Origin of the sequence: Pedobacter zeae (assembly GCF_014196715.1) — a bacterium.
Lineage (GTDB): Bacteria > Bacteroidota > Bacteroidia > Sphingobacteriales > Sphingobacteriaceae > Pedobacter > Pedobacter zeae.
The window spans coordinates 1495312-1552982 of record NZ_JACIEF010000001.1; the positions used below are offsets into that span (position 1 = coordinate 1495312).

50 protein-coding genes (1 of these 50 running past the window's edge) are annotated in these 57671 nt (G+C 39.9%); 20 read left to right on the forward strand and 30 right to left on the reverse strand.

What is annotated here, in order from left to right; translation table 11 throughout:
- Positions 1-912 precede the first annotated feature (912 nt).
- Positions 913-1872 carry a GLPGLI family protein gene (locus GGQ60_RS06165; RefSeq protein ID WP_183760930.1) on the forward strand — a complete coding sequence of 320 codons (960 nt, stop codon included), beginning with the start codon at positions 913-915 and terminating at the stop codon, positions 1870-1872.
- Positions 1869-4529 (forward strand): TonB-dependent receptor, encoded by a 2661-nt coding sequence (locus GGQ60_RS06170; protein ID WP_183760933.1) that lies wholly within the window; start codon positions 1869-1871, stop codon positions 4527-4529. The genes GGQ60_RS06165 and GGQ60_RS06170 overlap by 4 nt, the downstream gene beginning before the upstream one ends.
- 168 nt (positions 4530-4697) lie before the next feature.
- Here the strand turns inward: GGQ60_RS06170 and GGQ60_RS06175 are convergent, their stop codons facing one another.
- The 4 genes from GGQ60_RS06175 to GGQ60_RS06190 all read right to left on the reverse strand — a co-directional run bounded on the left by GGQ60_RS06175 (position 4698) and on the right by GGQ60_RS06190 (position 8801).
- Positions 4698-6197: a M56 family metallopeptidase gene (locus GGQ60_RS06175; RefSeq protein WP_183760936.1), complete on the reverse strand. Its 1500-nt coding sequence runs from the start codon at positions 6195-6197 to the stop codon at positions 4698-4700.
- Between the two features lie 5 nt (positions 6198-6202).
- A complete protein-coding gene (locus GGQ60_RS06180) occupies positions 6203-6565 on the reverse strand; it encodes a BlaI/MecI/CopY family transcriptional regulator (protein ID WP_183760939.1) in 363 nt (120 codons plus the stop codon).
- A 291-nt stretch (positions 6566-6856) separates the two neighbouring features.
- On the reverse strand, positions 6857-7357 hold the full coding sequence (locus GGQ60_RS06185) for a hypothetical protein (RefSeq protein WP_183760942.1): 501 nt from the start codon (positions 7355-7357) through the stop codon (positions 6857-6859).
- Between the two features lie 67 nt (positions 7358-7424).
- A complete protein-coding gene (locus tag GGQ60_RS06190; RefSeq protein ID WP_183760945.1) occupies positions 7425-8801 on the reverse strand; it encodes a dicarboxylate/amino acid:cation symporter in 1377 nt (458 codons plus the stop codon).
- A gap of 297 nt (positions 8802-9098) precedes the next feature.
- Between GGQ60_RS06190 and GGQ60_RS06195 the strand changes: the two genes are divergently transcribed.
- From GGQ60_RS06195 to GGQ60_RS06205, 3 genes are read left to right on the forward strand one after another with little or no spacing between them, the layout of a single operon-like run.
- On the forward strand, positions 9099-9596 hold the full coding sequence (locus GGQ60_RS06195) for an RNA polymerase sigma factor (RefSeq protein ID WP_086546642.1): 498 nt from the start codon (positions 9099-9101) through the stop codon (positions 9594-9596).
- Positions 9583-10182, forward strand: a complete 600-nt coding sequence (locus GGQ60_RS06200; protein ID WP_183760948.1) for a hypothetical protein — start codon at positions 9583-9585, stop codon at positions 10180-10182. Before GGQ60_RS06195 ends, GGQ60_RS06200 begins: the two co-directional genes overlap by 14 nt.
- 36 nt (positions 10183-10218) lie before the next feature.
- Complete coding sequence (locus GGQ60_RS06205; RefSeq protein WP_183760950.1) at positions 10219-10785, forward strand: DUF922 domain-containing protein; 567 nt, start codon at positions 10219-10221, stop codon at positions 10783-10785.
- On the opposite strand, the gene GGQ60_RS06210 is transcribed toward GGQ60_RS06205, so the two are convergent.
- The 4 genes from GGQ60_RS06210 to GGQ60_RS06225 form a co-directional block, all read right to left on the reverse strand.
- On the reverse strand, positions 10774-11145 hold the full coding sequence (locus GGQ60_RS06210; RefSeq protein ID WP_183760952.1) for a diacylglycerol kinase family protein: 372 nt from the start codon (positions 11143-11145) through the stop codon (positions 10774-10776). The two genes, GGQ60_RS06205 and GGQ60_RS06210, sit on opposite strands and share 12 nt — an antisense overlap.
- 125 nt (positions 11146-11270) lie before the next feature.
- On the reverse strand, positions 11271-11882 hold the full coding sequence (locus GGQ60_RS06215; protein ID WP_183760954.1) for a hypothetical protein: 612 nt from the start codon (positions 11880-11882) through the stop codon (positions 11271-11273).
- Positions 11883-11944: 62 nt separating this feature from the next.
- Entirely contained in the window at positions 11945-13855 is a 1911-nt protein-coding gene (locus tag GGQ60_RS06220) for a beta-N-acetylhexosaminidase (RefSeq protein ID WP_183760956.1), read from the reverse strand.
- 313 nt (positions 13856-14168) lie between these two features.
- Entirely contained in the window at positions 14169-14861 is a 693-nt protein-coding gene (locus GGQ60_RS06225) for a lysoplasmalogenase (RefSeq protein WP_183760958.1), read from the reverse strand.
- Positions 14862-15161: 300 nt separating this feature from the next.
- Between GGQ60_RS06225 and GGQ60_RS06230 the strand changes: the two genes are divergently transcribed.
- Positions 15162-15512, forward strand: coding sequence for a type I phosphoribosyltransferase (locus GGQ60_RS06230; protein WP_183760960.1), 351 nt, complete (start codon positions 15162-15164; stop codon positions 15510-15512).
- 552 nt (positions 15513-16064) lie between these two features.
- Here GGQ60_RS06230 and GGQ60_RS06235 read toward each other — a convergent pair.
- Together GGQ60_RS06235 and GGQ60_RS06240 are read right to left on the reverse strand one after the other, a co-directional pair.
- On the reverse strand, positions 16065-16595 hold the full coding sequence (locus GGQ60_RS06235; protein ID WP_221235887.1) for a metalloprotease family protein: 531 nt from the start codon (positions 16593-16595) through the stop codon (positions 16065-16067).
- Positions 16596-16610: 15 nt separating this feature from the next.
- Complete coding sequence (locus tag GGQ60_RS06240; protein ID WP_183760963.1) at positions 16611-17654, reverse strand: tetratricopeptide repeat protein; 1044 nt, start codon at positions 17652-17654, stop codon at positions 16611-16613.
- 130 nt (positions 17655-17784) lie between these two features.
- Here GGQ60_RS06240 and GGQ60_RS06245 point away from each other — a divergent pair, with 130 nt between their 5' ends.
- The 3 genes from GGQ60_RS06245 (at position 17785) to mgrA (ending at position 20399) form a co-directional block, all read left to right on the forward strand.
- Positions 17785-18441 carry a phosphatase PAP2 family protein gene (locus tag GGQ60_RS06245; RefSeq protein WP_183760966.1) on the forward strand — a complete coding sequence of 219 codons (657 nt, stop codon included), beginning with the start codon at positions 17785-17787 and terminating at the stop codon, positions 18439-18441.
- Positions 18442-18508: 67 nt separating this feature from the next.
- On the forward strand, positions 18509-19174 hold the full coding sequence (locus tag GGQ60_RS06250) for an HAD family hydrolase (RefSeq protein WP_183760969.1): 666 nt from the start codon (positions 18509-18511) through the stop codon (positions 19172-19174).
- A gap of 235 nt (positions 19175-19409) precedes the next feature.
- Entirely contained in the window at positions 19410-20399 is a 990-nt protein-coding gene (gene mgrA, locus GGQ60_RS06255) for an L-glyceraldehyde 3-phosphate reductase (protein ID WP_183760973.1), read from the forward strand.
- A gap of 204 nt (positions 20400-20603) precedes the next feature.
- On the opposite strand, the gene GGQ60_RS06260 is transcribed toward mgrA, so the two are convergent.
- The 5 genes from GGQ60_RS06260 to GGQ60_RS06280 form a co-directional block, all read right to left on the reverse strand.
- On the reverse strand, positions 20604-20801 hold the full coding sequence (locus GGQ60_RS06260; RefSeq protein WP_183760976.1) for a hypothetical protein: 198 nt from the start codon (positions 20799-20801) through the stop codon (positions 20604-20606).
- Positions 20802-21296: 495 nt separating this feature from the next.
- A complete protein-coding gene (locus GGQ60_RS06265) occupies positions 21297-21593 on the reverse strand; it encodes a Dabb family protein (RefSeq protein ID WP_183760979.1) in 297 nt (98 codons plus the stop codon).
- A gap of 48 nt (positions 21594-21641) precedes the next feature.
- Positions 21642-24332: a DNA ligase D gene (ligD, locus tag GGQ60_RS06270; protein ID WP_183760982.1), complete on the reverse strand. Its 2691-nt coding sequence runs from the start codon at positions 24330-24332 to the stop codon at positions 21642-21644.
- Between the two features lie 10 nt (positions 24333-24342).
- Positions 24343-24516, reverse strand: a complete 174-nt coding sequence (locus tag GGQ60_RS06275) for a DUF3606 domain-containing protein (RefSeq protein WP_221235888.1) — start codon at positions 24514-24516, stop codon at positions 24343-24345.
- Between the two features lie 105 nt (positions 24517-24621).
- On the reverse strand, positions 24622-25833 hold the full coding sequence (locus GGQ60_RS06280) for a glycosyltransferase family 87 protein (RefSeq protein WP_183760985.1): 1212 nt from the start codon (positions 25831-25833) through the stop codon (positions 24622-24624).
- A gap of 291 nt (positions 25834-26124) precedes the next feature.
- On the opposite strand from GGQ60_RS06280, the gene GGQ60_RS06285 reads away from it, so the two are divergent.
- Together GGQ60_RS06285 and GGQ60_RS06290 are read left to right on the forward strand one after the other, a co-directional pair.
- Complete coding sequence (locus tag GGQ60_RS06285; protein ID WP_183760988.1) at positions 26125-26349, forward strand: DUF3606 domain-containing protein; 225 nt, start codon at positions 26125-26127, stop codon at positions 26347-26349.
- A 5-nt stretch (positions 26350-26354) separates the two neighbouring features.
- Entirely contained in the window at positions 26355-26552 is a 198-nt protein-coding gene (locus GGQ60_RS06290) for a hypothetical protein (protein ID WP_183760990.1), read from the forward strand.
- 9 nt (positions 26553-26561) lie between these two features.
- Here GGQ60_RS06290 and GGQ60_RS06295 read toward each other — a convergent pair whose 3' ends face one another.
- The 9 genes from GGQ60_RS06295 to GGQ60_RS06335 form a co-directional block, all read right to left on the reverse strand.
- Positions 26562-27707, reverse strand: a complete 1146-nt coding sequence (locus tag GGQ60_RS06295; RefSeq protein ID WP_183760993.1) for a serine hydrolase domain-containing protein — start codon at positions 27705-27707, stop codon at positions 26562-26564.
- 65 nt (positions 27708-27772) lie between these two features.
- Positions 27773-28234 (reverse strand): VOC family protein, encoded by a 462-nt coding sequence (locus GGQ60_RS06300; protein ID WP_229685100.1) that lies wholly within the window; start codon positions 28232-28234, stop codon positions 27773-27775.
- A gap of 315 nt (positions 28235-28549) precedes the next feature.
- Complete coding sequence (locus tag GGQ60_RS06305) at positions 28550-29380, reverse strand: aldo/keto reductase (protein ID WP_183760995.1); 831 nt, start codon at positions 29378-29380, stop codon at positions 28550-28552.
- 274 nt (positions 29381-29654) lie between these two features.
- Positions 29655-31088: a TolC family protein gene (locus GGQ60_RS06310; protein ID WP_183760998.1), complete on the reverse strand. Its 1434-nt coding sequence runs from the start codon at positions 31086-31088 to the stop codon at positions 29655-29657.
- Positions 31081-34251 (reverse strand): efflux RND transporter permease subunit, encoded by a 3171-nt coding sequence (locus tag GGQ60_RS06315; RefSeq protein ID WP_183761002.1) that lies wholly within the window; start codon positions 34249-34251, stop codon positions 31081-31083. The genes GGQ60_RS06310 and GGQ60_RS06315 overlap by 8 nt, the downstream gene beginning before the upstream one ends.
- A gap of 23 nt (positions 34252-34274) precedes the next feature.
- Positions 34275-35357: an efflux RND transporter periplasmic adaptor subunit gene (locus GGQ60_RS06320; protein ID WP_183761004.1), complete on the reverse strand. Its 1083-nt coding sequence runs from the start codon at positions 35355-35357 to the stop codon at positions 34275-34277.
- Between the two features lie 229 nt (positions 35358-35586).
- Positions 35587-36093, reverse strand: coding sequence for a hypothetical protein (locus GGQ60_RS06325; protein ID WP_183761006.1), 507 nt, complete (start codon positions 36091-36093; stop codon positions 35587-35589).
- A complete protein-coding gene (locus GGQ60_RS06330; RefSeq protein ID WP_183761008.1) occupies positions 36090-37307 on the reverse strand; it encodes a hypothetical protein in 1218 nt (405 codons plus the stop codon). Before GGQ60_RS06330 ends, GGQ60_RS06325 begins: the two co-directional genes overlap by 4 nt.
- A gap of 31 nt (positions 37308-37338) precedes the next feature.
- Positions 37339-38757: an amidohydrolase family protein gene (locus GGQ60_RS06335; RefSeq protein WP_183761010.1), complete on the reverse strand. Its 1419-nt coding sequence runs from the start codon at positions 38755-38757 to the stop codon at positions 37339-37341.
- 316 nt (positions 38758-39073) lie between these two features.
- Between GGQ60_RS06335 and GGQ60_RS06340 the strand changes: the two genes are divergently transcribed.
- The 6 genes from GGQ60_RS06340 to GGQ60_RS06370 all read left to right on the forward strand — a co-directional run bounded on the left by GGQ60_RS06340 (position 39074) and on the right by GGQ60_RS06370 (position 47432).
- The gene (locus GGQ60_RS06340) at positions 39074-40027 is read left to right on the forward strand and encodes a polymorphic toxin type 23 domain-containing protein (protein WP_183761012.1); all 954 of its coding nucleotides are present in this window, start codon (positions 39074-39076) and stop codon (positions 40025-40027) included.
- Positions 40011-40733 carry a hypothetical protein gene (locus tag GGQ60_RS06345; RefSeq protein WP_183761014.1) on the forward strand — a complete coding sequence of 241 codons (723 nt, stop codon included), beginning with the start codon at positions 40011-40013 and terminating at the stop codon, positions 40731-40733. The genes GGQ60_RS06340 and GGQ60_RS06345 overlap by 17 nt, the downstream gene beginning before the upstream one ends.
- A 1083-nt stretch (positions 40734-41816) precedes the next feature.
- Entirely contained in the window at positions 41817-44741 is a 2925-nt protein-coding gene (locus tag GGQ60_RS06355) for a DUF11 domain-containing protein (RefSeq protein WP_183761017.1), read from the forward strand.
- A gap of 21 nt (positions 44742-44762) precedes the next feature.
- Positions 44763-45455 carry a hypothetical protein gene (locus GGQ60_RS06360; RefSeq protein ID WP_183761020.1) on the forward strand — a complete coding sequence of 231 codons (693 nt, stop codon included), beginning with the start codon at positions 44763-44765 and terminating at the stop codon, positions 45453-45455.
- A gap of 33 nt (positions 45456-45488) precedes the next feature.
- Positions 45489-46433, forward strand: a complete 945-nt coding sequence (locus GGQ60_RS06365; RefSeq protein WP_183761023.1) for a T9SS type B sorting domain-containing protein — start codon at positions 45489-45491, stop codon at positions 46431-46433.
- 18 nt (positions 46434-46451) lie between these two features.
- Positions 46452-47432: a PorP/SprF family type IX secretion system membrane protein gene (locus tag GGQ60_RS06370; protein ID WP_229685101.1), complete on the forward strand. Its 981-nt coding sequence runs from the start codon at positions 46452-46454 to the stop codon at positions 47430-47432.
- 34 nt (positions 47433-47466) lie between these two features.
- Here GGQ60_RS06370 and GGQ60_RS06375 read toward each other — a convergent pair whose 3' ends face one another.
- Positions 47467-49347: a gamma-glutamyltransferase family protein gene (locus tag GGQ60_RS06375; protein WP_183761026.1), complete on the reverse strand. Its 1881-nt coding sequence runs from the start codon at positions 49345-49347 to the stop codon at positions 47467-47469.
- A gap of 162 nt (positions 49348-49509) precedes the next feature.
- A complete protein-coding gene (locus tag GGQ60_RS06380) occupies positions 49510-49833 on the reverse strand; it encodes a TfoX/Sxy family protein (RefSeq protein ID WP_183761029.1) in 324 nt (107 codons plus the stop codon).
- Positions 49834-50099: 266 nt separating this feature from the next.
- On the opposite strand from GGQ60_RS06380, the gene GGQ60_RS06385 reads away from it, so the two are divergent.
- Positions 50100-50378 (forward strand): hypothetical protein, encoded by a 279-nt coding sequence (locus tag GGQ60_RS06385; RefSeq protein WP_183761033.1) that lies wholly within the window; start codon positions 50100-50102, stop codon positions 50376-50378.
- A 33-nt stretch (positions 50379-50411) separates the two neighbouring features.
- Here the strand turns inward: GGQ60_RS06385 and GGQ60_RS06390 are convergent, their stop codons facing one another.
- The 4 genes from GGQ60_RS06390 to GGQ60_RS06405 all read right to left on the reverse strand — a co-directional run bounded on the left by GGQ60_RS06390 (position 50412) and on the right by GGQ60_RS06405 (position 55172).
- The gene (locus tag GGQ60_RS06390) at positions 50412-50732 is read right to left on the reverse strand and encodes a hypothetical protein (protein WP_183761036.1); all 321 of its coding nucleotides are present in this window, start codon (positions 50730-50732) and stop codon (positions 50412-50414) included.
- Positions 50733-50940: 208 nt separating this feature from the next.
- Entirely contained in the window at positions 50941-52359 is a 1419-nt protein-coding gene (locus GGQ60_RS06395) for a glycoside hydrolase family 28 protein (RefSeq protein ID WP_183761039.1), read from the reverse strand.
- Positions 52360-52410: 51 nt separating this feature from the next.
- Positions 52411-54039 (reverse strand): sodium/sugar symporter, encoded by a 1629-nt coding sequence (locus GGQ60_RS06400; protein ID WP_183761042.1) that lies wholly within the window; start codon positions 54037-54039, stop codon positions 52411-52413.
- A gap of 125 nt (positions 54040-54164) precedes the next feature.
- Entirely contained in the window at positions 54165-55172 is a 1008-nt protein-coding gene (locus GGQ60_RS06405; protein WP_183761045.1) for a LacI family DNA-binding transcriptional regulator, read from the reverse strand.
- A gap of 478 nt (positions 55173-55650) precedes the next feature.
- Here GGQ60_RS06405 and GGQ60_RS06410 point away from each other — a divergent pair, with 478 nt between their 5' ends.
- The gene (locus GGQ60_RS06410) at positions 55651-56538 is read left to right on the forward strand and encodes an inositol oxygenase family protein (RefSeq protein WP_183761048.1); all 888 of its coding nucleotides are present in this window, start codon (positions 55651-55653) and stop codon (positions 56536-56538) included.
- 60 nt (positions 56539-56598) lie between these two features.
- A protein-coding gene (locus tag GGQ60_RS06415) for a SusC/RagA family TonB-linked outer membrane protein (RefSeq protein ID WP_183761051.1) crosses the window boundary here: on the forward strand, positions 56599-57671 show its beginning. Its footprint extends 1972 nt past the window's final position; 1073 of the gene's 3045 nt are visible here — the first part of the coding sequence; it begins with the start codon at positions 56599-56601; its stop codon lies beyond the right edge, outside the window.

A 57671-nucleotide genomic window follows, 5' to 3' on the forward strand; every position in this document is an offset into this window, starting at 1 on the left:
CAATTAACACACAAATACATATCGAAAATATTTTTCATTAAAATGGTACACAATCAGCATTTGGAGGATTTTAGGATTTCAAAGATCGATTTTAAATTTATACTTTTCGAAAACCACCGTCTGATAATTCCTCAACAGCCTGCCACGAAAACACTAATATAATTGGAGTTTTAACCACAGATGTGCCAGATAACACAGATTTTATATCTGTGCGCATCCTTATGCCTACGCACCGAGAGCTCAACTTAACGACATTGAGTGACGCTCCAACCAGGGCCAGGTGGCCAGCAGTATTTCATTTCTGAGGTTGCGGGGAGTATAAACCCTTGTTCTTAAACCCGATTGGAATGTAAAGCCCACAGCGCAGCGAGGACTTGAAATGAAAAGCGGGACTACACACCGCCAGAAACCACTGCCCGCTCCTTTCCTAACAAGAATTAAGTATCATAAGCGCATGACATTAGGTTTCGGTCGGTGAGGCACAACCACCAGAAAAAATCTTGAACAGCATGCCTCGAAAACACGAACATTATTTGGAGCGCAATGCCTGTACAAAACACTCCGTTTCTTCCCGTTTTCTGCTTTTACGCTTTCCCGAAAGTTCGGGATTCCTCGTTGCTGCAGGGTAACGCTTCAACAGGGGCTAGGTGGCCACAGCAGTATTTCATTTAAGAGGTTGCAGAGAGTACAAACCCTTGTTCCTAAACCTGATTGCAATGTAAAGCCCGGAGCGCAGTGAGGACTTGAAATGAAAAGCAGGATTGCACACCGCCAAGAACTACCACCCGCTCCTTTCCTAATAATAACAGTGTTAGTTCTCCTATCTCCTTTTCGTTAAAAAATGTTAAATCAATTTCTTATCTACGAGATATTCGTAGATTTACGAAAAATAAATAGACACTAAAACAAATTATGATGAAACGAATATTACCTTTCTGCTTAGCCACAGCGCTAACCCTAACCGCTAAAGCTCAAAACCCGGATAAAGCCCTGGCAAGGGTACGTTACACTTTTACCCATATACAGGATACGACGCAACGCGATAAGCCAAAGACTGAAAACATGCTCCTGGTTACCGGCAAAAATGCATCTGTTTATACCAGCTACGATAAAATGAACCAAGCGCTAAACATGCAAAAGCAGATACAGGAACAGATCAAAAACCAAAGCGGCAATGGCAACGTGAAAATAGAAGTGAAAAGCGAAATGAAAACCCAGCCTACCCAGGAAGATTATTTCTTTTTTGCCAACGAGCACAAAATGATTACCAAAGAACGCCTGTTTAACAATTACCTGGTTGAAGAACCTGCCGCTACTATAGACTGGAAAATACTAAAAGATACGATGAGTTTTTCGGGGGTAGCTTGCCAGAAGGCAACAACACGTTTTAAAGGCCGCAACTGGATCGCCTGGTTTGCTACCGAGATTCCTTTTCAAAGCGGTCCGTGGAAATTAAACGGTCTCCCCGGCTTAATTATAGAAGCTTATGACGACAAAAAAGAAGTGAAATTTGAATTTGCCGGGCTCGAAAATGTGAAGGAAGCAGATGCTACTACCAATGCCGACGGTGATGTTAAAATCGCAGCCCCAAATGGCGGCGTGGGTTCAGTAAAAATTATGGGCATAGATGTAAACACAAGCTACCTGGGTCCTGAAATTAAATTACCTACTGATGCAATAAAAACCACCCGGAAAGAACTGGATAAACTTAAAGCTGCCCGCGATAAAGACCCACAAGGCTTTATGCAGGCACAAATGGCAGCAAATGGCATGCAAGGCTCGTTCAGAATGAATCAGGCACCACGTCCTAAAGGCACAACTACAGTTAAGGCCGAAGTAAATAACCCGATTGAAATTGAAAACAAAAAATGAAAAAGCTCACTTTAACCTGCTGGCTGCTGCTGGCAGCTTTTTCTGTTTTTGCCCAGAAGCCACTTAAGGGTCTCGTAAAAGATGTTAGCGGTAAAGGAGTCGAATCGGTTAATGTAACTTTAAAGGATGCCGAAGGCAACATCATTAATTTTACCCGTACAAACAAAACCGGCGCTTTTAGTATGGAGCTCAAAAATGACCAGATTGCAGGTTACAAAATTGAAGCTTCGAGTATTGGCTATAAAAAACTGGTTACCACGGTAACTGATGCAGCTAAAAGCTACGACCTGACCTTACACCCCAGCGAAACCACATTGGAAACAGTTACCGTTAAAAACCGGCCATCGTTAACGGCCCGCGGCGATACCTTAAATTACAGGCCATCTGATTTTGCAGATAAACAAGACAGGAGCATTGGCGATGTGCTTAAGAAAATGCCGGGTATCGAAGTAGCCGAAGATGGAAAAATCAGTTATAATGGAAAATCCATTTCTAACCTGTATGTGGATGGCGACAACCTTTTGGATGACAAGTACAATATTGGCACCAAAAGCATCCCGCAGAGCGCTGTTGATAAGGTGCAGGTTATCCAGAATGATCAGCCGATTAAAATGATGCGCAAAAACAACATGAGCGATGATGTAGCCCTGAACCTGGTACTTAAAGACGAAGCTAAACTTAAAGTAATGGGCGATGCCACCGTTGGTGCAGGTATGCCAGCACGTTTTGATGAAAACTTAACGGCCATGCTGTTCAATAAAAAGCTCAAATTCATCAACAACCTTAAGGGCAATAACATAGGTAATGACCCGGGTATTGACCTCACCTCGCATAACTTATCTGATTACTTAAAAAAACTGGATAATGACAGGCCGAATGCCCTGCTTTCTACAGGCGCCGCGGGCGTGCCCTCTTTACCACAAAGCAGGTATCTTTTCAACAAAGCAGGGTTACTTAACCTGAATAACCTGTACAAGTTTAATCAGGATTTACAGTTAAGGGCAAATCTTTCTTACCTCTACGATCATCGCAATCAACAGTACAATAAATTTTCGCAGACCTATCTTTCAGGACAGACCATCAGTTATTCGGAATCGCAGAACAACACCATTAATCCTCAGAAATTAAGAGCGCAATTTAACCTTAACGGGAATGCCGACAAATATTACCTGAACAATAATTTCGTACTCGATTATACCCCTTTTAAAACATCTTCGGGTTTTGTGATTAACAACATCCCGGCAAACCAGGTATTGCGACAGGAAACGCTCGATATCTCGAATGAGTTTAATTATCGTAAAAAGTTAAAGTCAGAAGATGTCATTAACCTCTACTCCTATTTAAACCACACTACACAACCCGAAAACTTAAATATAACGCCGGGGCTTAATGCCGATATCCTAAACAATGGAAACAGTTACCTTGGTTTAAGCCAGTATATCCGAATACCAACCTGGTACACCAATAACTATGCTTCCTTTGCTTTTGTAAACAACCGTTTCGTTCAAACTTATAAGGCAGGTTTTAATGTGCAGCAACAAAAGCTCAATTCGGAACTTTATCGCACGCAGAACAACGGGCTAACCGAAGCCGTTTCAGGCCATACCGTAAATGACCTCGACTGGCTAAAAACCAAGCTATATACCGATGCCACATACGAATTTACCAACGATAAATTAAAAGCCGGATTAAGTTTGCCTTTGAGTTATAACCTGATTAAATACAGCGATGACATCAACCAGTTGGATAAAAGGCTCGATAAATTATTCTTAAACCCTTCTCTGAATATAAAATACCAAACCAGTGTAGAAAATTATGTGACCGCAAATTATAGCTTCAGAAACGATTTAGGCGGAATAGATGACGTTTACCGTGGCACGGTGTTAAAAAACTACCGATCGCTTTTTGCCAATGATGCTCCCATTTCTGAGTCGAAAGCCCATAACATTGCTGCAGGGTTTAACTATAGAAAAGCGATGCAGATGTTGTTTGTAAACTTGATGGCGAGCTACAATGATGTAGAACTGAATACCATTTCTTCTTACAGTTTAAGTAACAATATCCAGCAAAGGGTGGTATTGCCCCTCAGCAACCACATCCGTACGTTATCTTTTAACACAAACGCCAGTAAGTATCTTTTTGCCCTGAAAAGTACCATTAGTGGGGGTATTACTTATTCGCAGAGCCGATACGATCAGTTACAGAACAATGAATTGTTTGCGTTTACTGCCCAAACCATCTCATACAAACTGGGAATAGAAGCAAAACTCACCAACTTTATCAATTGGTCTTACCTGGCAAATTTTTCGGTAACCGACAACAAAGCTAAAGTGGCCAATGCAATCAAAACAAATTTTCAGCAGCTCAGGCAACAGTCTACCCTGGCCATTGCCACAGTTAAAAATGTATACTTAAACTTATCTGCCGAACATTTATTTACGCATCAATCTACCCAGCCCAATTTAAAATATCTTTTTGCTGATATGAATATTAAATACAAATACCTGAAAATGAAAACAGATTTCGAATTTGGCATAACCAATTTAGCAAATATCAAAAGCTTTGATGCTGTTTACCTTTCCGCAAACTCACTTACTACAGGAACGTATTACATTCCCGGAAGAGTGGCTATGTTAAAAGCAACTTTTAGTTTTTAAATACCGAAGTCGTGATCCCGGTTGGAGCGCAGTGGAATGTCTGCCCTTTGCAGGAGGAAAGAGGTCTATAACAGATTTAGCTTCGCCGAGCAATACGTGGTTCCTGACTACACTGCGCTGCTCAAAATGAGGGCAACTTATGAGATATTAATCCTTTAAATGCCCGATTTAAGGCTTTGTTGTAATCTGAATAGTCTGATCATTCCGATCAAATTTTATGTCAAAAATTTTATTAGGATTAAGTTTATCAAGCTCTTCTTTCGTAATCTTCTTTCCGTTAAGAAAATAAGAAGTGTTTTCGGCAACTTTTGTCCTATCACCAACAGGTTGCTGATTTCCTTCTTTCGCATCAGAAATTGTGGCGGTCGATTTCACAATATACATATAGCTAATCCCCTTTTTCTTAGGCATCGGCAATTCCGGTAAGTCGTTGCCACTTTTTGCCAGAACATTTACATCAATATTTTGATCTTCTGCTTTTGTGGTATCCGTAAAGCTAAAATGCTGTACGAAGGTTTTACCTTTAAAATTACCGTCCGTTTTAAATCCCATAATCTTTACTTTCCTGCCCTGTCCACTTAACATTTCCTCCATTGATTTCCTGGAAGAATCCACCCCGCTCGCAATGCTTTTGAAAATAAAAGTCATTTTTGTACCGGTATCCGGTGCTTTTAGTGTATCGATCGATGTTCTCTTTTTTACCCTGGGTTTAAGAACAGTTTTTGGTTTTATCGCTGCTTTGTCGGATACTTTTTGAGGCAAAACATCATTTACCATTGTGGCTAAAGGCGCCAAATGTATTTTTATCTCTTTTTTATCGATGGTAAATGCCAGGGTAACGCAAAGCAATACCGGAAGGACAAATAAATACCGTGTTAAATTCACTTTGGATGAGCGCTTGGCATTCATCATTTTAATGCGTTTCTTAAGATCAGACAAATTGAAATTATTGACAATAGCTACTGATGGCTGTAAGGTACCCACATCCAACAGACTGTATTGATAAGCCTTTTTATCAATCCCCTTTTTTAAAATTTTGGCATCGGTAATAAATTCAATATTTTCTCTTACCGCTTTTTTCATCAACCAGACCCCAGGGTTAAACCAATAAAAAACGATGCAAAATTCTGCCAGGATAATATCGATTGTATGCCACTCTTCTACATGTACTTTTTCGTGTTCAAGGATATTATTCAAATCCTGCTTTTTATGCAGGGTAGGATTAATATAAATGGTTTGCCAAAAACTAAAGGGGCTTACCTGGTCGTTCAATATCCTCACCTCATAGTCGGCCAGACGATCGGGCGAAGAATTTTTATGCACCCTGTAAAGGGAAATAAATTGCACCAATAACCTTAAAGCCATTACCAGCACACCGATATAAAAAAGTATGGTTAATATTTGCCAGAATACCGAAACAGCATTTTGTTGCACCAATTGGCTCACCTGCTGATTGAACCGGGGTACAAATGCCGGAACCGCTTTCCGGTCTGCAAAAAAATCAGTAAGGTTAATAAACGGGTAAGCTGACGAAAACAGTATCCCAAACAGCAGAAACATCCTGTTGATAGAATAAAATGTTAGCCTGCGCAACACCAGGTAGTAGGTTGCTGAAAATAAGATCAGTACAAGATTAATCTTTAAAAGAATGATAAAGATAGCTGGCATGGCATTTACTTTTCAGGGTTCTCGATCAGGTTGATTATCTCTTTTAATTCTTCGGCACTTATCTTTTTATCTTTGGCAAAAAATGCCACCAGTTCTTTGTAAGAACTTTTGAAATAATTATTTACGAAGCCATTCATAAAACGTTTTTTATAATCGGCTTCCTTAATCTTTGCACTGTAGCGATTGGCATTGGCAAACCTTTCACTTACTAAATATCCTTTGCGTTCGAGGTTTTTTATGGTAGAAGCAAGTGTGGTATAGGGTGGCTTAGGCTCAGGCAGTGCATCCATAAAATCTTTGATAAAGCCCTTACCCAGCTGCCAAACGGCCAGCATAGCCTCTTCTTCCTGTAATGTTAATTTTTCCATTATTACGAATATATCGTAAATATACGAAAACATCCTAATAAAAAAATCGATTAACCGGTTAATTGTTTCAACCGGTTAATCGATGCTAATCTCCCAATTAAACCTCCTTTGATCCGGCTGCTATTGGCGGCCTTTACCAATGACGATTTTTCGGGAAGATCCAGAACGTAAGGCGCTCTTATTAATATATTATAGTGATCTTTATCTCTCACGGGGCGACATATCAAGGGGAAATTGATTGATCGTTTAAATGGGTTAATTGACTCCAGACACCCAGCTCCAAACCCTCAACTATTTTCCGCTTCTTCTTTCCGCCTGATTCAAAGTATCTTCAATCACCTTTCTCATTTGTACAGCAGCATCCAGCAGCTTAGGGTTACCATCAAAATCGCCGTAAATAACTACATGTTTGGATTTTTCTTTGTATTTAAACAGCAGATCGTAACGGGGAACAGCCATTGATTTCGGACTTTTTTTCCCAATAGTATCCGGAAAATTCCAGAGTCCGATTTCATTTGCTTTAGCATGCATATAAAGAATATCATCGCTCTTTAAAAAAATCTTTTTGCGGATCGTCGAATCCGACTTGGTTACGTACTGGTACTCGCCCGTAGCCGAATTGTAGCTGTTTTCTAAAGTATCTTTTATACCCCATTTGTATTCCATTGATACAAAATCAGCCTTTCTGAACGGCGCATTCTGAATAATCGGTTTGTAATAGATGTAGCAATAAATAATCATCGGAACGATGATGGTAATGGCTAAGAATATCTTTTTTCCTCTACTTGACACTTTTATATTGAATTATTGAATAAATATTGAACTATTAGATGAACGCATCGAATGATAGACTACCGACTTAAGCCTCCTTAAGCTCCCCTTCCCATTTACTTACAACAGCGGTAGCAATACTGTTTCCAACCACATTGGTTGCAGAACGGCCCATATCCAATAAAGGATCTATACCGATCAGCAAGGCTAAACCTGCCTCAGGGATATTAAAACTGGCTATTGTTCCGGCAATTACGACCAAAGATGCCCTCGGCACACCGGCAATCCCTTTACTGGTAAGCATAAGGATTAAAAGCATGGAAATCTGTTGTTCAAAGCCCAAATGGATACCATAAGCCTGGGCGATAAACAGGGAAGCAAAAGTCATATACATCATCGAACCATCCAGGTTAAATGAATAACCCAAAGGCAAAACGAAACTTACAATTTTATCTTTACAGCCAAAACGCTCCAATAACATCATGGTTTTTGGATAAGCGGCTTCACTGCTTGCGGTACTGAAAGCCAGGATAGCTGGTTCTTTCATATCGTTTACCAGGCGGAAAATGCGTTTTTTCAGTATTAAAAACCCTAAAAAGATCAACAGACACCATAAAATACCCAACCCGAAGTAAAACTCCCCAATAAATATCGCATAAGTATTCAAAACGTTAAGGCCTTGCTTGGCTATAATGGCTGTCATGGCCCCAAAAACGGCTAATGGGGCAAAATTCATTACATAACCAGTCATTTTTAAGATGACATGGGCAATCGCATCAAAAGCTTTTATTACTACCTGTCCTAAATCGCCAATTGCAGCCGTTGCCACACCAAAAAACAACGAAAATACCACGATCTGTAAAATTTCATTATTTGCCATTGATTCGGCAATACTTTTCGGAAAAACATGTGCAATAAAATCTTTAACACTCATGGCGGCTTTCTGTATGCCTGTATTCACCAAATGATCAGGTAAGGATAATTTCATGTGTCTTCCCGGCTCGAAAAGATTTACCAGGATCATTCCCAGTACCAGCGACATTAATGACATGGCCAGGAACCAACCCAATGTTTTACCCCCTATACGTCCTACGGCTTTGATATCGCCAACTTTGGCTACCCCTACCACCAGGGTGGTAAATACCAGCGGGGCAACAATCATTTTAATCAGGCGTAGAAAAATATCACTCAGGAGCGTAAAATATTCCAGTTTCTTCTCCCTGATGTCTTCATTCTCCTTTTTGATTTTGGAATTGGCCTTTTTTTCAGCCTTTAACTGTGTGTAAGCAATGCTTGTGGTATCGGTTGATTTGGCAATACTTACCTCTATACTTTTAATCTTTGCATCGGCGTTGAGTATGTTTTGGTTATAAAAACCGATGGAATTTACATTTAAAATATAGCCAAGTGCTATACCCGCAATCAGCGCAATGAAAATAAAAAGCGTGAGTTTGTTTTTCTTCATGAATATAAAAAGTTTGTAGTACTCTTAATTTGGTAAAACTACAACATTTACTTCGTGTAACAAATTTTGATAACGAGCGACCTTAAAAAAGTTATTTCATTGTAGCTGAGTGAAACCATTCGGCGAAGCAAAAATAAATTCAACTCTCCATGCAATAGCTGCACACAAGTGCGAAAACTGGTTGGAAGTTGTGGTTAAAAATTTTTGACTCAACGGCATCAAAAAATATATTATTTTTGGCTCCGGATGTAACAAAAAGTGTACATCCTCATCTAAAACGCAACTATCATTCCCTAAATGGAACAAAAAGACAAGTTATTTAAAGAGATCTTCGATTCAAATTCCAAAAAGATATTCCATTTATGTTATGGTTATACTGGCGATACCGACGCTGCAAATGATCTTTTACAGGAAACATTTTTAAAGGTTTGGCAAAACCTGGACAAATTCAGGAACAAATCTTTAATTTCTACATGGATTTACAGGATTGCAGTAAATACCTGTTTAACCTATTTGCGGTCGGAAAAAAGGCAGGCAAAAGACGAATTAACAGATAATATTATTGAGAATAAAGTAGAGGAATTTTCGGAAAAGAATGAACAGGTGGCCCTGCTTTATAAATGCATATCAAAGCTTGAAGAAAACGACCGTTTGATTATTACCATGGTACTTGATGAGTTACCATACCACGAAATTGCAGACATATCAGGAATAAGTGAAGGCAATTTGAGGGTAAAAATTCACCGAATTAAACAAAAATTAACAGAATTATATAGCCAGTATGCAAGCGTTTGATCAAATACAGGAGTTGTGGCAAAAGCACGAGGTAGAAGTTAAGGTTTCTGCCGATGAAATGCTGCAGCAAGCGAAGAAAGAAGTAAATGGATTAAAGCTAAAATCGGCTTTAAACATTTTGGGTATGTTGGCCTCTTTTATAGCCATCGCCGCCTTATGGATATTTTTTCACTTCGAATCGTGGACTACCCATGTGGGCATCAGCATTACCATTATTGCTATTGGTGTATACACCTTAATTCTGTACCGCGATTACAGGTTGATTTCGAAAACTGATTTTACCGCACATCCGCACGAGTACCTCAACAATTTAAAAACCTATCAGTTAAACCGTTATAAACTATACAACTCCCTGTATTGGTTCTATGTAATTGCGCTTTCTTTAGGTATTATTTTCTATTTTGTAGAAATTCTCGCGCACTTTAATACAGTGCAGAAAGTTTTGGCTGTAGGCTTAACGGCATTATGGATGTTGTTCTGCTCCACTATTTTAAGAAAAGCGGTAATAAGCAGGGAAAAAGAACGTATTTCTTTATTGATCGAGAAATTTGAGCGCATTAGCGCACAGATTTCTACACCGGAATAATTTTAGGCACGGTTTTTTCGTTGTAAAAACCGACACATGAAGAAACTGATTATACCTTTACTATTTTTGCTGGCTTTGCCCTGCACTTTTGCTTTTAAACAAGACCTCAGTCAACCGGTCCAACTGGATTGGGAAACCCACTTTAAAGGTAAAGCAGATATGCGATCGCCATTTTTAGCTTTAACTGCCATGACATGGAAATACAGTTATGAAAGTACCGTTTACCGCAACCGGGTAGTGATCAGGCTTAAAAACGATGTGAGTATCGATAAAAACAGATCGTGGGTAAAATGGGATAAAATTAAAGATCCTCAAATTCGGGCAAGCCTTTTACACCACGAACAGGGACATGCCAATATTCAGTATATCTTGCTTTTAGAAGCCGAAAGGGTATTGAAAAACCGGAATTATTCGGTTAACAATTACAAGGCGCAAATTTCGGATCTGGCCAACCAGATCAGCAGCTTTTTTGATACCATGCAGCGCAATTATGACGATGAAACCGAACATGGCAGCAACCATAAAATGCAGGCCAGGTGGGATGAAATTATCCAGGATAGAATAAACGAATCGAGAGCAGCACTGGCCGAACTACAGAAATAATTTGGGGATAAATACAATGGCACCAACCGCTGCCGCTAAAATTGCAGCAACCAATACTGCAGCTGCAGCAAGGTCTTTTACTACCTTAATTTTTGGATGATAATCCGGTGAAACCACATCGGCCAGTTTCTCAATAGAAGAATTGATAATTTCGGCTACAAAAACCATTGAAATAACGGATAAAACTGCAATCCATTCTATACGCGATATTTTAAGATAGAAGGATAAAGCGATGGCTGCTAAAGCGGCAAACAAATGAACTCTCCCATTATGATCGTTAATGAAAAAGAGTTTTAAGCCATTAAATGCGTATTTAAAGCTCCTGATACGATCGATAATTGAAAATTGCTGGTTGTTCATCGTTTTTAAAATTCGTCATCCTGAATTTATCCCAGGCATGACGCTGCTTCGTATGCTGCAGGCCTTACTCTTTTTATCCTAAACCATCAATTTTAACTCCCAAACCTTTTAGCCTATGCCTTAATTCACCTTTTCTCTTCAGGCTTCACTTCGCTTGTCGTAAAACTATTTCCGCTCAATCTATATTGATAGGTTTTGGTAATTGTTTTTGTGCTGTCTGCTGCATCCTTTACCGGAAAAGAGCGGAAAAGATCACCACTTTTAATGAAAAATTTATCCTTGCCGGTATAACCTTTTTTCTGGCTTGAGCTTAATGATGGAAAACTGATTTTATTGAAATTGCCCCCAGCATATTCGAACACATTCAGATCTAAAACATCTTTTTTGCTTAACAATTGAATATACAGTTCGGGGTTTCCATCATTATCAAGATCCATATTCCAGGCATCGGTGATAACGCCTTTGCGGTCTACGGCAATCGATTTATAACTCTTGCGGACTGAATCTGACATTAAGATCTGGTATCCGCCAATGGAGTCTACTCCTTTTCCCCAGCTTACAACTTCGAAATTTAAACCCGGTTTTACTTCTATATCTTTATAAAAACGGAAAGGATTCTTTTCTACTTTGACCGTTTCAGTTTTAACTTCTTTAGGCTTTTCTTCGGTGCATGCAAAACAAAACAGCACCCCTGTAATTAACAAAAGGCGCTGTAATGTATATTTCTGTAGTTTCATTCTATTTGGGTTCATTTTGGTTGTCCCAAATTAAGAATTTTAGCCTATCTAAGCAACAGATTTTATTTCTTCGCGTCAGCTTTAACTTCAGGTGCCCCGTTGTTTAAAACCGTTTCTGCAGTTACACTTCTTCTGCCACTTGGCGCAATAACAATGGTTTTTAATACCCTTTTTTCTCCCTGTGGAACAGTAATCTTAAAGGGTGCAGTATATAAAAATGCGCTTTCTGAAGGGCGTGCCAAATCAATGGTATAATAAATTTTTGCTCCGGTTACCGGTGCTTTTAAATCAATGGTAAAGTCGCCACCCGTTAAAGGTTTATCACTTTGCCCGATAGGTGTAGGCACCCAGAAATTAATTCCCATTTTATCTAAACGTGCTAAATGTACCGGTAAGCGCTGCTCTGAGAAGTTCTTTAAATCTTTACGCTCCACCGGCGACCACGCAATTTCGGCCAAAGCCAATAAACGCGGGAAGGCATGATTTTCAGCTTTGGCAGTGGTTTTAATATATTCAGTCCACAAGTTGGCCTGCACACCTTTGATATATTTCCTTTCCTCGGCAGTTAATACTTTCGGAACAGGATCGTAAGCATATATTTTTTGGTAAGGGGCAAATCCACCGATGGTTACCGGTTCATCAGGAGAGTTTGATTGTTTATGGTCGATGTACAAACCCATCGAACCTGGGGTCATAATGACATCGTGTTTTTGTTGTGCAGCAGCAATTCCACCATCTTCACCCCTCCAGCTCATTACTGTAGCATTTGGTGCCAAACCACCTTCTAAAATCTCATCCCAACCGATAATTGAACGTCCTTTACTGTTCATATACTTTTCGATGGTCTGAATAAAATAACTCTGTAATTCGTGTTCATCTTTCAGGCCTTTCTCTTTCATTAAATTCTGGCAGAAAGCTGATTCTTTCCAATAGGTTTTGGGTGCTTCATCACCCCCGATGTGGATATATTTAGAAGGGAAGATCGCCATCACCTCATCCAATACATTTTCTAAAAAAGTGAAAGTATTGGCCGATGGCACGAAGATATCATCAAAAACACCCCAGGTTTGTTGCACCTGCTTCCCTTTTCTGCTGCCAGCCCACGGGGTTTTATCGCTGATAAAAGTATCGCGGTCAGGGAAACAGCTTAACTCGGGGTATGAAGCAATTGCAGCAGAAGCATGTCCCGGTAATTCAATTTCCGGAATTACGGTAATGTATTTCTCTGCCGCATATCTTACAACTTCTTTGGCTTCATCCTGGGTATAAAAACCTTTTACCGGGGTAAGATAATTGCCGTTGCCCGGATAATTACCGATAATGGTACCATTGCGGACAGAACCGATCTGGGTAAGTTTAGGATATTTTTTTATTTCCAATCTCCAGCCCTGATCTTCGGTTAAATGCCAGTGGAAAGTATTGATTTTATAATAAGCCAGCTGATCGATGTATTTTTTGATAAAAGAAACCGGAAAGAAATGGCGGCCAACATCCAACATTGTTCCCCGGTAGCTAAAACGCGGGTAATCATTAATGTTAACTGCCGGGATGGTAATCTTATCAGCTACTTTATCAGGCATCATCTGCATGGCCGATTGTACAGCATAAAAAAGCCCGGCCCCTTTTCCTGTTAAAACAATTTGCTTAGGCGTAACTTTAATGGTATAACCCTCAGCCGGTAGCTGATCTGCACCAACAGATGTTAAAACGATGGCTTTTTGGTTAGGCTGGGGTGTTTTGGTTTCTCTTAAAGCAAAACCAGCCTTGGTAACAATAAACGCGTTCAATAAATCGGTCATTTTTGAACCGTCTATACTCTGATTTACCAAAACTGTTGTTTTATCCAGAATGAAAGTTCCATTTGCCTTGGTAACTGATACGGGTGCAGGAATAATCCCTAAATTGGGATCGCTCTGTGCAAATGCACTCGCGCTGATCAATACTGCGGTAAAAATCGAAAATACCTTTTTCATGTGTGTGTTTAGGTTTTTGTACTATTTAGTTAATTATTTTAACCAAGATAGAGATTATGGTTTTATTCCAAATCCCACATTTCTGTTACAATCCAGATCAACCGTTTGACTGCATCATGTAACGCAGATAAATCTTTGTATCCAAAAATTGTCTTTCTGACATCTCATCCGGGTATGTACCAAAAAATAGGATTATACCGTTTAAATATCCCTAAAAACAGTGTCGAAAATTCACATTTGCAAAGGATAAGCTTATACGTGTTATTAGGTTACTGACGGATAAAACAGCTGTTCGCCTGATAAGTACAAAAAATTATACCTCCGTTCTCGTTACCACCAGCTTTCGTTCAATTGTGCCATAAACAATTAAATACTGTGCAATCATATAAGTAGCCATTATCAATACGCCACTCTGCGGTATGGGCTGTGCAAATTTATCAACGGCTAAAATACTGTCAGACAACAAGAAACATAAGGCACCATACAAGATAATTTTAAAGCTAAAAATATTCACCTTCCCATATCGGTTAACAGCCATAATCGCCATAACCGTTATAATAATGGCATACATTAAAACCGGGAACTGCAGGGGCCCAAGATGCGGCTGTAAATAAAAGAACAAACCCGAGCAAAAAATAGCAAATGCGCCAACTGCCCATAAAAAATAGGGTGTTTTATGGTTTGGATTGGATTTGTGATCGAGCATAAAAGCCCTGATATAGAAAATATGGCAAACTAAAAAAGCGATTAAACTGAAGATAAAGAAACTTGTTCTACCGTTCTGCAGCAGCAACAATAGATCTCCAAGCCACGCAAAAATCAAACCTGTAAAAATTCTTTTATGGAAACGTCCCTTTATATTCGTACTTAGGTAGAGCCATATCAAAAGTATCACTACAATTAACGGCTTAGAGAAATAATTAAGCGCTGTATTTTTGGCATATTCTGCATATAGCTGAACTACAAAAACGAGTAAAAATATAAATGAAAATAGCTTAGTTTTCATAACAATTGGGTTTTGCCTGTCGCAAATTAAAGAACCAAATTACGGATATTAACCGGATAGCCAGAAAAATTCCCCATAAACTTGTGCCATCTCCAGATAACATCTAGCAAGCACGTTCCTATCACATTCAAGTATTTGATTAGCGATATCTATCCCTTCAATTTAAGTCCCTTCTTTTTCGTGTAAAATTTATGCGTGTTTTATATTTTCTGTTGATTTTTATCAAATTCGGCTTAACTTTGACTTACAAGAAAATGGGTCTGGCATTACTGCCTTTTCTGTTTCATTCATCCCATAAATATGAAAAAATCAGCTTTCGTTTTGTTTGCATTGGCCAGCTCATTTTATGCAAAAAGCCAAACATTGGTATTGGCTAAAGATGCAGCTAAATACGTGGGTAAAAATGTAACCATCTGCGATTCGGTTTACAGCACAAAAGGATTGGAAAAGTTAACCTTGATTAACTTAGGAGGTGCTTATCCGAAAGAACTGATTACGGTGGTCATTAACAAACAGGATGAAAGCAAATTCCCATCTGAACCTTACAGCATGTTTCTGGGAAATAAAATCTGTGTTACGGGGATCGTAACCGAATTTAAAGGCAAGCAGCAAATTGTAGTTACCGACCCAAAGCAGATTGTCGTAAAATAATCATTTATCATAACTCATTATTAAATTGTTTTTTGTAGCTTTTACATAAAGTAATACTTAATGTGATAAATTTTCGCTCACCTATCTGTTCCTCAAAATATCATTACGTTAAATTTTGCATTTAGCAAGGATTATGTCTTTCTCATGCCCATAGCTATGCGGAAATCGTCCTCAACAAAATGCTAATTGGTATTGGTTTATGATAAGACCCGGGCCTGAGTTTTTCGGATGAAGTTTAAAACATGTATGCTTTGGCCCACGCAAAGCTAATTACACAGCAGAAACAACCTAAGCTCCTCCTTCGTTAAAGGAGGATAGCTTCGGCTCGAGCGTTAACACTAAGCTATTATTTATGGAATAAATTCGATGAGTAGTGCCTCTTCGGCTGGCAGGAAATTATCCAGCCAGCCTCGTAAGCATAGATATCCTTATTATCTGCTTCGAAGATTCAAAATCCTTTTAATATTTCATAACAGATTATACATACAAGCCTATTTCCTTGATGAACCGTTTTATTTCCTTGATGAATATTTTCCATTGCTGTAGTTTTTATCATACCAAAAACTTAATGATCAGGTAAGGTAAGCCCATAGCAACTGCACTACCGTAAATAATATCAAGCCAAAAGAAAGAGCCCAATGCGCCGGCGTAAATAAAACCAACTATAGGAGTTACCACAATTTTAGACAACCATGAAGTTGTTTTTGATTTTACCACTGCATTCCATAAACTGTTTGCATCACCAGTGCTTGGAAATGCATGCGCTCCGATTGAAATGGCCAGATACATGAGCAAATAATCTAAAACATTGGCCGAATCGAATTTAAACTGTAAAGCTGCAGAAAAACCGATAACAAAACACAGCAACGAGTTAACAATAAAAGGCCCTACAGAAATAAATACTGTTTGATAAACCTTTTGCGCAGGCTCGTGTATAACGTAGCCTACTGGGTTTTCGGGCCTGAAATAACAAACTTCGAATACCGGAACCTTAAATAACCGGCAAAAAAGCTGGTGTGCAAGTTCATGTACAATTACACCCGGAAAAGTTGCAATACTGATAAATATACCTGGAATAAACATGATTTTAATTTTTAATTACCTGTAAATTTCTGAGCCTAAGATAATGGGCGATAAACGTTTCGATATCGTACTATCGCCCGACTGGGTTTCGTGGGCCTTGATCTTGGCTAAACTCGCCAGGCTTTCTTTTTTCCTGCCGGCAAAATAGTCGACCATTGCCATAGCTTCAATAGCACTGTCATCATCAGGATCAAGCGCAATGGCTTTTGAAGCAAAAACAGCAGCCTCCTTATCATGTTTTCGTTTAAGTTCAATCCTGGCCTTTTGCGATATCGCATAAATATTTTCGGTATTAAATGCCAATAATCGGTCACATAATGCTAAAGCTTCATCATACCTGGCCGTATTTCTTTTAACAGCGGTTTTCAGGCTTAAAGCCTGGTAAAAATTAGGATCAACCTCCAATACCCTGTTTACAATGCTATCAACACGGGCATAATCTTTTGTCGCAAATAAAAAGTTGGCAACATGCGTTTTTAATGCAATTTCATCGGTACTATCGAGTATGGCCAATAATTTACCTTTATCATTTGCAACAGCTACAATACGTTTATACATCAGCGTATCCTTAGGAAAAGACTGCACAATGTATTCAGAAGCTGCATTTACCGTATTCAATAAGTCTTTATCCTCTGTTTTTACATCTGCAACTTTGCTAAAAGCGATTTGGTAGGTTTCATAATCAAAATTATAGGCACTTGCAACCATCATATAGGCATTGGCATTGAAATGTTCCGGAAACTGGTTCAATACCAAACTTAATTCGCGTTGAGCCGTTACAAAATGTTTTTGATCGATTGCATTTTCCGCCTTGCCCAAGTGAACTGCAGCATAAATATATTTCTGCGTACGCAGCAAACTGATGATTACAACAACCAGGATGCCGAGCCCGAAAAACCTGATCCATTTAGGTATGGGATATTTAATTAAGCTTTTCCGACAATCAGAACATAAATTAGTATTATAACCAGGTTCGTATGAGTTTACCTGACAGTTTACGCACAAGTTTTCGTTAAAATGGTTTTCTGTTGCACCTTGGGTGGGATGATTTTCCTGCATATGAGATTCGTTAAGCCAATAAAGATAATATTTTTTAACAATTTCGGCTATGAGGACCTACATATAATAAAAAGCCCTTTTTTTTGTTTCGATTGGCATAAAATCTATAATTTTGAATTTTACCCTGTCTATGAATACTTTTTTGAACCGAAATACCTTAATTTTTATCCTTGCCTTACTGATTGCATGCTTCGCCGCTTTAAGTTTTTTTATTGCGCAACATCCTATTCTCCCTTTTGATATTAAATTTTCACTATTTATCCAGCAATGCCATGCAGATTGGTTGGATAAACTGATGCTGGCGATCAGTTTTTTTGGCGAACTCCCCTTTTCCTTACTTTCAGTAGTGCTGGTGGCCGCTGTTTTTTACTGGCAGAAATATAAACGCGAGGCCCTGTTTATTTCAACCGTTTTATTATCGGGATTGATTATTTTGGGGATAAAAAATGTAATTAACCGCCCAAGACCAACAGCATTTTATGTCCGTTTGGTTGAAGTTAACCGTTTTCAGAGTTATCCCAGTGGGCACGTATTATCCTATACCTTATTTTTTGGCTTTCTGATTGTGCTGATGTATACCTCGAAAACCATCCCTGAACGTACTAAAAACATCGTCACCCCTTTATCACTATTTTTGATCCTGACCATTGCTCCCTCAAGGATTTATTTAGGTGCACACTGGTTTACCGATACTGTTGGAGGCTTTTTACTTGGGCTGATCTGTCTTTTTCCATTATGCTATTTCTATTTCAGGAAAAAGCAAGTAAACCCTTCACCAGGGCTTTAGGCGCTAATTTTTCCGGATTGATGACCCGGTCTTAACTCAATCTAAAAAAATCTGATAATTTTGTTTCATGATAACTATTAAACCAAAAGCTTTTCTTTTTGACCTGAACGGCACCATGATTAACGATATGGCTTTCCATAACCAGGCATGGCATAACATTCTTACAGCGGATTTAGGCGCAAATATCAGTTTCGATGAGGTTAAAAAACAGATGTACGGTAAAAATCAGGATCTTTTAGAACGTGTTTTTGGCATAGGTTATTTCTCCCAGGAACAGATTGATCAGATTTCTATCGAAAAAGAGCGGAGGTATCAGGCTGCTTATAAAAAACATCTGGCATTAATAGCCGGTTTAGGCCAATTTTTGGAAAAGGCAAAACAAACAGGCATTCAAATGGCAATCGGCTCTGCCGCCATCCCCTTTAATATCAATTTTGTACTCGATAACTTAAATATCCGCTCTTATTTCAAAGCCATAGTAAGCGCCGAAGATGTGGTGAACAGTAAACCTGATCCTGAAACCTTTACCAAAGGAGCAGAAATTTTAGGGGTTGCAGCCAGCGAATGTATCGTTTTTGAAGATGCACCGAAAGGTGTTGAAGCTGCACAAAATGCCGGAATGAAATGTGTTGCCTTAACAACCATGCACACTAAAGAGGAGTTTTCGGCATATCGCAACATTATAGCCTTTATAGAAGATTATACCGATCCCTCTTTACAGGATCTCTTCTAACACTGGCATGATCCGGAAATCCGGTCATTTTTTTGATCATTTCAGCTCCTGTAGTTGATGATGTTTTGCGGTAAAACGATTTGATTTTTGCCATGAAACCAGCATCAGGATATAAAAAATATGCTAAGCATTGGGAGTGGCAGCCAATAAAATCGGTATAGTAGTGTATTTATTTTAATGCAAAATCTTATAATCTCATAAAACTGACTATTATTGTGGCAATCAAACCCCTAATATGAATCAAAACATTTCAACAGACCGTTACGATAAAATGTTATACCGCCGTTGTGGGAACAGTGGCTTAAAATTGCCCGCCATATCATTGGGTTTATGGCATAATTTCGGACACGTAAACGTTTTTGAAAACAGCAAAAACTTAATTTATACAGCTTTTAACAATGGGATTACCCATTTCGATTTAGCAAATAATTACGGTCCGCCCCCTGGTTCAGCCGAAGAAGTTTTTGGAAAGATCCTTCAGGATGATTTTAAGGGCTACCGCGATGAGATGATAATATCAAGCAAAGCGGGATACACGATGTGGGATGGCCCTTATGGTGACTGGGGTTCGAAAAAATACCTGGTTTCCAGTTTAGACCAGAGCTTAAAGCGCATGAAACTGGATTATGTTGATATTTTTTACCATCACCGCCCTGATCCCGAAACCCCTTTGGAAGAAACCATGGGTGCCTTAAGTTTACTGGTGCAGCAAGGAAAGGCTTTATATGTAGGCATATCAAACTACCAGGCAGAAGACGCTGCAAAAGCCATCAAAATCTTAAGAGATAACGGTACACCATGTTTAATCCACCAGCCTAAATATTCGATGTTCGAACGTTGGGTAGAAGGTGGTTTGCTTGATGTTCTGGAAAAAAATGGTGTAGGCTGTATTCCGTTTTCACCCCTGGCACAGGGCTTACTTACCGACAAGTATTTACATGGTATCCCTTCCGATTCGAGGGTAGCTACCAGTGGTATTTTCCTCAAAGAAAGTAATATCACCCCAGAGAAATTAGCGGTAATTGCCAAATTAAATGAGCTGGCCAGATCGCGTGGACAAAAACTGGCTCACATGGCTTTATCGTGGATATTGAAAGATAATAGAATTACCACGGTACTTATAGGTGCCAGTAAACCAGATCAAATAACAGATTCGATTAAAGCTTTAGATAATATTGAATTCAGTGCTGCTGAAATAAAACTGATCGACGATATATTAAATTAAATAGCAATCGTTATTTCGTCAGGTTAAACAGAAAGCTCCGGGTTGGCAGGCCAGGAGCTTTCTGCTTTTTAAAGGTATGCTATGTTTATCTCTTTCCATTGCCGGTATCTGAGTCCAAAAAAGCAAACTAACGGGCAACACAAACTATTGGTTAATAATGATATACTCATATCACATAACCAATTTATTCAGGCAAGAAAGGAACTAAAGAATAATTAAGATGGTTCCCGATTTAAATAATTTAAAGTAATAATGAAATTCGCCGTGGCGATTGATTTTTTCGATTTCACACACTTTACCGGATTTACCAAATTCGTCGGATAATAAATCGCCGATTTTAATGCTGTCTAACTGATTTACGTTAAGGGATGCTCTTTTTATTAATGTAGCTGTCTTTTCCATAAGATTGCAGTTTAAAAGTATTACGTAATTGAAAACACTTTGGTTCTGAAGGATCGTAAATTACTCATAATTTACAACCAAACATACAAAATTGTATATTTAATTATCAATAACAATCTTATAAATATGTAATATAAATTGTATTTTATTTACATTACAAAAAAAACGCATTGTAATTAATTATTATACAATACATTAAGATCTGATAAAAACAATGATTAAAAATAAGGTAGTCTGTTTTATAATGAATTTATTGCACAAAAATGAATAAAAATACAGGCGATTTGCCCGGATCTTATGATAGTTGTAGTGTAACAAGCCCTGGCGGATAAAATGCATTAAGAAATAAACCCTCAAGCATCTTATTAATGGTACTTTTTAGAAAGCCTTGTTTACCTCTTGGGAGGAATTTCGATACCTCCGTCAAGCTCAGTAACAAGCTGAGCTTGACGCGTGATGGAATGATTGATCTATGGGCTTTAGCCCTCGTCAGAGTTATTCTGCGTCGTAAATCACAACCTTTTCGAAGTAAATCCTGAATTCATCCAAGAAGGCTTTATGTACCGGGTGAACCTGGTAGACATCGTGAGCAGCGAGGTCTTCGAAAAACAAGATCAGGCTAAATGTATAAGTGGTATCAACAACAGCACGCTCAATTGGCGCAGGCACGCCGATATGAAAGGTTTTTATAACTTCTATACTTTCTAATTTTTCTAACCCTTTACGGAAAGCAGCTTTTTGATCATCAGTGGTATCGGCTTTAAGCCAAAATAAAACGTGGTGTGCTATCATTTTTCTAATTTTTCGCCAAATATAAGTAAAGCAACAAAAGATTGTGCTTTATCCAAAAACACTTTTTGCTTTACTAATGGCCTTTTTAAGATCAATTCCTTTGCCCAGCACCCCCTTAAATAAATCGCCTTCCACTTTTAACCGGTCAACGGCGTTAAAAATATTAAAATCTTTCATTTTCAGTCCCGGTTTTACCTCGTCCCAATGCAGGGGCATCGAAACGCTTGCTCCTGTTTTTGGCCTCAACGAGTACGGGCAGGCAATGGTAGCTCCCGGCCTGTTCTGTAAAAAATCGAGGTACATCTTCCCTTTCCTGGCCGATACCATCCGCTCTAAAGAAGTATAATCCGGGATCTGCTGATGTACCAAATTAACCACAAGCTTTGCAAAAAGCTGGCTCTGATCGTAATCGTATTTGGCATTCAGCGGGATGTAAATATGCATCCCTGTTGAACCTGATGTTTTGCAATAGCTGGGTACCTCAATGGCGTCAAGCACTTTTTTGGTTTCCAGGGCAGCGTTAACGACCTGATCAAAAGTATGTTTGTCGGGATCCAAATCAATCACACAATAATCGGGATGATCCGGAGACTGTACGCGGCTAAACCAGGGGTTCATTTCGATACAACCCAGATTGGCCATCCATAACAAAGAGGCTTCATCTGTTCCCACCAAATATTCTTTTTTTTCACCCTCACCATTTTCATATGGAAAAGTTTCTGCCCAGTCAGGTGCTTTCCCCTTAACATCCTTCTGATAAAAACTCGGTCCGTGGATGCCCCCCGGAAAACGGTTAAGCGATTGTGGCCGATCTTTAAGGTAAGGTAAAATATATTCTGCAACCTGGTAATAATAATTGAACATATCTCTTTTTGTGATCTTATCTTCGGGCCAATAAATTTTACTTAAGTTGGTAAACTTAAGCTCGTGGCCTTTTATTTTCCTTACCTGGGTTTCGTCTTTTGGATTTAATAAGGTTTTGCGTTTTTTCTCTTTTGGCGGCTTTACGGCATCGTGATGTCCGTTTTTTTCTGTTGTTTCTTTCACGATGTCGACGGCCGTACTTTCTTCCTCCCTGATTACTTCTTTTGCTTTTTTATCCTCTCGAATCCCCTGGAAGGAAGGATGGCGAAATACTCCATCATCCGTTACCTCTGTAAAAGCAACTTCACAAACCAGCTCAGGCTTTAGCCAGGTAGCTTTTGCCTTTGGCGGGTTTGGCCTGAACCGCGAAGGTTTGTTAACGTCGGGTATACTTTCAAATGGACTTTTATCGACAATGAGCGGTTCGAACTGCTCCATCATCATTTTCTGCTGTTTGTCTGAAAATCCTGTGCCTACTTTTCCTACATATTGTAATTTTCCTTTGTTGTACAGGCCCAGCAGAAGCGAGCTAAATGCTTTTGAGGTATCTGCATTTTTAGTAAAACCGGCGATTACCACCTCCTGCCGTTTATGTGCCTTAATCTTAAGCCACTCTTTCGATCTTCGGTCAGGAGCGTAGGTACTATCTATTTTTTTTGCAATTATTCCTTCTAAGCCCATTCTTTGCGCAGCATCAAAAAAATCGATACCGCTGGCCTTAAATACCTTACCCAAACGAAGCCGGTCATCATCTGTGGGCAAAACATTACTTAGCACTGCCTGGCGCTCAAAAAGCGGAAGACTCATCAGGTTTTTACCTTCATACCACAAAATATCGAACACATAAAAAACCAGTTCTCCATCGGCCTCACTCCGCCAGTTCTGTAATGAGCCAAAGTTGGATATGCCTTTATCATTCAGTACTATAATTTCACCATCCAGCACTGCGTTGGTTTTCCAATCTTTTAACAGGTCATAAATGGGATAAAATTTTTCGTTAAATGATTTATTGTTTCTCGAAAAGAGTTCTACTTTTCCTTTATTGATAAAAGCCAGGGTACGGTAACCATCCCATTTTACCTCATATTGCCAGTCCTGGTCATCAAAAGCTTCATCCACAAGTGTGGCCAGCATGGGTTTAATGTTTTTAGGAATAACGGATTTGGGTGCCTTTTTTAGAATGTCCTTTACATTGGGCTGATCACTATTGACAGCAGTTTCTTGTTTCACTTCCGGTTCAGGATCTTTTATTCCGGCCTCTACAGGTTGCTCTTTTCCATCCTTCCAAACCTTACCGGATGTTTTTTCCATCTTTTCTATCGTTTTTCCAGAAAGTACCGATTTATCCTGTTTGGTAATGTCTTTGGTTGAAGCGTAATCGTCTTTGTGTTTGATCAGCAACCAGCTGTTTTCAGCCATGCCATGTGTTTTAACAAGCGCAAATTCGCCATGGAGTTTTTCTCCGTTTAATTTAATTTTTAAAGAGCCATCTTTTAACTGTTGTAAGAGATGTTTCTCCTGTGCTTTTTTGCCCTTAATATTTTCAATCGGCTCATAAGTACCTTCGTCCCAAACAATAACGGTTCCACCTCCATACTCTCCCTGCGGAATAATGCCCTCAAAATCTTTATAACTAAAAGGATGATCCTCTACCATCATGGCCAGGCGTTTGGTTTTGGGATCGGTTGATGGCCCCTTTGGTACGGCCCAACTTTTTAAAACACCTTCCATTTCGAGTCTGAAATCGTAATGCAAACGTGAGGCATCGTGCTTCTGAATCACAAAATGTAATTTGTTCCTGTCGCTGCTTTTACCTGATTTAGGCTCTGCTGTTTTTGAGAAATCGCGTTTTGCCACATATTTTTCCAGACTCATACCCAAATTTTTATTTCCTTAAAAAATCTTCTACTGCCTGAGCAGCGTTACCAACCGTTTGCACTGCTGCCTTTAATTTATCTTTGCTTACGCCAAATTTGTTAGACCAATAATCGAGCTCATAACCTTCGTTAATGTTGATCCTACTGCGGTCAGCACTACCTGTTTTTTGTTTATCATCCATAATACTTTTGATTAGACTGCTATAAAACAGCCTGATAACACAAAAGGTTTTAACATCCGTTTCTGTAAACGGACATTAAAACCTTAAAAAAATAAAATGTTAAACTTAATCTATTAGCGCAGTAACCATTTCTGGTTCTGTTTCTTCGGCATAGGCAAACCTGTTATTGGTAGCATTATATATAACCCTCAACCACACCAGGAAATAAGGCAGGCTGATAATGGCCAAGGATAAAGGATGTGATTTGGAGAAGACCGGAAACAATAACAGCGGGAAATTACAGGTAATTAGGAGCAAAACGGGTAACAATACTTTTTTCATCGCCTCATTCCTTTCTTTCACGTACCAAACACCTACCCCTACGATCGAAATTATAAATGTACAGTCTTCCGCTCCTGTACTGAATATAATCGGAAAAATCATTACTGATGACAGGATCATCAATTGGAATCCGCGCTTTTTAAAATGCGAAATATTTACAAAAGGGAGCATAAACAATATCGAACCCAGGCACAGAAATAGAAAATTCGGTATTTTGTCCTGATTAAAAAGCTCCCTAAAGAAACCCATAATAGAAATATCGATCCCATCGCCCAAAACATTAACCATGTTTTTACCTACCAACGAATTCTTCCAGTCTACATAACACTGTACCACATAAGCTGGCGAAGCAAATAGCATGGGTAATAAGAATATAATTACCGACCATAGTATGAGCCATAGAATAAAGGCCGGCTTTTTTTTAGCAAAAAAGAAGAATACCAGACCAACTATACCATAGAGTTTAATAAAGGTGCCGAGAACAATGCAAAGTGCGGCCCATATCCCTTTATCTTTATTCAGTAAGGTATAACTCAATATCATTAATGCTCCGGCACCTGCGTTAAATTGCTGGTTAAGCATCGATTCTATGAGGCAGGGAATGGCTATGTAGCCGATAATTACTTTTTGATCGTTGGTTAAAGGCAGGGTTTGTACTGCCTTAAAAAGCAGGAAGCAGTTAAACAGGTTCCACAACAGTAAACCGATCCAGTTATGAAAAATGGCAAAGGGGGCTATTAACACGCTAAAAATCGGGCCATAGTGGTTGGCATCGTCGTGATATGCCGGATAATAAGCATAAAGTGAACGCCCTTGCAATAAATTTCTAAATGTATTTTCGAAAATCAGGTAGTTATTGTAGCGGTGTGTTGCCCATGAATCTACTACGAAAATCAGGGTGATCAACACCCAAAGGGATAATACAAAGCGATTATCCTGATAAAATTTTAAACGCGGGGATAGATTTTGAGTGTTTGGCTGAAAGAGGTCTGGCATTTGTAAAAAATGTATTACAATACAATAATAAAAATGTAAATCCACAAAACCTAGCATTTTGTATAAAAAATATTACTCTTTTTGGGGATAATTACCAAACTTTCAATCAGGTAGAAACCAGGGGATTGAACCGACATTTTAATCCGTAAGCATCAGGCTGACACAGTTTTATCAGAAACCTACCATTTCTACCGTTTGCTGCTTTTTTTTTGAGAATTTACTGACAAAACCTGAAAACAAAAAGGGATATGCCACTGTTTTAATGAATATCACTAACCAAAATTTGTTAAAATGGAATATCAACTAAATTCGATGAATGCCAGGAAAGAATTTATCGAACTTGCAGATGAACAAGACCGCAATTATTGGGCTGCCAGACTGGGCATCAGCACTGAAAAACTAAAATCGGTTGTTAAAGCACTACATAGTATGGAATTCTCAAAACTGAAGGAACATTTAATGATGGAAAAAGTTAAATCCGGAAGTGCCTATCAACGATTTGTGAACCAACAATAATTTGTATGAACCTTAAAAATGAAAGCAAAGATCAGGTAGCCGTTAACCTACCCATTACCGATAGCAGGCATTTAATTGATTTACCTCCTGTCCAAAATATTTTCGACCAAAAAGTAAAGGGAGATAGTATCATCCATCCAAAAGCCGGTATCAGAACATTAACTGTATTCTTTAACAAGAATGGTTTGGCAAACCTGCTCTAGTTAGTTAAATCAGTTAAAAAAAGATTGATACAAACTATTAATGGCTGCGCGACTAAAATCCGGAAAGCCATCGGTATAAGTAGCATTTATTCCATTTGTTATGATCACGAATCCAAATTTCTTTTTTGGATCAAAAAACATGGTACTATACAAGCCATAAGCAGATCCGGTATGTCCTTTAAGCTTAAGCCCGGGGATAAGATGATCTGCACTTCTGATGGCCAGGCCATAACCTTCATCTTCGGTTAAGGCAGTCTGCATTTTTTTTGCACTTTTTTTAGTGATAATTTTAACTCCGTTTGATGTGCCGTAATTCATGTGCATGATCATGTATTTAGCCAGATCGGTAGCCGAAATTTTCATTCCTCCTGTTGGCGAAAAAATTGGCGTAGAATAGCCCATTACGTAATTGGCAATTTCTGTCCGCCTTGGAGCATAGGCATTTGGCGAGGGTGTATAGGTTTTGCTAACCGCATTATATTCATACAAATGCACAAAACGTGTACTATCCAAAGAATCGACACAATACCCTCCATAAAGCCCTAATGGCATTAGAATGTGTTTTCTGACATAGTTATCGAAGCGTTCGCCAGATTTTTTCTCAATCACTGCACCGATCAGGTTAAAATTAAGATTGCAGTAATCAAATTTACTTCCCGGAGGATAATTGCTGTAACATTTGGCCCAATCAGGATTTTTATCCGGATTGATGAGGTCGAGACTTAAATATCCTTGTGAATCGTTTAGACTGGAGGTGTGCGACAAAGCCATTTTTAAGGTAATTTTCTGATCCGGAAATTTCGGATTCCTGATCTTAAAACCCACCAGATCGCCAAAATCATCATCGAGCGAAATTTTACCTGCTTCTACCAGTTGCATAACAGAAGTTGCCGAAAAAGACTTGGATATGGATGCGATCCTAAAAATATCCTGATCACCCAATGGTTGTTTATTCTCTAAATCTTTTAAGCCAAACGAATGGGTATAGATAATCCGGCCGTTTTTTACCACCGCAACAGAAGCCCCAACTGCCTTATATTTTTCCATAACGGCTTTGAAATCAGTCTCGGCTTTTTCGTTCTGGGCAATAGATTGACCGGATAAACCGATGATTAAAAAGAAGGCAAGAAAATACTGTTGAAGATGGAGTTTCATAATACAATGGATGAAGTTTAAATATAGGATATGAACCAGTATTAAATTGTCGCGTAGTAAAAAATTTACTTCGCATCGTTTACTTCCAGCCAGTGTCCGTCAGAATCTTTGAAATAGATCTGTTTTACGCCGTCTACGCGCAGGGTGATGCCTTTTTCATTTCCCGACCAATCTTCAAAACTGATATTTTTGGCATTCAGTTTCTTTATAAAATCATCAACCGATGGAACACTGAAACACAAATGTGCATTTTTATCAAAAGTTTCGTTGCCCTTTGCCCCCTGTATTAAGTGCAACTGTCCGGCAGGCCCCAGGGTAAACCAGGTATGGCGGTTATCTTTAAAAGGCTCGGGAATGATTTTAAGGTTAAAAACGCTTTCGTAAAAGGTTGTGGCTTTATTTAAATCGGCTACATAAACAGCGATATGATTTAAAATTGCGGGTGCGTTTTTGGGTTGATTTTGCGCCATGGCTTTTTGAAAAATGATAGAAAATAGAATAGCAGTGATCAGGGTAATTCGTTTCATGTTTAAATATCATACTTAAATGCGAATATTGGTAAATAATGTGGTCCCGTAATGGCTTATTTACAAATAAAAAGGTTTTTATAGGTGTAAACTGAAAAAAAGATCCATCACTATGCTCAGGACGACAGGTATTTGTGTATCCTCTTTAATTTAATAACATTGCATAATCTATTTGTGATTCTGGCGCATGCCGGTATCTAAACCGGAAAATATCTGTATCAAATTATTGTAATAAAAAAGGCCTTAGCGAAATGCTAAGACCAGTAATGCGAAGTAGACTAAAGCAAAAAAGATCCTACTCCCAGAAAGGCAATATTAGTTAGCTAAGCTTTCAAATTCTTCGTCAGTTAATTCAATTTCTGCGGCCTTTAAGTTTTCTTTTAAATGATCTACAGATTTTGTTCCAGGGATTAAAAGGATATTTGATGATCTTTTTAATAACCAAGCCAAAGCAATCTGGGCAGTTGTTGCTTTATGTTTTTCGGCAATCGCTTTGATCTTATTCTCCAATTTATGCGGACCTGAAGCTAGCGGAAACCATGGAATAAAGGCCAGGCCCTGTTCAGCTGTAAAGTCTAACACACTCTCCCATTGTCTATTGCCAAGGTTATATAAATTTTGAACGGAAACTATAGGCAGAATTTCTTGCACTTGTTTGATCTGATCGATAGTTACTTCTGACAAACCCACATTTTTTATTTTACCTTCTTTAACAGCTTCTGCTACAGGCGCCAGGGTTTTGGCTACATCGACATTAGGATCAATGCGATGCAGTTGCCATAAATCGATTGAATCTACTTTTAAACGTTGTAAACTGCCCTCAATATCTGCCCTGATTTTTTCAGGCGTTCCATTTGGCACCCAATTGTTTGGACCTGGGCGGTCAAATCCACCTTTAGTAGCAATAAAAAGATCTTTTTGAAAAGGTGATAAAGCATCGGCAATAAGCGACTCATTAAACTTTGGTCCGTAGGCCTCTGCAGTATCAATAAAATTAACGCCATTTGCTACTGCTTCGCGCAGAACGGTTATTGCATTTTCACGGTCTTCCACTTCGCCAAAAACACCGCTACCGGTTAACTGCATGGCGCCGTAACCTAAACGGTTAACCTCTAATTCGCCAAATTTAAATGTTGTTTTTCCCATTTTATTTCAGATATGATAATAAATTCAATGATTAGATAACCACAGGCGAATCGCATTGTTTGCCAAACGAATTTTATGATAAATAAATGAGGAAGTAATTTATTGAGTTAGAAAATTTATGTACCTGATGGTAATATCTGGCATGGCTGATGATCGTAAAAGATTCTTCGCTACACTCAGAATGACAAAACAAAAGGCTGTTCCGGTTTGGAACAGCCTGTAATGTATAAGGATAATTTAATAGGTTTTGCAGTTATTTATGTGCTTAGTGTTGCTATTTCCAACCGCCACCAAGTGCATGGTAAATATCTACCACTGCGTTTAATTGTTGTTTTTTGGTTTCGATTAATTCTAATTTCGATTGTAAAGCATCGCGCTGCGTCATCAACACTTCAAAATAATCCGCCCTGGCTGCTTTAAACAAATCGTTCGAAATATCAATCGATTGGTTGAGCGCAATAACCTGTTTCGATTTCAGGTCGTAACTTTTTTGCAGGTTACTGATCTTAGACAGCTGATTGGCTACTTCAATATAACCATTTAAAATGGTTTTTTCATATTCAAAAACAGCCTGTAACTGTTTTGCATTTGCAGAAGAATATTCAGCTTTTATAGCATTTCGATTGATTAGCGGTCCGGCAAGGTCTCCGGCTAATGAGTAAATCAAAGATTCTGGGGTCCTTAGCAGATAAGAAGGATTAAATGCCTGGTATCCAATGGCTGCCGAAATACCCAGTGAAGGATAAAACTGGGCTTTAGCCACTTTAACATCTAATTTAGCCGCTGCCAATTCGTATTCGGCCTGTTTAATATCAGGACGATTGGCCAACAGCTGGGAAGGTAAACCCGAGTGTACAGTTGCCGGTACCAGATCTGTAAAGCTGGATTTATCCCTCATGATGGGCTGAGGAAAACGACCTAAAAGAAAGTTAATTTTATTCTCGTTCTCGGTAATATCCTGCTGAATATCAAATTCCAAACTTTTCGAACTTAATACCTCAGCTTCAAATTTACGCACGGCAAGTTCGTTCACTCTTGTAGCCTGTTTCTGGATTTTCATTAATTCCAGTGCATTGCTTTGAAGTTCGATCGTTTTTTTAACCGTTTCCAATTGATTATCAGAGGCTAACAATTCATAGTATGAATTTGCTATTTCGGCAATTAAATTGGTAATTACGAAATTTTTTCCTTCTACGGTAGACAGGTAGTGGTTAATGGCTGCTTTTTTAGAATTACGCAGTTTATGCCAAATATCGGCTTCCCAATTGGCTTGTAAGCCGAAACGATAATCGGGCAATACTTCCGGCACACCTTTACCTGGCGTAATTTCGGTAGAGGCATCGCCGGCTCCCGAGCTGGTATAACGGCCAACTTTATCTAAACCGGCGCCAACACCATAGGTTACACTTGGCAAAAGTTCTCCCTTTTTTGCCTTAATTTCATTTTTAGCAATTTCAATATCCTGAAGGGTAATGTTCAGCTCCTGGTTATTTTTCAATGCAGTATCGATCAGGCTGATCAGGTAAGGATCGGTAAAAAAGTTACGCCATTGTATACCGGCGGTGCTTACAGTGTCCTGCGAGCCGTTAAAGCTCACCGGTACACTTTTATTTTCGGCTCTTTGGGCTACTTCCGGAAGCTTACAGGCGGTATATGCTGCGCATACCAGCACCAGTCCGAGGCCTTTAAAAATATGATTCTTAAACATTATTCTCAATTTCTTCTGTTAACGGATGTTCTTCTTCAATTTTGATCAGCTTATGTTTTGCCGCAATTGATCCGAATATATAATATAAGCCAGGGATCACAATTACCCCGAAAATGGTACCGAAAAGCATACCCCCGGCAGCGGCCGAACCTATGGTGCGGTTACCGATCTTACCCGGCCCGGTTGCGATCATCAACGGGATTAAACCTGCAATAAAGGCAAAAGAGGTCATTAAAATCGGACGGAAACGCACAATTGCACCTTCCATTGCGGCTTTAAGTACTGTTGCGCCCTGACTATGGCGCTGTGTAGCAAACTCCACAATCAACACCGCATTTTTACCCAGCAAACCAATCAGCATGACCATGGCTACCTGGGCATAAATGTTATTCTCTAATCCTAATATTTTAAGGAAAAGGAAGGCTCCAAAAATACCAGCAGGTAGTGAAAGGATTACCGAAAGTGGTAAAATGAAACTTTCATATTGCGCGGCTAAAACCAGGTAAACGAAACCTAAACAGATCAGGAAGATGTAAATGGCTTCGTTACCTCTTGATACCTCATCTTTAGAAATACCGGCCCAATCGATACCAAATCCTCTTGGCAGCGTTTTCTGTGCCACCTCGGTAATGGCTTTAATGGCTTCACCAGAGCTGTAACCCGGAGCTGCCTGTCCGCTGATCTCAGAAGCGTTGTACATATTATGCCGGGTAATCTCCGACAAACCATAAACCCTTCGCATTTTGATAAAGGCCGAGAAAGGCACCATTTCATCGCGGTTATTTTTAACCGAAAGCTTTAAGATATCTTCAGGCAAAGCCCTGTATTGAGGCAGCGCCTGAACAATTACCTTGTACTGGCGATCGTACTTGATAAAACTGGTTTCATAATCACTACCCACAAAAGTAGACATGGTATTCATTGCATTATCGATGCTCACCCCTTTTTGCTGGGCAATATCGTTATCAACATCCAGCATGTATTGCGGGAAACTGGCACTGTAGAAGGTAAACACAGAGGACAGCTCTTTGCGTTTGTTCAGCTCGCGGACAAAATCATTGGCAACGGTTTCCATTTTTTTATAATCGCCGCTTCCTGCTTTATCGAGTAAACGGAGTTCAAAACCGCCTGCAGCACCATAACCCGGAACCGCCGGTGGTTGGAAAAACTCGATGGTTGCACCAGGTATAGACTTTGATTTTTGCTCCAGCTCTTCAATGATTTCGCGGGCAGAGTGCTTGCGTTCGCTCCAGTCTTTAAGGTTAATTAAACAGGTACCTGAGTTAGATCCTGTACCTTCGGTAAGAACTTCATACCCAGCCAAAGATGAAACCGATTTAACGCCATCGATGTCTTCGCACATTTTCTGCAGTTTTTCTGCTATCTGGTCGGTACGCTCCAAAGTAGATCCCGGAGGGGTTTGGATAATGGCATAAACCATCCCCTGGTCTTCGTTAGGGATAAAGCCCGAAGGCACGCTTCCACTCAATACCCAAACACCCAGACAAAAGGCCACCAGTACACCAAAGGTTAACAACCTGTGGCTTACTACCTTGCTCAATACCAGTTGGTATTTACCCGATAATTTAGCAAAACCACGGTTGAAACCATCTAGAAAACGATCAATAGCTGTTTTCTTCTTAGCCATGCCATGGTTGTTTTTTAACATAATGGCACACAATGCAGGTGTAAGTGTTAAAGCCACAATACCCGAAAGGATAATTGCAGTTGCCATGGTAATGGAGAACTGACGGTAGAAAATGCCCACAGGACCAGACATAAACGCTACCGGAATAAATACCGAAGCCATTAAGAAGGTAATGGCAATAATGGCACCACCGATCTCTTTCATGGCCTGTTGCGTAGCTTTTAATACCGAGAGGTGCCTGTCGTGCTCCATCTTGGCGTGTACTGCCTCAATTACTACAATTGCATCATCTACTACAACCCCAATGGCGAGTACCAGGGCAAATAAGGTAATTAAGTTAAGTGTAATGCCAAAGAACTGCATAAACACAAATGTTCCGATTAACGATACCGGTACGGCAATAGCCGGAATAAGCGTTGAACGCCAATCGCCAAGGAACAGGAATACCACTAAACCCACCAAAATAAAGGCCTCTACCAGGGTATGGATTACCTTTTCGATAGATGCATCAAGGAATTTGGAAACATCATAACTGATCTCGTAATCTAAACCTTTTGGAAATGAAGCCGCTTTAATTTCGGCCATTTTAGCCTTAACATCCTTAATCACCTGACTGGCGTTACTGCCATAAGATTGTTTTAAAACAATAGCCGCCGATGCTTTTCCATTTAATGTAGAATATAAGTTGTATGCTGAAGCACTAAAATCTACATCAGCCACATCTTTTAAATGGAGCAACTGGCCATCAGGGGTAGCCCTAACCACAATATTTTCGTAACCTTCTTTGGTACTGAAACGCCCTGAATATTTTAACACATACTCGAATGCCTGTGAACGTTTTCCGGAACTCTCCCCTGTTTTACCGGGCGAGGCCTCTAAACTTTGTCCTTCAAGGGCATTCATTACTTCATCCACTGAGATTTTATAAGCCTGCATGCGATCAGGTTTTAACCAGATACGCATAGCGTAATCCCTATCACCCAAAATATCGGCAAAACCTACACCATCAACCCTTTTAAGCTCCGAAAGCAAATTGATATCGGCATAGTTATACAGGAAATTCTGGTTCATTTTAGGATCCTTGCTATACAGGTTGATGTACATCAGCATGTTGGGCTCTTCGCGTGAGATTTTTACCCCCTCACGGATTACCAAAGGAGGAAGTTTATTGGTAACGGCAGCTACACGGTTCTGCACGTTAAGCGAAGCCTGATTGGGATCGGTACGCAGCTTAAACACCACTTGTATAGAGGCTTCGCCATCATTACCGGCATCAGAGGCAATGTATTTCATACCCGGTACACCATTAAGTGCACGCTCCAGCGGGATGATTACGGATTTAATCAATAATTCGTTATTCGCTCCGGGATATTCCGCAGTAATATTTACTTTGGGTGGAGATATGGTTGGAAATTGCGTAACGGGCAGGTAGCTGATGGCCAGTACACCCAAAAACACAATAACAAGCGATATTACGATAGAAAGGACGGGCCTTTGTATGAATTTACTAAACATAAATTAAGTATAGAGGATTTAGATTATTCTGTTTTCAATCTCAATTGTTTCAACACTTCTTGAGGTTGCTGGAATTTAAAGGCAATTTTATCATCATCCTTAACCTTCTGTACCCCTTCAAGCAAAATCTTATCTTCAACGGTAATGCCATCGCCTACGATGTATAAATCAGGAAGGTCTCCTGCGATGGTAATCATCCTGGAATGTACTTTATTATTTTTATCAACTACAAAAACATAAGTTTTGTCCTGTATATCGTAAGTGGCCTTTTGTGGAATAATGAGGGCATTTTTTAACGGAACAACCATATGTATTTTACCGGTTTCGCCATTGCGAAGCAGGTTATCGCTATTGTTAAACCTTGCCCGGAAAGCAATATTACCTGTTTCGTTATCGAATTCGCTTTCAATAACTTCTACTTTACCTTTCGATTTAAGAAACTCACCGTTAGCTAATAATAAACTTACTTCCTGTTGGCTTTTTGCTTTTGCCGCACTCTGATAATTTAAATATTCAGGTTCTGATACGTTGAAGTATGCAAAAACCTGGCTGTTATCTGAAAGGCTGGTTAACAGAGCGCCCTCATCAACCAAACTACCCAGTTTTAAAGGAATGCGGTCGATGGTACCATCAAAAGGTGCCCTGATTTCGGTATTGGATAAATGAAATTTAGCCAACGCGGTTTCAGCATTTGCTGATTGCAATTTGGCTTTGGCCATAGCCAGTTCATTTTTCGAAACGATGTTTTTATCAGACAGTAACCTGGTATTTTCCAATTCAATCTCTGCCGATTTAGTTTCAGCCTGGGCTTTTAACAATTCAGACTGTGCCGCTTTAGGCATAATCTTAAACAATAACTGACCTGCTTTAACACGCTGGCCTTCATCCACATAAATATTTTGAAGATACCCTTTTTCCTGGGCCCTAACTTCGATGTTGCGGACAGATTTGATCTGCGAGACATATTCCTTGGTAAACGAAGTATCCATTCTTAGCGGTGTGGTTACCGAATAAGTAGCTACTTCTTCTTTTTCTTCTTTTTTCGAGGTACAACCCGTTACGTAAAGTAAAGTACACAAGCCTAAGCATATGACAACTCTTTTCATGTTTTTTTTGTTGAATGGTTTAATCTGATTTATTTTTTTCTAATTAGTTTCCCCAGGTAACCAATTTATGAGGTAAGTAGCCTGATATGTGATGCAGGTACTTAATTGATTTCAATAAATTATGGTTACACAATGATTTAATTCGAAAGCGAAATAAATACAGATTTATGAAGTTATAATGAAGTTGAACTTCAGCTTGATGAAAAGAATTATGATTTAATGCTTAGAGTCAGGTCTTAACGAAGTAACGCTTGATTACCGAAAAGAGATAGACTAAAAGCACCCAGCCGGCGATTATAAATTTTGGCCATGCGATGAAATCTGTCTGCCAAAATTCAGCTGGATTTGCCGGGTGGTGAAAACTGTGGAGCAGCCTGATATTTTCAACTACATCCAATGAGCCAATTACAAAGGCGAGAAATAAATTAAGCCGTAATAATTCATTTAACCAGCCTGTTTTTTCCCGCTGCATTTGCGCGTTAGATAAGGTCATGATGAGCAGCACATAAACCAAAATAAAAAGAAAATCAAGATGTGTATTCTGCTCAGCAACGTTTAAAAGTGTCTGATCACCATAGCGGGTATTGTTCCAAAGTGAAATAATTTCCGCTCCTGTACTTTTACCGGCAAGCTCCAGGTTAATGATTCCCTTACCACTCAATTGCTGAAGTATGCTTCCCTGATAAGACATTACCGCGCAGGTAGTAATAAATACTAAAACCAATACCTTTTTCATTTCTTTGCTCCTCCCTGATGTTTTAAAACTTCTACAACTGCACTTCCGCTTTTATTGGGGTGGTTAATGCATTGGATAAAAGCCTGTGCTGTTTTTTTGAAATGCAGGGGCAACGGATGCAATTCATCTGTCCAACCGTTTTTACCTACTGATCCCCTCGAATCGATATGGAATACCCTATTCTCCCCTAGCATTTCACTAAAAATACGACCGATATCTATCATCATTTCGTTGAAGAGGTAAATCATGGCATACACAATTTTACGCTGATCTTCCGGATCGTAAATACCCCTGAGCTGTAAGGGTGTTTTTAGCCATCCGCCATGCCCTAGGAAAGTCCGTGCAAACAGCCTATACCATTTGAGCGGATTATAGCCTGCTATCTTTTTATCGCTTGGAATGGCGTAATCGTAACCTTGTGTAATAATCTGTATGCCCGGAAATTTACCTTCTTCTCCTTTGCCTTTGCCCCCGGTAAGAATACCATTGATAATAAAATAATATTGGAGCTGAAAAAAAGCCAGCAAGGCATAAAAGTCTTTGGAGATGAATTGGGTACCCCGCTTAAAATCTTCCGGCTTGTCGGGCGGATGAGCTGCATTTTCATAGAGGTACTTTGCAAAGGCACTCTTTTCAAATTCATTGGAATCCCCCTTATGTGTAACCATGGCTGCTATCCTCCGGTTTCCAACCAGGTCGTTTCCGCCGCCGCTAATGATAAATACATCGGGTTGGAGCGTAGAAAGCTGTTCTACATACTTTTTGGCATTAACCATGTTCATCAGCCAATCGCCTCCGGAGGCCAGGCTATAAACAGCCATATTTTCTTCCATGGAAACCCAGTCAATTACATCGCTTAACAGGATAGGATAATTGAACCAGGAATCGCCCTCTACAACGACTACCCTGTTTTTAAGCCCATTATGCTTAGCCATATGCTTACGGAAATTATTTTTCACTTTTTTTATGAAGCGGGTATTGCGCTGGCTGTTCTTCAACGCATCTACCTTGGCCATGACAGGCTGTAATGCTGCTATTTTACGTACCTGCTCCAGGTTAAGGTCGTAAATGTGCTGAATAATTTCGGAGAGATCATATTCATTAATTTCAGGCCGCAGTTCAACAAGCTCGCTAACTGTAATGTTATTATTGAGCAATCTGTCGATCAGGTATTTCTTTATTGCAGGGTCCATCGGTTTACGGTCGTTGTTCATACGCTTTCTTTTTTAATGTTGAGTATAGAAATTACCTGAAATTTTTCTCCATAAAGCTGAGCATATTCCAACTCATAAACTTCTCTACAATTTCTTCTCCGGAGATCAGATTATCCGGCATCGACATGTTGTAATCCGGGTTCGCTACAAAAGCATTGGCATGGATAAGAAGCCTGTCTTTGAGTAATCCAAAGTCGGCAGAGGTCCATATTCCATCAATAGGATTAACGATGCCATCGTTATCACTTCCCAAACACTGGATATCCCAGGCCGGAAGCCTGTTGATATCGAGCAATACTGCGATATAACGGATCTGTCTCCATACAAAGAGTGCTGCATGCAGTAAGATTGCCTCGCTGCCAAGGTGCTTTCTGAAGAGCGCTATTTCATGACTGCTGGCAATACGCCTTTCATCTAATTGTATCCCAAACAGTCCTTTGCTTTGCCCGATCCGTACAATCTCGCGGTCAGAAAAGTTAATATCTGCACTTAAAAACCAATTGTAGGCATATTCATCGCCACATATGGCTCCATGGCTGACAATTACAGGGATATGTTCGTTATTGTATTCCTGATCCAGGAGTTCGAAATACTCACTCCGGGCTGCAACGCTCATATGTTTGATGTCGATCAGGATTCGTTTTCCATTTATTTTAGCTAATAGGGCCCGGATCATATCCCTGCCCAGCGAATTAATGCCTTTTCCAAGCATTATACTTTGATTCGTGATCAGTTTTACTGAAAAGTCAGTTAAACTGGCCGCATGACCGCATAATCCATTATAAAAATGGTGCGCAAAGGTAACAAACAACGGACAATGCGGCCAGGCTTTTACCTTTGCCAGGTTATCCATTAAACTTTGCTTTACCAAAGGATCGTCGCTTCCTACCTCCTCAAAACGATTATAAAGTGCATGCATCCCTTCAAAAGACAATCCAATGTATACCGTATATACCTCATCGTCTGCACTTTGAGCAATGTGGTTAAAATCCATTAACAACACATACCTGATTTTTTTGGACCCAAAGGTGAATATGCTTCCATCTAAGGCCTTTAAAAAAGCATATTCATTTTCCAGGTCGGTAAAATATCCATTGTTTTGATCCTGAATATAATGTATACGCTCTTTTCCAATGCCCGTAACCAGGTTTACACTATCCGTAACCAAATCGCCTGGCAAGGCATTTTTCCTGACAAACCCTTTTTCGAAAGGATATAATGAACAAAAAATAAGTCCAACGCCCCCCTTTTCCAGTGCCTGGATACCAGCCTGAGGGAAGGTGGTAATGCCTAAAATCTTATTCAGAATCTTTTTAACCAACGGTGGATTGCCATAGAAATAAATGCAGTCTTTTACTAAGGGATTTGTTCCGGGTATCCTATCAGGAAAACTGCGTCCATAAGGTTTCATCGAAGGATGGCAATGTAAATCTGCAACAGAGATATTCATAAGTTGAAAGGTTTTAGATGGAATACTCCCTAAAGCACCGCACAACATCCGCTTAAGGATATACTGGATAAATACTGTTATCGCATACGTAAATATAACGGATCGATTGATAGATTACAATACCCAATAGTGGGTATACCATCTAATTATAACTATTGAAAACGCCACAAATTAGCTAGTGCCGGGTATTTGCATTCTGCATCATATTGGTTAAATTGCATCACCAATACAAACTACCGTTAGGCCCTAAAGTCTGTTGCAAGAATATGGGGATAATTTACTGTATCGGCAACCTGATTATTAAAGCCGCTCTACCATGAAATACCTGATTGCGCTCGCCTTTTTCTTCCTTTTTAATGGTGCTACCTATGCTCAGAAAGATTGGATTTATACACCATATTTCAGTTTCGGACTTAATGTAAATCTTAACTATGGAAAAAAGCAAACTTTCCCAGGGGTAAACCTATACGGTGGTTTTGCCGTAAGCGCGGTGTTCAAAAACAGCTTCATTGCAAACTATGGTGGAAGTATATCGTTGTACCGGAAAACTGTTGGCACCAACCTTAATCCTTTGATCGATAATATTGAGATAGACTTTACCAATTCGATATCAGCAGGATACGGTGGAAACCCTTTAAGTTATAGAAAACTGATTAGGACGATGCAGAATTCTGCTTTTTATAACATTAATTTAAACAATAATTACTTTGGCTTACTCTCTACCAATATTGTGCTGAACAACCACAGGCGTAACCAGGTGGTGGGTTCACTTACCCTTTCGGGGCCAGGATTAAGTTTTAATTATTACAATGATGGTGCTGCACCTGTAAAGTGGCTTGGCATTGGCGATGGCTTTGATCGTTGGTGGACCGGTGGCGGTTCGTTTTTTGTACACTCGCGCCGGGGCTTCAATTATGGTGAGTTAAGTTTCGATCAGTTTACGGGCTACCAGCCATTTTTGTTTGAGCTTTCTGAAATTATCGGTATCGATGTACCTCCATATACACAATCGGCCGATGCGCAATCGAAAAGGAAAAAAGATTCAAACTACAACAGTTCCCAATATCATCTCAGGATTGGACTCAATGAACATTTCAGTATTGATGCTGGTGTTTTGGGTTCGTTAAGAGTTGGTGAAAATGGAACTATATTTTCATTTCAAGACCTTATACACGTAGTTGGCAAAATGCCATTGCACCCCAATAATGATATGAACAGGGTTTTTATCGGAGGATCATTTAATAATATCAATTATGTTAAAGTTAAATAGCAGCAGGCTCATTATTTTTATGCTGGTGGCATTGAACGTTTCGTGTACCATCAGAAAACATCCGTTTAACTTTACTAAAAACATAGATAGCGCATTTTTGCAAAGTGTGTTGCAGGGAAGTAAGTCTGTATTGGCCACCGAAAAGAACGCCACCAGTGCAAGAATATATAAAGCAGGTTTTCTTCAAGGCTGGATGGAGCAGGATCATTTTGTTGACTGGGCGGTATTGAGTAAACAGCGGAAAAATGAGTTCACCTCTTTTAATCGAGGGGGCAAAAGCGAGTACGATGTTTACCTTATTTTATTTGAAACAAAAAATGGAGGCAAAAATAGTTTTTTACTTTTCACGGTGCAAAGGCCATGGTCAGACACTGATACTGCTACAGGCTTTAGTCCTTTTTACTACGGAATTTTAGAGAGCCGTGCATCTGGCGCCTATCTCCTTGCTGATGAAACTTTTAAGATAGCAGCTAAACATGCAACTTATACTCCAACGAACAGAAGAAGCAACAAACTATATTTTTTACTGGATAAACAATATGGCTCCGCTTTTAAGTCAGACAGTCTCAGAATTGAAAAGGTTGTGCTTGCACAGGACAATCAGCTAAGCGATAACAAAGCATTGGTGATATCGGTAGATGAGGTGTTGGGTGATAAGGTATCGCTGATTATGAGATATGAGGATACCATTATTTTGAAACCTTAACAGCGTTTAATGATGAGAAAATTAAGAAAAAAAAAGGCTAAGAGAGACAAATTATTTTTCTTGCCTACACTGAGGTGTGTAGAAATTGATGGAGAGTTTTGTGTTTTCGAAAGAAAAGACGGTGGATGGAGCGAAACAGGTATAACCTACACTACTTGTAAAGAATGTAAGGAGAAAACAGGAACCAATCGTTGCTATTCGTTATAATCCTCACTCTTTCAATCCGAACACCTTAAATGGTTAAAGTATTTCCTTAACATTTACGAAACAGTATGCTTACATTAAACGCTTAATTTAGCTTATGTAATGGTCTTTCTATATTTCTATAAACAGATTAAAGCGGCACTACATGGAGCATACAATACAATCTGACAGGGATATCCGGTGTGAGTTTCTCAATATTTTTAAATTTATCCGGGCAGCCTGTGGAGTAGAATCACTGGGTGAAACACCGCATATACCCGAACCAGAAAATACAAATTCATCAAACCTTGCAGTGCATCAGGTTCCCACACAAAACTAAGCACCTGTTATAGAACCGGATCCTCTAAACAAACCCTGGTTAACTTCTGCTAAATAGGGTTTTCAAATCGGCTATCAGAATTGTTTTTCAAGGGCTAAAAAATGCTACTTATTCTATTTGTACACATCATTTTTACAAAAAAAAACATTTTTTATTCTCCAAATGCTTTTTCTTGTTTTTCTGGTGCAACAAATCAATATAAAACACTGATTACAAACAACTTAACAATCACAAAAGCTCAAAGATTAAAAAACAGCATAATTGATTTTTAATTAAACCCGTATAAGTAGAATTACATGTGCCTTATTTTATGTAAAAACCGCCTTTACAGTACTTTAAACCGCATTAAAAATTAATATTAAAGGTATTTTTTAATTCAATTTTTTAATTACATTCGACCAAAAGATCCCTACAAACTGACACATTTGAACTAAAGCATCAATAAGATCCGATCCTATAAAATCGGCTGTTTTATAATGCTAAAATTTATTAATCGCTCTCTGCCTTTAATGAATAATTAGGTCCATGCGAAGTCGTATATGGGTTTCAAAAGGTTATTTATGACTAAGGCTTTTCTGCTGTATTTATACTTACTTAACGGCTTATTGGTTTCAATATTGCTTTGCTGTGCAAATATTGTGTTTGCACACAATGAAGTCAGGGCTGCAGCAAAGATTAGCTTTAGTAATTTTTCTTTACCTTTTGTTGCCAAAGCCAACAAAAGTGCCTTTAATCGCTTTTATGCCAGCAGTTATTCTAAGCATTATATTGCTCCTGCCCCATGGCAATATTGGAGTAAGGCCAACGAAATAGTTATTACTTCGGATGTTGGAACTGTTACCGGTACAATAAAGAAAAGTGATGGTACACTCTTATTCAACTTCACTTGTGTGCAGGGTACACCTTATGTACAACGCTTTAGCGGATTACCTAAAGATGTACCTGCACATCCTCTAAATACCGTAATATCCGGAGCCGGATTAATTATAGAAGCCACCGGATCAGTTTCAGTTAACTTAAGAAATGTTGCTTCAGATAATTTAGGAACTGATGGTACGGATACAGACATTAAGGGTAATGCCTCACTTTTCAGTTTTGGTGACGCGGCAATCGGAACCTCATTCCGAGTAGGCTACTATCGCGACGGCAATCTTGCTACCGGTTCGCATGCTCCCATATATAGCATTATGGCTACCGAAAACAACACCATTGTTAAAATAGCCGGAGTAGCAAAAGCAACGTTAAATGCCGGACAAAGTTATCTTTTCAATGCACCAATGGGAACCTTGGTAGAATCATCCGGACCCGCTGTGATGAATACCGCAGCAGACCTTGATGCTCCCGGCGGTTGTGGAGATGGTGCTTACAATCCAATTCCGCCTATTGCCTCATTGGGGCAGGAGTATGTTGTGGTTAGAGGCGAAGGTAATTCAACCGCCGAGCAGACCACGGTGATTGCAACAGAGGCCAACACCGTAGTTACAGTTACCGACTTTGACCTGAATGGAACCCAGAAGAGGGTAACTACTTATACGCTGGCCCAGGCTGGAGATTTTAAAACGTTTGAGCATGGTTTTGTTTCCGGAACATATAGTACAGCAAATCCGCCAGGCATAAATACAGGCCGATATTCGTCGTCAAGAATTGTAGCGAGTAAGAATGTACAAGTTTTTTCAGGTACAGCTGGCATTTCAGGCGGAGGGGGTTGCGAGGTCGATGTTGCTACTTTAGTCCCGATATCCAGCTGTTCGGGATCCAAAAAAGTCGAAACCAGTAAATTCACCGCTTATAACAATAGTGATTTATCCTATTTTGGCTACATCATTACAAGGAGTACGGCTAAAATTTACCTTACAACCCAACAGGGTACAACCAATTATACCAACAGCGACATTGAAACGATACCCAGTGTCGGTGCCCGTAAAGCACTGGGAACTTCCGGTCTGTATTTAATAAGCTTTACAAAGGCAAATATTGGCTCACCAAAAACGATCATGATTAACAGTTCGGAACGGCTTACCGTTTCCATGGTGCAACAAGGTGACGGGTTCTCCATGTCTAACTTTATTTCACGCTTTCCCGAAAAGGGCGATCTGCCACTGGTATCGCAAACCAATTGTGCATCGGCAACGCTTACGGCAAATCCAAATGCTTCATCTTATCAGTGGTATCTTAACGGAAATGCGATAAGCGGGGCTAATAACAGTACCTATGTGGCCAGTACCTCGGGTAATTATGCCGTTAGTTACAGCCTGGATTGCGGCATTAGTGCGCCTTCCCTCCCATTAAATATCTCACTTTGTAATATCGACCGTTCTATTACTAAAACGGTTGACGTTGCTTATCCGGAATTGAATACGAACGTGGTTTTTACCCTTAAGGCCCAAAATTTAGGTGATGGCAATGCAGTTGGAGTGTCAGTTACAGATCTGCTTCCTGATGGTTTTACTTATGTATCGAGCGTAGCGCCATCAGGTACAAGTTATGATCCTGTTTCGGGCATATGGACCATTGGAGATTTAGCCAGTAACGCCAGTATCAGCTTAAAAATTACTGCTAAAGTGGTAAAAACAGGCGTAAACACCAACAATGCCAGCATCACAGGTTCACAACCCGACCAGGTTAGCAGTAACGATCAGAGTTCGGCTAAAACCACTACCGGATCAGGCGACAGAGAAGTGTGCGTGGGTACAGCCATGAACGATATTGTTTTCGATATCCCATCAGCAACAACTAATGTTACGGTGAGTGGATTACCTGCGGGAATTAATGCTGTATACAATAATGCAACAAAAAAATTAACCATTAGCGGTACGCCAACCACAGCGGGGCCACCAAAAACCTATACGGTAACTGGTACTGCCGGCGCTGCACTAACCATAACCGGTAACATAACCGTAAATGGCAATGTAAGCAGTCCGGTTTTTAATAATGGATTAACCAGTACACGTTGTGTCGGTACCGGTACCGACACCTATACTGCAACCGCTACAAATGCCACGCAAATCGTGTACTCCATGTTACCCTTAGCAGCCGGTGTTATTGATGCAAGCAATGGTAAAGTAACCTGGAATACTACATTTACCGGTACTGCTACCATAACGGCCACAGCGAAGGGCTGCCAGGAGAAAACAACAGATTTTACAGTAACTATAAACCCGCTTCCAAATTTAACCTTAGGTACTGACCCTGAAATATGCCAGGGGTTTACCTCTTCTGCTCTCCCTTATACTAACGCTTTAAACAATCCAACTATCTATAGCATTACCTGGGATACACCTGATTTTGCCCCGGTTAACAGCCAGCCCTTACCTGCAGGAAACATTCCTTTAAACATTCCCTTAAATGCGGCTTTAGGTTTGCATACCGGAGTATTGACCATCAAAAATGCAGCGGGTTGCAGTACCCAGATTAATTTCAATATTAAAATAAATCCAAAACCATCGGCACCACATGTGATGGTGCCAACTAATTCACAATATTAATAAACAAAAAAAATCATCCCCATGAACAACTCCATTACAAAAACCGTTTTAACCATTACATTTCTGTTGATCTGTACATTTTCGAAAGTATCGGCCCAGGTATTACCCACCACAAGCGGCGTTAATTTATTTTGCCAAGGATCCGACCTTACTTTACCTGCTCCTCCAGCCGGAGCTGACTGGATTGTTAAGTACAGTGCCACACAAACTACCACACCAAGTACGGGTGTTACTTTGGTTTCTGGAAATAAAATCGCAGCTAATGATTTAAATACGGGTTATTATTATCTAAGTTCTAAATCGACCACACCAGGCTCCTGCGAATCTGAACTACAGGAAATTCCGGTATATGTACTTAAGCCACTGGTGGTTAATTTCACACCGGCTGATTTCTGTCTTGAAAGTCCATTGGCCCAGGTTGGTGCGGTTACTAATCCTGATGCGACCAACATTCCGGATCTAGCCTATCAGTGGTATACGGTAACAGGAGGCGTAGAAACGGCGATTGCAGGTGCAACAACGAAAGATTATACGCCAGCGGCTCCGGCTACTGTTGGAACAAAAACACATCGGTTAAAAGTAGGTTATGTTATTAATGGCAACAAATATTGTGCGCAATGGGCAGATCATGATGTTACAGTAACAGCTAAACCTGTTAAACCAACCATCACCCCTGGAACCATTACCGGCACAGCCTCTGCGGTTACTTTCTAAACCGATTTCGTTTCCCAGGTAATTGTTTTATAAATGAAGCTAAGGATATCCTCCTTTCTGTCATTGGCTTTGCTTTTGTTTTTTATTCAAACAGCAATGGGCCATGTTGCTTCCGATGAGCGGCAAACCATTACGATCAGACAAGGATCGTCGGTGGTTCTGTATGCCAGTTCGGCTGGGGCAGCTTCATATATCTGGTATAAGGATGGTATTCTGGTACAAGGACAAAATAAGCCGAAACTTATTACCGCTACAGCGGGCATTTATAAAGTTGCTGCTATAAATAAATTGGGCTGTACATCGGATATTTCAGATGAAATAGAGGTTATTGTATTGCCGCAGCTTAGTGCAGATGTTGCCATAACAAAACGATCAGAATCAAAGATCGTAGTGAGTGATCAGGTTTTTGAGTATTACCTGAATGTTAGAAATAACGGTAGTGACGATGCCACCCAGTTGGCGATCAAAGATGCACTTCCTGAAAATCTTTCTTTAGAGAACCTGAATCAGCCCACAGATGGAGTAGCCAGTTACGATCAGCTAAGCCGAACAATTAACTGGAACATCCCCTTATTACCCAATGGCAAGTTTGCCGAACTGGTTATCAGGGTAAGATCTAAGCAATCGGGTATGGTGAGTAATACAGCTACTGTAAGTGCTGCAGAATTTGATCCTAACCTAGCCAATAATACATCAACCGATAAAAAAGAGATTTCGGGGTTAAGAATACCCAACGTTTTCACGCCTAATGGGGATGGCAAAAACGAAACTTTTTACATTGAACACCTGGAATCCTTCGAATCGAACGAAGTTACGATCATTAACCGCTGGGGAAGCACGGTTTATCAATCCAATCATTACAAGAACGACTGGACGGCTACGGGGCTTACTGATGGAACTTATTTTTACGTAATTAGGGTTAGAAATGGAACGGCAAACTGGCAAGACTACAAAGGTTATGTAACGGTAATCCGGTAAATAAAACAAAATACAGACATGAACATTTTGAAAAGACTTTTTTTTGTTTTGATCATTACACTATTATCTGTTAAGGCTTTTGCGCAGCAGGATGCCCAGTTTGGGCAATATGTTTTTAATGGCATGTACATCAATCCTGCCTATGCGGGTTATAAGGAAGAACTTTACCTGCAGGCTTTTGCCCGGGCACAATGGACCGGTGTTCGCGGTGCACCACAAACGCTTTCTATAGCGGCAGATGAAGCGGTAAATGACGAAAGTCTTGGCCTGGGACTGATTGTAACCAAAGATAAAATTGGTGCACAGAATACTTTAAATGCATCGGCAAATTTTGCTTACAGGATAAAACTCGACCGTACTGAAACCAATATCCTCGCTTTCGGTATGGGCATTGGGGTAATACAGGCCTCTTTAAACGGCAATATGTTAGATCCTATCGAATCGGGCGATAACCGCATTCCTACCGGATCAACAAGTCAGACCCAACCCGATATACGTGCCGGTATCCATTATTCAAATGAGAAGTTTTTTATTGGTTTTTCGGCTAATAACCTCTTTTCTAAAACCTTATCAGTATTTAGCGACTATAATTCGCTCAACATAAAAATTCAACCACATTTTTACCTGAGTGCAGGAGTTGCCCTGCCAGTAAATGATGATTTTGTTTTTAAACCCACTTTTTTAATCAAAGATGATTTACACGGACCAACTTCGTTAGATTTAAATGCCTTTTTACTCGTAAAAGAGCGTTTCTGGCTTGGCGCTGTTTATCGAACTTCGGTAAAAATTTATCCAAAAGATAACCTGCAAAGCGGCTTAACCAGTAGAGCGGCATTGGGTTTCATCAGCGAATTGTTTATAAGATCCAATCTGCGCATTGGTTATGGCTACGATTACAGCCTTAATAAACTGAGCAATTACGATTATGGTTCACACGAAATTTCAGTAGGCTATTACCTCCAAACCCAAAAAAGCCGTAGACCAAAGTGTTATTTTTAGGTTTTAATCAAAAAAATGAGGTTTGGATAGCGGTTTACCATGCAATGCCGTAATCTTCGCCATGGTTACTCGAACCACCTTGAAAGCTATTGTGCTTCCAATCAAAATAAATAGCATTGATCGGCCCACTGGTCCGTTCTGAGAAACTGAGCACATAGCCCATTTTTTTCAGTTCATCGCGCACCTCCTCTTTGGTGTTCGCATTTAACAAAATCTGACCAGGCTTTGGTTCTCTGTCGCTTGTTTTAGAGCCTCCAAGTGAAAGCCAAAGCTGATTGGTATTAAAGTTAGGCGCTTCGGTTGCCTTTTGAACATTCATGTTAAACTCAGCCATGTTTAAAAAAAACTGCAACAGGTTCTGGTCCTGCGTATCCCCTCCCTGAACTGCAGCCGATATAAAAGGTTTACCATCTTTAAGAAACAACGAGGGCGATAAGGTTACTCTGGGCCTTTTGCCAGGCGCAACAACATTAAAGGGATTCAGGGTAGAATCGAGCACAAAGCTTTGCATGCGTTGGCTCATTCCAATTCCGGTATTACCTGCAATACAGGCCGGGAGCCAGCCCCCGCTTGGCGTAACAGAAACCACCCAACCTGCTTTGTCTGCAGCTTCTATAGATGTTGTTCCGCGCCATAAACGGTCTTCATAAATTTCTTTTGGTGTATTGTTCCCCAGATCGTGCTTCGGGGCAAAATTACGGCTGCCTGTATCGGGGTTAAAGCCCCTGCTTTTTAACAGCTTTAAATAAGGGTTTTTCTTGCCCTCGTATGGATAAGGATCGCCGGGGCCGATGTTTGCACTATTTTTATCAAACCTGATAAGCGATGCCCTTTGTTTGGCATAATCTTTACTTAATAAGCCCTCCATCGGCTCTGCAGGGTACTGGTTTGGATCTCCATAATAAAAATCACGGTCTGCAAAAGACAGGTTCATGGCCTGGTAAACGGTATGAATATATTTTGAGCTGTTATAACCCATTGCTTTCAGGTCAAAATTCTCGAGTATATTCAAAGCCTGCAGTAAAACCGGGCCTTGGGTCCACTGTTTTAACTTGTAAACTTTAATGCCTTTATAATCGGTGCTTAATGCTTCTTCCTCAACAGGTTTCCATTTAGCCAGGTCATCCATGGTAATTAAACCACCTTGTTCTTTACTTCCGCGAACAAATTCTTGCCCGATATCTCCTTTATAGAAACGATCGTAGGCGGCCATTAATGCCTCTTGCCTGGAGCGGCCTTTCTTTAACGCGGCCTGCTCGGCTTCAACCATTTTGCTTAGGGTAGACAGTAAATCTTTTTGAATAAAAACCTCCCCCGCTTCTGGTGCTTCGCGTTTTTGTCCCAGATGTGGCAGCAGCACTTTTTTGCTGTAAGGCCAGGTTTTAATCAATTCTTTATCGCGCTCCATGCTGTTTGCCGCCTGTGCTTCTATAGCATAACCTGCAGCCATGTGCATGGCAGGCGCTAAAACCTGCTTCAGGCTCATGCTGCCATATTTGCTCAGCATGTAGATTAGCCCACCAGGCGTACCTGGTGTGGTTGCTGCCAAAGGGCCATATTCGGGCGGAAAATTATAACCTTTAGCTTTAAAAAAGGCTACGGTTGCTCCCGTTGGGGCAATGCCCATCGCATTAATGGCCATCACCTTTTTTGTTTTCGGGTTATAGATCAGCGCTTGTGTTTCTCCTCCCCAGCTCAGGGTATCCCACATGGTGCAAGTGGCGGCCAACATGGCACATGCGGCATCAACAGCATTTCCACCTTGCTGAAAGACTATTGCCCCTGCTGTAGCTGCCATCGGCTTTCCGGTAATGGCCATCCAATTGTTGCCATAAAGCATTGGTTTTTGCGTTTGCTGTGCAAATAAAGGGCTAAAAGAAAGCGATAACAATAAAAACAGGCATAAATTTTTCATCGTTACAATATAGCGAAAATATATGCTATAGCAATCCTGTGTCAGCATTGCAGCCCCTAATTCAGGGTAATAAAACAAGCTTGTTACGAAATTTAAACACCATTACAACAACTAACCATTTTTAATAATACCGTACGTTGGAAGCAAAATTAGATCCTGCCTTTATTGCTTTTTCTTGGGTTTAGGTTCAGGCAGTTCAGCTACTGTGATGGTTACCAGTTTTTTTAGCCAATCGCGATCTTCCAACTGCTCCTCGATTAGAAGTTGATTTTTTGCACCTGGGTATGGCGGTGCTTCTATAACATCCACGATATATGCTCTCCCCGCTAAAGTTGGCTTAACAAACAGCTTATTGTCGCACACAAGTGCAAATAGCTTAGCATCAAAATACAAACCATATTCGCCAAACATTTTCTTACAGGTAACATGTTCTGAATAATCAATCTGATCGATTATGAAGTCTACGAATTTCTGATCTGATGCCATTTACAATAGATTTAATTTAAATTTCAAAATATAAGCAAAGCCAAAAAATAATCGAAAAGGTGGTCTGTTTTAGGGTAAATTTTGGCTGCATTAAGCACTAAGATAAGAACAATCACCCGGTTATTTATGGACATACAGCTAATAAAGGCATTATTAGCTTTCTTTTGATTCTGATTTGCAATAATGGGCTTAATCGCTAAATTTGCCGCCCAGCAAGGCGGTTGTTTATTAAGCACCATCTTGTTCTAAAAGATAAAAAGAATAAAATGGAAGAAAACGATTTTGTTTCGATCTGGCTGCAAGAAACCGGAAATCCTGCAATTGAGAAACTAGGCCAGCTAAACCTCGAAGTTGCCAATAAAACGACAACATTGCTCGCAGAAAAGGGTGCTACAGAAAATGATCTTGCTTCGATTCTGGATATTAATCCTGATGAAATTAAACGGTGGTTAATTGGCAGGCATGTTTTCAGTATCAAGACCATCAATGAAATTAATTATGCATTGGCTGAAATCCCTGCCAAACAACAAGTTAAATTTCAATAAATTAAGCAATTAAATTTTAATTACCACCATAAACTAATTTAAGCCAACACGATCTTCTTTGAGCTTAATATATGAGGATACAATGCTCAGCATGATTTCATGATAGCGGTTTGTGGTTCCGCTATCCGCACACACTGAAACAATGTTTGCACTTTCAGCCTCTGCCTGGGTATAAACAATGCTAAACGCGGTGCTTAATAACCATTCTGGCAGATTTTCGGCACTGAGCATTATTTTACAGTTGACCAAACAAGTACCTTTTTCATTTCCTTCCATGCTCATTGTATAAACTAATGGCAACTCTATGGTGCCAAAATCGGGCAGATCAACCAATACGTTTATCTTTTTTAACATATATTTCTAGTCCCACAACAGCGAATATTTTCCATACTATTGCCTATGGCAGCGGTTATGGTATAGCGAAGTTGTTAAAAAAATCAGGCCTTTAATTAAATTTAGGTGTATTTATTTGCGTAAACGTTTAAGTAAAAACAGTATATATTTGATATGATAGATCCTGTAGAAGAACACGGCCTAAGGTGGTAAATTATCTCATCATATTCTATTTACCCACCGTGGTTTCGCTAAAATTAACCGTTCTAAGTTTATTAACGTTCTTTTGTTCCAGGGCTTTCCCTGCATAGCCTGGTTTATTTTCACCCCACACTACATTGCTGTTAAGCAGGCTGATGTATCCGGCATTTTCAAAATAAAATCCTGCTATGGCACTTTTAACAAGCCCTTCTACATTGCTTGGCCTGCGATCGTATACCCCGCCTGCTTCTTTGGTGGTTTTATCGAGGTATACGCTAACCTGGTCGAAATAGATCTCCGAAATTTTATCGGGACTTTCGCCACTGATGTACACACCGCTTTCTCCGGTACAGCGGATATTACTGAAATAAATATTTTTAACTGCCCCAACCTTGCCCTTGGTTTGTCCCTTTGGTAAACGCCAACCCGCATCTTTATTATTGCTGGTGGCTCTTGGATAAGCCGTAATATAAATCGGCTCTGCCTTGCCCCACCATACATCCGAAAAAAGTTTCGATTCGATAAAAAGGTTAGAGAAAACCACATTACTTACTGTACCCTCATCGCGGTTCTGAATGCCGATGCCGCGATTGCTCTTCCTGATATTACAATTATTAATCAGAACATTACTGATCCGGTCCATGTTTTCAGACCCTATTTTGATGGCACATGAGCTGGAGGTCATGGTACAGTTACTGATCACAATATTTTCACAGGCACCATATTCTTCATATTCACGCCTGTTTTTTAAGCAGATACAGTCATCGCCCGATTCGATAAAACAATTGGTAATCCGCACATTTTTACTGTGATCCAGATCAATGCCATCACTATTACGGATCTTGATGCTGTTCAGTAACGTTATATTCGATATCGATACATCATTACAACCTACCAGGTGCACCGTCCAATAGGCAGAATTCTGAAAAGTTACCCCATCTATATTCAATTTAGTACAACCGGTTAAAGTAAGCAGGTGAGGCCGTGGATCTACAACATTAAAGGGTTTTAATACATATGAATCGTTAAGCTCCTCTCCCATAAACGAAATCCCATTTCCATCAATTACACCGCTCCCGCTAATGCTCACCTGCTCCAGTTTTTCTCCGCCAATCCAAATGGTCCCCTCGCCCCTATTTTCTCTAAAAGCGCTTTGTGTATACAATTTCTCGTCGGGACTTGCCAGCAGCTTGGCACCACCTTCCACTCTTAAATCAACAAACGATTTCAAGTTAAACGGGCCGGTTAAAAACACATGGCCGGATGGTATAATTACCTGTCCCCCTCCTGCAGCAGAGCAGGCATCTATGGTTTTCTGGATAGCAGCAGCATCGTTGGTTTTACCATCGCCAACTGCACCATAATTTTTAATATTATATAATTTATGTTGAGCACATGCGCCAAAAGGAATCAGCAGGGTTAAAAAAAGTAAAACTTTAATCTTCATTCGTCAATTCGTTATAAATAAATACGTTAAATTATTTTAAGCACAATATACTTACCAAAAAACCGTATAAAGTGCTGCGAGAATACCACAGATAATCACCGAGGCAATGGTAAATGCCGGAGTAACCTTAAACATGCTCCGGTCAATTTCAAGTCCCTGTGGATTACCTTTACTTTTCGGATCTGTTAAGGTAACCACAGCCATCACCACCAGGATGATCATAAACACCCACGACATCCGGTTTAAGAAGGGAATTGCTGCAATGGTACCATGGCTTAATGCAGGCAGAAACTTAAATAAAGTAGACAGTGGTATGGTTAACAATGCTGCAGTAAGTGCGGCACGTGAAGTGGTTCTTTTCCAGAAAAAGCCGAGTAAAAAGATGGCAAAAACGCCAGGCGAGATAAACCCAACATATTCCTGGATAAACTGGTAAACCTGGTCGAAACTACGCAAGGCTGGAGCAATAACAATGGCAATCAGGGAGCCAACAACCACCGACCATCGACCAACTGAAACCAACCGGGTTTCGGAGGCTTCAGGTTTGATAAACTTTTTGTAAATATCCAATGTAAAAATGGTGGCTATGCTATTACACTTTCCGGCAAGAGAGGCCACAATGGCAGCGGTGAGCGCTGCAAAAGCCAGTCCCTTTACCCCTGCAGGCAATAAATTCATCAGTACGGGGTAAGCATGGTCCGGTTTAACCGTTCCGGCAGCATCTAGCATTTCGGACTGGAAATAACCACGCTGATAAAGTACATAAGCCGCAATCCCCGGGATTACTACAATTACCGGAATAAGTAACTTCAAAAATGCCGCAAATATTAATCCACTACGTCCGGTCTTTATATCGGCCCCCAATGCCCTTTGAACAATATACTGGTTACATCCCCAGTAATTTAAGTTGTTGATCCACAAACCACCCACCAGCACCGCAATGCCTGGCAATTCGTTATAAAATTTATCTCCTTTCGAAAATATCATATGAAAATGATCAGCTGCTTCACTGCGCAATAAAGGTAGCGAGGCTAAAACACTGGGTGCATCTAATTTTTCGGATACCAGCTTAAGTGCCATATAACAGGTAATCAGTCCACCTGCTACCAAAACAAAAACCTGTATTACATCCGTATAGCCGATTACCTTCATGCCACCTAGGGTAATGATGGCTGAAAAAATCGCCAGAAAAATAATACATACATTAAAAGGAATACCCGTAATCGTTTCGATAGCAATGGCCCCGAGAAAGAAAATGGATGTTAAGTTTACAAATACATAAACCAGTAACCAAAAAACAGCCATTAATGTACTTACCATGTTATTATAACGGTTAGACAGAAACTGGGGCATGGTATAAATTCTGTTCTTAATGTAAATGGGCAGAAAAAATACCGCTACAATAATCAGCGTGGCGGCAGCCATCCATTCGTAACTGGCAATGGCAAGCCCCATGGCAAAGCCCGATCCCGACATACCAATAAAATGTTCGGCAGAAATATTGGAAGCAATGATCGATGCGCCGATTGCCCACCAGGTGAGCGAACCTTCGGCCAAAAAGTAATCTTTGGTATCGGTACGTTGTTTTTTCTTGCTCCGGTAAACCCAGTACCCGTATGCCGAAACAATGATAAAATACATCAAAAAAACAACATAATCGAATGCAGACAGGTGGTTCATAAAGTTTTTTTACATTTGGTTTTTTCTAAAAATCAGAAAAAATCCCAATGTTGATGGTTTAATTGAATTATTTAATTACGTAAACGTTTTCGCGTATCCGGTAGTTACAACATAGATTTATCCTGTTAACAGCCTGTAGATTCGCGCTTGATCAACACCGATTTCAATATGATATCCTGTTCATCATCCAGTTGTTTATTGTTTAGGATTTTGAAGAGGCATTTTGCCGCCTCGCGCCCGATCTCGAAGGCAGGTTGTGAAATTGTAGTGAGCGAGGGGTTTAAGAGCTTTGCAGTACTCAGGTTAGAAAAACTGAGTACTTTAACGTGATTTGGAATCTGTAAATCCAATTCCCGGCAGGCGCAATAAGCAGGAATGATAAATTCTTCAATTGAAGAAAAAAGTGCATCCGGTTTATAATTTCCAAGCAATTCCTTTATCTGTTGCAGGTTAGATTCTTCATCGTCATGGTATTTAACAACAAGTTGCTCTATAAAAGCAATTCCGTGCGCTTTCAGGGCATCCTGGTAGCCTGCAAACCTCGCTTTCCCTGCCGGAAGATTTTCGAGTCCAAATAAATAGGCAATTTTGGTACAGCCAGCCTCAATTAAATGCTCAGTGGCCTGAAAAGCAATTTCATAATCGTCAGTAGTTACCCTAACTGCATCCAGGTTATCGTACACCCGGTCGAAAAACACCAATGGGATTTTTTTAACCAGTTTAGTATAATACTCACTGTTATATTCACTGCTCGATACTGAAGTAAGAATGCCATCTACCCGCCCGTTTAACAAACTGTTGGTAAAAGTTATTTCTGCTTCTATATTTTCGTGAGTCTGATAAATGAGTACATGGTAACCGTATTGCCGGGCAATCTCTTCAATTCCCTTTATGGATAATGAAAAAAAATTATTCGCTACGCAGGGAATAACCACCGCAATAGTTTTGGTTTTATTGCTCCTGAGGTTACTCGCCGCGGGATTTGGGGTATAATTCAGTTCTTTAGCCAAGTTCCATACCCGGTTTTTGGTTTTTAAACTGATTTCATAGCTGTCGTTGAGGGCCTTAGAAACGGTTGCTATAGAAATATTCAATTCTTGAGCCAACCGTTTAATATTAACTGCTTCCGCCATGTCTTTACATTTGTTTGTTAGTTGATAAGGATTACCGGCCTGAAATGCACCCGGCAGGGTCCTCCTTTTCTCACCAGTACCTCAATCAAGAACAGCAGTTCACTGGCTATACGAATATAACCAAGCGAAATTGATATTCAAAAACAAGTTAACTGATTCGGCAACCCGGTACCTTTTCAGGTGATGAAGAGATACCTGGCAACAAACGAAAATAGAAAATAAACGTCGATGTTACTATTATTTTTTTCTTTTGCCGATTCTTTCGCAAGCGACCAGGAAGAAAGTCCTCCATCCAACCAAAAACCCGCTTCAACTGCTAAAAATTAGACATTTTACTCCATATTTCATATTCCGAAAGAAGATTTACGTAATCGTTTAAGTAAATAAAATTGGCAAAAAATAAAATTTTAAGCTTACAAAAACTCAATTTTAACCTGGTAACCAACAAAAATTTCAAACGAATCAAATTTCCAGCCTTATGAGAAACCAAAGCACATCTTTAAAAGACAACCAAAATCCGTTGCAAAATCTCGATCAATGGGAAGAGGATATTTTAACCCGTTACCCTGATCCGAAAACCATCAATGCTGACAAAAAGGAAGAGCAGTTCAGAAATTATGATGAAACGGAAAAGGATAGCGTAAAAGAATTTTACAGGCTTAACCATACCTACCAGACCTATGATTTTGTCAAACAGAAAAAAGCAGAGTACTTAAAGTTCGACAAAAAGGAAATGCCAATTTGGAGTGCCTTTGATTTTTTAAATAAGTTGGTGGATGACTCTGATCCTGATACCGATCTTGACCAGATGCAACACCTGTTGCAAACGTCTGAAGCCATCAGAAACGACGGTCACCCGGACTGGATGGTACTGGTAGGATTGATCCATGATATGGGCAAGGTACTGTGTTTGTTTGGAGAGCCACAATGGGCTGTGGTTGGCGATACTTTTCCTGTAGGTTGTGCTTATTCAGATAAAATTGTTTACCCCGAATTTTTCAGCAACAATCCTGATTATCAAAATGAAATTTATCAAACAAAATTGGGTGTTTACACTCAAAACTGCGGATTAGATCAGGTAGATATGTCTTGGGGTCATGATGAATACGTATACCATATGATGAAACCCTACCTGCCAGAACCAGGCTTGTATATGCTTCGCTACCACTCTTTTTATTCTCAGCACAGGGAAAATGCCTATGATCATTTAATGAATGAAAAAGACCATGAAATGTTTAAATGGGTTAACCTGTTTAATCCATACGACCTGTATTCTAAAAATCCCAATCAGAAAAGCTGGGCAGAACTCGAACCTTATTACAAAGCCCTGGTTGCTAAATATTTACCGCCAAACATTAAATTTTAAATTCTATCTCCAAACATTTATAACCAAATAAACAATTTATGAATCTAATTTTACAAAATCATGAGATTTAAATGTACACGCTTAAAGTATAGTGGCATATTCATGCTGTTATTACTCCTCGGCCAGGTATTCAATGTTGCCCATGCGCAAACTGAACGAAAAATTACCGGAAATTTAGTCGACGATGCCAAACTGCCTATTGTAGGTGCTTCAGTTACTGTTAAGGGTACAACCAAAGTGACCTCAACCGGAGCTGGTGGTTCCTTTAGCATCACTGCAAAAACAGGAGATAAAATCCTCTTCAGCTTTTTAGGCTATCAAACAAAAGAACTTACCGTAACCAATGCATCTACCTACCAGGTAACCATTAGCGAAGCCAGTTCATCCCTTACTGATGTAGTGGTTGTAGGTTACGGAAAAAGCAGCAGAAAAACACTTACCAGCTCTATATCAACAGTTAAGGGCGACGATTTAAATAAAGGTGCCATCAGTGATGTTGGCCAGATGCTGCAAGGTAAAGTACCAGGCTTAAACATTACCAGAAATGGCGATCCAAGCCAAAATGCAGCCATCATTATGCGCGGTGCCTCTACCCTTCGTGATGGAGCCCAATCGCCATTATTTGTAATTGATGGTGTAGTTGGTGCCGACATTTCGATTCTGGCGCCAGACGATATCGCCACGATCGACGTATTAAAAGATGCTGCAGCTGCCGCTATTTATGGTAACAGGGCCGCTAATGGTGTAATTATGGTTACCACCAAAAGAGGTGTAGCAGGTGCAGCACAAATTGCTTACAATGGCTACTTTGGTATAGAAAACGTATCTAACCGGTACGACATGATGGATGCCGATCAATTAAAGGCATTCCTGGCAAAAAATAATTCTGCCCTCACGCCGGCAAATGATAAGGGTGCCAATACCAACTGGCAGGATGAGGTACAGCGCAGTAATGCTTTATCTTACAACCACAATGTATCGCTGAGCGGCGGTACCGAAAAAACCACCTACAATGCCAGTTTAAATTATTTTAAACAAAATGGTATTATTAAAACCAGCGATTTAAACAGGTTTATTGGCCGCATCGGCATTGAACAGAAAGCTTTAAACGACAGGCTGAAGATCGGATTGAA

What these genes read in the sequence shown, in the direction of transcription:
- GGQ60_RS06310 (WP_183760998.1), bottom strand. Translation starts at nt 31,088, where the DNA reads ATGTTTAAGAATCATATTTTTAAAGGCCTCGGACTGGTGCTGGTATGC.
- GGQ60_RS06290 (WP_183760990.1), top strand. Translation starts at nt 26,355, where the DNA reads ATGAACCTTAAAAATGAAAGCAAAGATCAGGTAGCCGTTAACCTACCC.
- GGQ60_RS06330 (WP_183761008.1), bottom strand. Translation starts at nt 37,307, where the DNA reads ATGAACAACGACCGTAAACCGATGGACCCTGCAATAAAGAAATACCTG.
- GGQ60_RS06175 (WP_183760936.1), bottom strand. Translation starts at nt 6,197, where the DNA reads ATGCCAGCTATCTTTATCATTCTTTTAAAGATTAATCTTGTACTGATC.
- GGQ60_RS06380 (WP_183761029.1), bottom strand. Translation starts at nt 49,833, where the DNA reads ATGGCATCAGATCAGAAATTCGTAGACTTCATAATCGATCAGATTGAT.
- ligD (WP_183760982.1), bottom strand. Translation starts at nt 24,332, where the DNA reads ATGAGTCTGGAAAAATATGTGGCAAAACGCGATTTCTCAAAAACAGCA.
- GGQ60_RS06280 (WP_183760985.1), bottom strand. Translation starts at nt 25,833, where the DNA reads ATGCCAGACCTCTTTCAGCCAAACACTCAAAATCTATCCCCGCGTTTA.
- GGQ60_RS06180 (WP_183760939.1), bottom strand. Translation starts at nt 6,565, where the DNA reads ATGGAAAAATTAACATTACAGGAAGAAGAGGCTATGCTGGCCGTTTGG.
- GGQ60_RS06410 (WP_183761048.1), top strand. Translation starts at nt 55,651, where the DNA reads ATGAGAAACCAAAGCACATCTTTAAAAGACAACCAAAATCCGTTGCAA.
- GGQ60_RS06210 (WP_183760952.1), bottom strand. Translation starts at nt 11,145, where the DNA reads ATGAACAACCAGCAATTTTCAATTATCGATCGTATCAGGAGCTTTAAA.
- GGQ60_RS06165 (WP_183760930.1), top strand. Translation starts at nt 913, where the DNA reads ATGATGAAACGAATATTACCTTTCTGCTTAGCCACAGCGCTAACCCTA.
- GGQ60_RS06405 (WP_183761045.1), bottom strand. Translation starts at nt 55,172, where the DNA reads ATGGCGGAAGCAGTTAATATTAAACGGTTGGCTCAAGAATTGAATATT.
- mgrA (WP_183760973.1), top strand. Translation starts at nt 19,410, where the DNA reads ATGAATCAAAACATTTCAACAGACCGTTACGATAAAATGTTATACCGC.
- GGQ60_RS06340 (WP_183761012.1), top strand. Translation starts at nt 39,074, where the DNA reads ATGAAATACCTGATTGCGCTCGCCTTTTTCTTCCTTTTTAATGGTGCT.
- GGQ60_RS06400 (WP_183761042.1), bottom strand. Translation starts at nt 54,039, where the DNA reads ATGAACCACCTGTCTGCATTCGATTATGTTGTTTTTTTGATGTATTTT.
- GGQ60_RS06365 (WP_183761023.1), top strand. Translation starts at nt 45,489, where the DNA reads ATGAAGCTAAGGATATCCTCCTTTCTGTCATTGGCTTTGCTTTTGTTT.
- GGQ60_RS06375 (WP_183761026.1), bottom strand. Translation starts at nt 49,347, where the DNA reads ATGAAAAATTTATGCCTGTTTTTATTGTTATCGCTTTCTTTTAGCCCT.
- GGQ60_RS06205 (WP_183760950.1), top strand. Translation starts at nt 10,219, where the DNA reads ATGAAGAAACTGATTATACCTTTACTATTTTTGCTGGCTTTGCCCTGC.
- GGQ60_RS06305 (WP_183760995.1), bottom strand. Translation starts at nt 29,380, where the DNA reads ATGGGAAAAACAACATTTAAATTTGGCGAATTAGAGGTTAACCGTTTA.
- GGQ60_RS06370 (WP_229685101.1), top strand. Translation starts at nt 46,452, where the DNA reads ATGAACATTTTGAAAAGACTTTTTTTTGTTTTGATCATTACACTATTA.
- GGQ60_RS06170 (WP_183760933.1), top strand. Translation starts at nt 1,869, where the DNA reads ATGAAAAAGCTCACTTTAACCTGCTGGCTGCTGCTGGCAGCTTTTTCT.
- GGQ60_RS06235 (WP_221235887.1), bottom strand. Translation starts at nt 16,595, where the DNA reads ATGTTTATTCCAGGTATATTTATCAGTATTGCAACTTTTCCGGGTGTA.
- GGQ60_RS06295 (WP_183760993.1), bottom strand. Translation starts at nt 27,707, where the DNA reads ATGAAACTCCATCTTCAACAGTATTTTCTTGCCTTCTTTTTAATCATC.
- GGQ60_RS06335 (WP_183761010.1), bottom strand. Translation starts at nt 38,757, where the DNA reads ATGAATATCTCTGTTGCAGATTTACATTGCCATCCTTCGATGAAACCT.
- GGQ60_RS06320 (WP_183761004.1), bottom strand. Translation starts at nt 35,357, where the DNA reads ATGAAAAGAGTTGTCATATGCTTAGGCTTGTGTACTTTACTTTACGTA.
- GGQ60_RS06195 (WP_086546642.1), top strand. Translation starts at nt 9,099, where the DNA reads ATGGAACAAAAAGACAAGTTATTTAAAGAGATCTTCGATTCAAATTCC.
- GGQ60_RS06250 (WP_183760969.1), top strand. Translation starts at nt 18,509, where the DNA reads ATGATAACTATTAAACCAAAAGCTTTTCTTTTTGACCTGAACGGCACC.
- GGQ60_RS06275 (WP_221235888.1), bottom strand. Translation starts at nt 24,516, where the DNA reads ATGGATGATAAACAAAAAACAGGTAGTGCTGACCGCAGTAGGATCAAC.
- GGQ60_RS06230 (WP_183760960.1), top strand. Translation starts at nt 15,162, where the DNA reads ATGAAAAAATCAGCTTTCGTTTTGTTTGCATTGGCCAGCTCATTTTAT.
- GGQ60_RS06245 (WP_183760966.1), top strand. Translation starts at nt 17,785, where the DNA reads ATGAATACTTTTTTGAACCGAAATACCTTAATTTTTATCCTTGCCTTA.
- GGQ60_RS06240 (WP_183760963.1), bottom strand. Translation starts at nt 17,654, where the DNA reads ATGCAGGAAAATCATCCCACCCAAGGTGCAACAGAAAACCATTTTAAC.
- GGQ60_RS06385 (WP_183761033.1), top strand. Translation starts at nt 50,100, where the DNA reads ATGGAAGAAAACGATTTTGTTTCGATCTGGCTGCAAGAAACCGGAAAT.
- GGQ60_RS06300 (WP_229685100.1), bottom strand. Translation starts at nt 28,234, where the DNA reads ATGAAACGAATTACCCTGATCACTGCTATTCTATTTTCTATCATTTTT.
- GGQ60_RS06325 (WP_183761006.1), bottom strand. Translation starts at nt 36,093, where the DNA reads ATGAAAAAGGTATTGGTTTTAGTATTTATTACTACCTGCGCGGTAATG.
- GGQ60_RS06285 (WP_183760988.1), top strand. Translation starts at nt 26,125, where the DNA reads ATGGAATATCAACTAAATTCGATGAATGCCAGGAAAGAATTTATCGAA.
- GGQ60_RS06225 (WP_183760958.1), bottom strand. Translation starts at nt 14,861, where the DNA reads ATGAAAACTAAGCTATTTTCATTTATATTTTTACTCGTTTTTGTAGTT.
- GGQ60_RS06265 (WP_183760979.1), bottom strand. Translation starts at nt 21,593, where the DNA reads ATGATAGCACACCACGTTTTATTTTGGCTTAAAGCCGATACCACTGAT.
- GGQ60_RS06315 (WP_183761002.1), bottom strand. Translation starts at nt 34,251, where the DNA reads ATGTTTAGTAAATTCATACAAAGGCCCGTCCTTTCTATCGTAATATCG.
- GGQ60_RS06355 (WP_183761017.1), top strand. Translation starts at nt 41,817, where the DNA reads ATGACTAAGGCTTTTCTGCTGTATTTATACTTACTTAACGGCTTATTG.
- GGQ60_RS06395 (WP_183761039.1), bottom strand. Translation starts at nt 52,359, where the DNA reads ATGAAGATTAAAGTTTTACTTTTTTTAACCCTGCTGATTCCTTTTGGC.
- GGQ60_RS06360 (WP_183761020.1), top strand. Translation starts at nt 44,763, where the DNA reads ATGAACAACTCCATTACAAAAACCGTTTTAACCATTACATTTCTGTTG.
- GGQ60_RS06190 (WP_183760945.1), bottom strand. Translation starts at nt 8,801, where the DNA reads ATGAAGAAAAACAAACTCACGCTTTTTATTTTCATTGCGCTGATTGCG.
- GGQ60_RS06345 (WP_183761014.1), top strand. Translation starts at nt 40,011, where the DNA reads ATGTTAAAGTTAAATAGCAGCAGGCTCATTATTTTTATGCTGGTGGCA.
- GGQ60_RS06200 (WP_183760948.1), top strand. Translation starts at nt 9,583, where the DNA reads ATGCAAGCGTTTGATCAAATACAGGAGTTGTGGCAAAAGCACGAGGTA.
- GGQ60_RS06390 (WP_183761036.1), bottom strand. Translation starts at nt 50,732, where the DNA reads ATGTTAAAAAAGATAAACGTATTGGTTGATCTGCCCGATTTTGGCACC.
- GGQ60_RS06260 (WP_183760976.1), bottom strand. Translation starts at nt 20,801, where the DNA reads ATGGAAAAGACAGCTACATTAATAAAAAGAGCATCCCTTAACGTAAAT.
- GGQ60_RS06220 (WP_183760956.1), bottom strand. Translation starts at nt 13,855, where the DNA reads ATGAAAAAGGTATTTTCGATTTTTACCGCAGTATTGATCAGCGCGAGT.
- GGQ60_RS06215 (WP_183760954.1), bottom strand. Translation starts at nt 11,882, where the DNA reads ATGAAACTACAGAAATATACATTACAGCGCCTTTTGTTAATTACAGGG.